Below are 57,671 nucleotides of genomic sequence, written 5' to 3'. Positions count from 1 at the left end.
CGACGCCACGGAAAACCAGGAGGTGCTCGACAAGGTGCTGGCGGCGGCCGCGCAGTTGAGCCACGACGCCGACAGGCAGCACAGCGACGGCGTCAAGGTCTCTTCGAGCGAGCGTTTCGATCATTTCCTCCAGCAGGTCACCCAACTGGTGGACGGCGTGGTGCGCGACACCCGCAACCTCTCGGACCTGGGCCAGGACCTGTCCCAGGTTGGCCAGACCCTGGAAACCGGTGCCCGTCACCAACTCGACGAAGTGGCCCAGATGAGTGGTGCGATCAGCCATCTGGTGACGGCCATGGAGAACATCGCCGGCCATGTCGACCAGACCCTGCAGCGCGCCGGCCAGGCCAACGAGCAGGTCAACCGCGGACGCAGCACGGTTGACCAGACCCGGGAAGAGATTGTCGAGCTGGCAGGGCGCATCAACCTGACCAACGAAACCGTGCAGGTCCTGGCCGATCAGGCACAGCAGATCGGCCAGGTGCTGGATGTGATCAACGGCATTGCCGAGCAGACCAACCTGCTGGCCCTCAACGCCGCCATCGAGGCGGCCCGCGCTGGTGAGCAAGGCCGAGGGTTCGCAGTAGTGGCTGACGAGGTCCGCACGCTGTCACAAAAGACCTCGACGTCCACCACCGAGATCCAGCAAATCATCGCCAAGCTGCAGCAAGGCAGCCGCCAGGCCGCCGTCGCGATGCAAGACAGCCGCGATGGGGTGGAGCGCTGCGTGTCCGCCAGCCAACTGGCTTCGCAGCTGTTACATGCCGTCGTCGAAGACATCGCCGTGATCAATCATTTCAACGACCTGATCGCCAGCACCACCCAGGAACAATCCAAGGCGTCGATGGGCATCAACCAGCGCCTGCAAAGCGTACAGGCCGTGGCTGAGCGCAACGCCGACAACATCGGCATCCTGACCCGCAGCAGCCAATGCTTGCCACCGTTGGCGGAGCGGTTGGCGGTGTTGGGGCAGGCGTTTCATGGGAAGCCACTTTAAGCGACTGGCTGTCCACTCGATAGAACCCCGCAGCAAGCGCAAAAGCCGTGTAAAAGCCGCGTAGGTGCGCGTAGGTGCGCGTAGGAGCTGCGTAGGAGCTGTCGAGTGCAACGAGGCTGCGATCTTTCCCCAAACAATTGAGTCTCAAGCGAAAGATCAAAAGATCGCAGGCTTCGCCAGCTCCTACACAAAACAGATCCTCCCGATACGAATGTATCTCTGTGTATCCAGGCTCACGACCGATACGAGCCGTTGCATTCAAGCCCGGCGCTGACACATCCGCGATACCTGGCCAACGTCAAATGGGGCCCACCGAGACAGCCCAAGCCGTCTCACCGGCTCACCCCACGTCGTTCGCAAGGAGCTTCACATGAACATAAACCCTACCTCTGCTTCCCGGCATCGCCGCCTGCTCGCGCCAACCCTTCTGGCGTTGGCAATGATGCAGCTTGGCGCCTTGGGATTGACCTCGTCCCAGGCAAGCGCGGCCGATGTGCCGGCGAGCACTGTCGGCGCGATTACCCCCTGCAGCCACACATCGTTTGGCCCGCTCAAGCATGTCAAGGCTGGGTTGCTGGACGTTGCCTATGCCGAGGTCGGTCCCGCCGATGGGCCCGTGGTGATCCTGTTACACGGTTGGCCCTACGACATCCATAGCTATGCAGATGTGGCGCCGGCGCTGGCGGAGAAGGGCTATCGCGTGTTGATTCCCTATGCCCGCGGTTATGGCGATACGCGCTTCCTGTCTGCCAAGACCCTGCGTAACGGCCAGCCCTCCGCACTGGCAAGCGATCTCATCGATTTCATGGACGCGCTGAACATCAAGCAGGCCGTGCTGGGCGGTTATGACTGGGGCGCACGCACCGCTGACATTGTCGCGGCCCTTTGGCCGGAGCGGGTGAAGGCGCTGGTGGCGGTGAGTGGCTATCTGATCGGCAGCCAGGAGGCCGGCAAGGCACCGCTACCGCCGGCCGCGGAGTTGCAGTGGTGGTATCAGTTCTACTTTGCGACAGAACGTGGCCGCCTCGGTTACGAGAAAAACACCCACGACTTCGCCAAGCTGATCTGGAAGCTGGCGTCGCCGAAGTGGAACTTCGATGACGCGACGTACGACCGAAGCGCCGCCGCCTTGCAGAACCCCGATCATGTCGCGGTTTCAATCTTCAACTATCGCTGGCGCCTGGGCCTGGTCAAGGGCGAAGCCAAGTACGACGGGTTGGAAAAGAAACTGGCAACGTTCCCCTCGATCGGCGTACCGACCATCACCCTGGAAGGCGACGCCAACGGCGCTCCCCATCCGCCCGCTGAAGCCTATGCCAAGCGCTTCACCGGCAAATATGAGCATCGCCTGATCGATGGCGGCATCGGTCACAACCTGCCGCAAGAGGCGCCGCAGGCGTTCGCCCAGGCTGTGATCGATGCTGATCATCTGCGTTAACAGCGCAAACCGAAGCAGGTGAAACCATCGCCCGTTACGTCAACTTGAACGGCAACTCACGCAACGGTTTGCCCGTCAGGCTCGCCACGGCATTGGCAAACGCCGGGGCCAACGCCGGCAGGCCGGGTTCGCCCATTCCCGTGGGCGGCTCGGCACTGGGCACGATGTGGACGGCGAATTCCGGCATGTCGGTAATGCGCGGTACGCTGAAGTCAGCAAAATTGCTCTGCTGCACGACACCGTCTTTCAGGGTGATGGCGCCACCGGGCAGGCACATCGACAAGCCCATCAGCGCCGCGCCTTGGACCTGGGCCTCGACACTGCGTGGGTTGACGGCCAGGTTGCAGTGCACGCCAGCGGTCACGTTGTGCAGCACCGGCCGGCCATCCTGCACCGAGGCCTCGACCACATAAGCCACCACCGAACTGAACGACTCGTGGACCGCCACGCCCCAGGCACGGCCCGCCGCTAGCTGGCGCTTGCCGTATTCGCTCTTGTCCACGGCCAATTGCAGCGCCGCGCGATGGCGTGGGCTCTGGTCGCCAAACAGCTTCATCCGGTAGGCCACCGGATCCTGTTTGGTGGTGCGGGCGATCTCGTCGATCAGTGTTTCCATCACAAAAGCCGTATGGGTGGAACCGACGCTGCGCCACCACAGTACGGGGACGTTGAGTTTGGGGTGATGCACCGTCAGCCGCATGGGCAGCGGATACGGGTTGCGCAGGCCCTCGGTAGCGGTCGGGTCGATGCCATTTTTTACCCGCCCGCCAAACACGGTGCCGGTGATGATCGATTGGCCAACCAAAGCGTGGTCCCAGGCGAGAACCTTGCCACTGTCATCAAAACCGATGCGCGCACGGTGCAGGTGCATGGGGCGGTAGTAGCCGCCCTTGATGTCGTCTTCCCGGCTCCAGAGCGTGCGGATAGGCGCATCGACTCCAGCGGTGCGGGCGGCCTTGGCCACTTCGCAAGCCAGTACCACGAAATCGTTGGTGGGTACGCCGCGCCGGCCAAAACCCCCGCCAGCGGTTTGCACGTTCACCTGGATCTGCTCGGGCTTGAGGTCCAGCACCTTGGCGGCGGCCGCCGCATCGCCACCGGGGAATTGTGTGCCGACCCACAACTGAGCGCCATTGCCGGCAAGCTGCACGGTGCAATTGAGCGGTTCCATGGGGGCATGGGCGAGGTAGGGGAACAGGAACTCGGCCTCCAGTCGATGCGGCGCCGTGGCGAGTGGCGTCATATCGGCATCGAAGTGCAACGGGCCGGGCTGGTTGGCCAGCTCGCGGTATTGAGCCAATTGTTTTTCGCTGTCCACCTTTTCCACGGCGGACGCATTCCATTCCACCTTCAGTGCATCGCGTGCCAGCTTCGCCTGCCAGTAACTGTCGGCAACCACCGCGACACCTTCGGCGCCGCCATCCAGCGGTACGCGCAACACGGCCTTCACGCCTTTGGTGGCCCGCGCCGCGCTGTCGTCCAGAGAAGCGATTCTGGCGCCGAACACCGGTGGTCGGGCGACGACCGCCGTGAGTTGCCCCGGCAGGTGCATGTCGATGCCGAAATCCTGCTGGCCGCTGCTCTTGGCCTTGGCATCGATGCGTGTGGTGGCCTGGCCGATGATGCGGAAATCCTTGGGATCCTTGAGGGTGATCTGCTCGGGTACAGGCATCGCCATCGCCGCTTGCGCCAGTTCGCCGTAGCTCGCTTTACGGCCCGCCGGGCCGAGCACCATGCCGGCCTGGGTAGTCAGGCTCGCCACATCCACGTTCCAGCGTTCGGCGGCCGCACCCAGCAGCATGGCGCGCGCACGGGCGCCAAGTTCGCGGTACTGGGTGTAGCTGTTCTTGATCGTGTTGGAACCACCTGTGAGGTGGATGCCGAAGGCCGGGTCCATGTAGGCGGCGTCGTTGCTGCCGTTGCGACTGCGTACCAGGCTCCAGTCGGCATCCAGCTCTTCGGCGAGAATCATGGGCAGGCCGGTCTGCACGCCCTGGCCGAATTCCAAGCGATTGATGGTTACCGTGACCTCGCCATTGGGCGCGATCTGCACGAATGCGGAGGGCTGCTGGGTCGGTTTGAGCGGCGCTGCGACGGCGCCATTGGCTTCCTGCGCCAGGGCCAGGTGTGGAAACGCACCCAATGCCAGTCCGCCGATGCCGACGATCTTGAGGAAGCTGCGCCGGGGCAGGGCAGCGGGGCCGTCAGCCTCGTCACGTTCAAGCATATGTTGCAAGGCGCGGGGGAGCTCGTTTGGGAAGATCTCGTTCAGCATGGTCAGCTCCGATCAGGCAATGGCTTTGGCGGCATCAGCCACCGCGGCGCGGATTCGGGCGTAGGTGCCACAGCGGCAGATATTGCCGGCCATGGCCGAGTCGATCTCGGCCGTCGTAGGCTGCTTGCCCTTGGGCTGGGCCTTGAGAAAAGCTGTTGCGCTCATGATCTGGCCACTCTGGCAGTAGCCGCATTGCGCCACGTCGTGTTTGACCCACGCCTCGTGCACGGCGCTGCCCACCGGATCACTGCCGTCGGTTGCCGCTTCGATGGTGGTGATTTTCTTGCCTTCGGCGGCGGCGATAGGGGTCACGCAGGAACGAATGGCCTGGCCATCCAGGTGCACGGTGCAGGCGCCACAGAGCGCCGCGCCGCAGCCGAACTTGGTGCCGGTCATGCCCAGCGTGTCGCGCAGGGTCCAGAGAATAGGGGTGCCAGGGTCGACGTCGACCGTGTACTCACGGCCGTTGATGTTCAGGGCGCTCATAGGGGGACCAGCTCCAGATGGTTTGGCTCTGGTTAACTATAGGAAGGAATGGTTGGGGGGGCTTGCACGATCCGGGCTGATTATTGCCTGATCATGCGAATCAGCGTGCCCCGCGAAGGTGCACGCTGTTTTATCAGTGCAACAGGGAAGGAGGAAAGGCGCCGCGGTGGGCGTGCTTCCGGCTCCTTCCTTCTGCAGGTTACATCAACGGAATGCTATAGCTCACGAACAGGCGATTCTGATCCTGGTCGCGGGCAATATCGCTTCGCGACATCCCGTTGCGCCAGCCGAAGCCGACATTCTTCAACGCGCCGCTCTGGATCACGTAGTCCAGGGAGATATCACGCTCCCATTCACTGGCGTCCTGGCCGCTGGTCGTCTGGATGTTATCGCCCTTGAGGTACATGACCGACGCCTTCAAGCCTGGAACGCCAAGTGCTGCGAAGTCATAGGCATATTGAGCAAACGCAGTGCGCTCGCCGGCCTGGATGAACGTCTGGATGGTGCGGTCGGTGTAGAGGTAAAGACTCGCGCCGCCTTCGCCTTTGCCCACCAGGCCGCCCTGGTTCAGTTGCGTAAAGTTGCTGTCTTCGGAGACACGCTGATAACCCGCGGTAATGGCATGGCCACCCAACGAATAAATGAACGCTGCGCTCCAGGTATCGTTGTCGATTTCACCACTGCCGTCCTTGGTATAGCCACCGAGTTTGTAACCACTGGCGCGACCGGCGGCGCTGCTGTTCTTGCCGTCGGACGTGGTCTTGAAGTAACGCAGGTCGGTTTTCAACGAACCGTATTCACCCAACGGTAAGACATGCAGCAAGCCGGCGAAGTGCTGTTGATAGTAGTCTTCGAGATTGGCGTAGTAATACTGCGCGGTCAGATCCTTGGTCAGTTTGTAATCGCCACCGGCAAAGGTAAATTTATTGCTTTCCTGGGTGCCGCCAGCAACGGCCAGGCCGGCACTGTCGCTGGAAGCACGCCCCGTGGCGTGCTCCAACTGGCCAGCGGTGAAGGTCAGGTTGTCGATTTCATTGCTGGTGACTTGCCCCCCCTCGAACGTTTGAGGCAACAAACGGCCATCGTTGGAGACCAGGATCGGCAATTTCGGCTGTAAGGTGCCGTACCGCAGCTCGGTCTTGGAGACGCGCATCTTGGCCGTGGCACCGAGACGCGCCCATTGGTCCGCCGCCTTGTCCCCGTCATTGGGAAACATCGAGCCACCGACATGACGGCCCGCGCCACTGTCGAGCTTCAGGCCCAGCAACCCGATAGCATCCAGGCCGAACCCCACGGTGCCGTCGGTAAACCCCGACTGATAATTGAGCATGAAGGCCTGGCCCCATTCTTCGGTCTTCGAAGGCGCGGCGGCCCCATCACGGTTATCGTTGTTGAAGTAGAAGTTGCGCAAGTTCAAGTTGGCTTTGCTGTCGCTGATAAAATCAGCCGACGCCAATGGACTCAGGACCAGACTCACACCGCCAGTTAAAAGACTCAGTGTTTGCAATAGGGCTTTCATCAGGACGAACTCCACCGCGGAATCACTGTTCCGGGCATATTGAAAAGGCAGCAGGAAGCCTTCAGCCGATCAGTCGATTGGCCGAGGCGTGAAAAAAAACGTTAAGAAACTTCAATCAATGGAATGGGACAGTGGTTCAAACCTCCGAGGAACACCTTCAGAACAGCACCATGAAAGTCCTTGGGTTATCAGTCGATCAATCCGTGAGCGTCATAAAAAGGATAGGGTCCGGGATACTCACCCAACACGCCGTTATGGGTCACCAGTCCGTGGGGATGCCAGTGATGCAGCAAATACCCGGGCGGCTCCAGATTGAAGTGCGCTGGAGCGGTTTGCTGTAGATCCAACACGATTTGATGGGAGACGCCGGGGCATACACAGCTCAGGCTGCCACCGAAACGCCGCTGCATCGGCCGATGCAAATGCCCGCACAGCAAACGCTCAACCTGTGGGTGGCGGGCGATGACCTGCTCCAATGCCGGCGCGTTGATGAACGGTTCACGGTCCATGTGGCCGATGCCGCTGATAAACGGCGGATGATGCAAAACCAGCAATGTTGGCGCATCGGGGCGGGCAGCCAGCTGTTCATCGAGCCAGCGCAACTGGCTGTCCAGCAAGCGGCCGCCATGGGCACCGGGAATGGTGCTGTCCAGGCCGATCAGGCGCAGCGGATGCGCCTCGACGACCCAGTCCAAGGGGGTTCCGGCCAGGCTTGGCAAGTAGTCGTGATCGGCAAATGCCGCCCGCAGATGCTCGCGGTTGTCGTGGTTACCGGGCACCAGGTAGCAAGGCATGTGCAGGCGCGCCAGTTCGGGCTGCAGCACGGCATATTCATCAGGGCGACCGAAGTCGACCAGGTCGCCACTGATCACCACGACGTCGGGACGCGGCACGCGGGTATTCAAATGATCGATCGCACGACGCAACGCGGCGAGGGTATCGACCACACCATAGGTCAGCTTTCCCCCGGCTTTAAGATGCAAATCGCTGATTTGCGCAACAAGAAACGGACGCTTCAAGACAAACCCTCTGAAAATACGAATGTCACGATGACAGGGTGAACAGCACTTGCGGCTCGACGGCCAAGGCGATCAGGGCACCTGGGGCGTGGATGACGCTGTCGGTGCTGTCTACCAGCAATGGCTGGGCGGCACCGACCTCCACCAACAGGCGGCTTTGGGCACCCTGGAAAAACTGGCCCACCAGGCGCCCGCGCAGATGCCCCTCGCTGTCCATCACCCGCAGATGCTCCGGGCGGCAATAGACGGTGGCAGGCCGGCCAGCCCCCCGCCATGGCAACTCTCCGCCATGGACTTTCAAGCCTTGGGGCGTGTGCTCGAGCACTGGAAAAGCGTTGAGGTTGCCGACGAAACTGGCGACGAACGTGTTGGCCGGGTGTTGGTAGATGTCCCTTGGGCTGGCCAACTGCGCGACGCGACCGTGCTCCATGACCAGAATCCGATTGCCCAAGGCCATGGCTTCGCCCTGGTCATGGGTGACGAACACCGCGGTAATGCCCAGATGGCGTAGCAACTGATCCAACTCGCTGCGCAGGCGCTCGCGCAACTGCGCATCCAGTGCCGCCAACGGTTCGTCAAGCAGCAATACCCGAGGCTTGGGCGCCAGGGCGCGGGCCAGGGCGACCCGCTGGCGTTGACCGCCGGACAGCTCGTGGATGCTGCGCTTGCCATGATCCTCAAGCCCCACCAGTTCCAGCAACTCCGAGCAACGCTTGTTTCGCTCAGCAGGTGCCATGCCGCGAATTTTCAAGCCATAAACGATGTTGCCGGCCACATCCAGATTGGGAAACAACGCATAGTTCTGGAACACCATGCCTACGTCGCGTCGTTCGATGGGCAGGCGGGTGACGTCGGTGTCGCCAAAAAACACCTGTCCCGCATCCGGACGCTCAAGACCGGCGATCAGGCGCAAGGTCGTGGTTTTACCGCAACCGGATGGGCCGAGGATCGCCAGGGTTTCCCCGGCATTGATGGTCAGGTCCAGATCATGTACGGCAACGGTGCCGTCCGCGAACGCCTTGCGGCAACCCGCCAGGCGAATGGTGGTTCCGGTCATCGTTTTTCTCCACGGGAAAGGCGGGCGCTGATGGCCTGCAACGCAATCAACAGCGGCACGATCATCAGCAGGAATATGAGGGTGTAGGCGCTGGCCACTTCCAGCCTGGCCGAGGCATAGCTGTCAGCCAGGCCTACCGGCAATGTCTTGGTCATCGGGGTGTGGAGCATCCAGGTCAGATTGAACTCACCCAACGACAGCGTGACGACCATCAAGACCCCGGCGAGGATCCCCGCCCGGCAGTTGGGTACCACTACGCTGAAGAATCGTCGTAGCGGCCCGGCGCCAAGGCTGGCCGCGGCTTCTTCCAGCACGGGCAAGTGCTGACGTTGCATCACCGCCATCACCGGGCGCACCAGAAACGGCAAGGTGAACAGCACATGGCCGACGAGAATGAACAGCCAGCTGCTGCGAAAGTCGCCGAATTGCCCATAGGTGAGCAGCAACGCCAGGGCGCTGGCCAAGCCTGGCATCGCCACCGGCAGCACCATCAGTTCCTCGAACGCACGGCTGAAGCGGTTGTTCATCCGTACCAGCGCGTAAGCCGCCGGGACACCCACCACGCAGACGCACAGCGCACAGGCCACGGCCAGTTGCAGGGATAGCCAGACCGTCGGCGAATAGGCCTGCCAGACCTGCTGCAACCAATCGAACGTCAGGCCACTGGCGATGCCCTGGAAATAATTGCGCGTCAGCCCGGCCAGCAGCGACATCAGCACGGGCACCAACATGAATGCGCAGACCAGCAGGGTAAACATCAACTGGCCGATAAACAGCGTTGAGCGCTTCACAAGACAGTCCTCGAATTTTTCGCCAGCCGTCGGGCCAGCAGCAGTACCGCCCAGGTCAGCGCCCCCAACACCACCGACAGCGCAGCGGCTACGGCGAAATTGGCGTAGTTGGTGAACACGTTGTAGATCGCCACCGGGGTCACGTTCAGACGGGTGCCAAGGGTGAAGGCCGTGCCGAACGCCCCCATGGAGGTCGCAAAGCAGATCGCCCCGCACGACACCAATGCCGGTGCCAGGCCGGGGACGATGACATCACAGACCACTCGCCAGTGACCGGCCCCCAGGGATTGAGCGGCTTCTTCCAGGCTGCGATCCAGGCTTTCGCAAGCGGCCATCACCGTGAGGATCACCCGCGGAATCGAAAAGTACAGGTAACCCAGACACAACCCCATCAGCGAGTAGGCGAAGATCCAGCGTTCACCCGCCAGCTCGAGCCCGAGGCTGGCGAACAACCCTTGGCGCCCGGCCAGCAGGATCACCAGGAAGCCGACCACCACGCCGGGGAATGCCAACGGGAAGGTCAACAAGGCGACCAGCAGCGAACGGCCGAAGAAGCGTTGGCGGCTGAGAAAAAAGCCACTGATGCCGCCCACCAGGAGTGCCGCGAGGGTCGTCGCCAAGGCCAGCAGGCAGGTCTGAGCCAGACTGCCCAGGTATTGCGCACTGCTCAGTACCTGCCAATAGCCGCTTTCGCCGCCATCGCGATGTTGCCCGCCCAGCACGATCAGGTGCGCCAGCGGCAATAACCAGAATGCGAACAGCACCGCCGCCGCAGGCGCCAGGGCCCAGGCCGCGGTCAGCCGCAAACGCGGCGCCGTGGCCTGGCCCGAAGGGACTCCCCGGGCTTTTATTACCGAGGCGGTCACTTACTTGACCTCTTTCAGATAACGTGCGGAAAAGGCTTCCTGTACCGCCGCCATCTGCTGGTAGTCGACCACGCCGGCCCGTGCGTAATCGCTGTCTGGCAGGAACTGCGCAGCGATGTCGGCAGGCATCTTCGTCGCCCGTACCGGTCGCAAGTAGGCCTTGGCCCAGAGCGCCTGGCCCTGGTCGGACAGAACGAAATCCAGCACCTTCTCGGCATTGGCCCGATGCGGCGCGTTGCCGACGATGCTCATGACGTAGGGCACGCTGATGCTGCCTTCCTTGGGGATCACGAAAGCCACGTTGGCCTTGTCCTTGTAACGTGCCCGATAGGCGTTGAAGTCGTAATCCACCAGGATCGGCAACTCCCCGGACAGCACCCGCGCATAAGCGGTCTGCTTGGGCACGATGGGCGAGTTTTTCGCCAGTTTCTGGAAGTAATCGATCGCTGGCGTGAAGTCGTCGAGGCTGCCGCCCATGGCCTGGTTGATCGCCACCGCGGAAACGTAACCGACAAATGCGCTGGATGGATCAAGGTAACCGACCATGCCTTTGTACTCGGGCTTGAGCAGATCGCCCCAGCTTTGCGGGACAGGTAAGCCACCCAAGGCATCGACGTTGACCATGATGCCCAGGGTGCCGGAGTGAATGGCAAACCAGTGTCCCTGTGGGTCTTTCAGGCCTGCCGGAATCTGTTCCCAACCCTTGGGTTGATAGGTGCCGACCACCCCGGCTTTTTGTGCCTGCAAACCGAAGGTCACGCCGTAATACACCACATCCGCCACGGGGGCGGCCTGCTCGGCGACCAGTTGCGCCAGTGCCTGCCCGGAGTTCTTGTTGTCCAGCGGGACCTGCACGCCAGTGGTATCGGCAATGGCCTTGAGTTGTGTGCCCCAGTCGGCCCATTCCGGTGGGCAGTTGTAGCAAATCGCCGTTTCGGCGGCCTGGGCCAGGCTGGCAACGCCGCAAAACAGCAACGTCGCCAGGGTTTTACTGAAGCGGATCATCAAGTGTCTCCTCGTAGGATTGAGTACTTTCCCCCGGCCGGATGTGGCAGGGCAGGCAATGGGAAACCGGTGTGGCGCCGGCGATCTGCGCCAGCAATTGATCGATGACGGTGCAGGCCAAGGCCTCGATGGGCTGAACCACACTGCACAACGTCGGGTGCATTTGAGTGCCAAGGGCGATGCCATCGAAACCCATGACCGAGAGCTGCTGGGGCACGTGCCAGCCGTTGCGACGCAGTTGCGCGATCAGGCTGATGGCCAGCAGATCGTTGGAGCAAACCAACGCGCTGAGCGCCTGCGGACCTTGCAGGAAGGGAGCGATGGCCGCGAAGTCAGCCTGGGTATGGGCGGGCATTTCAATCACCGGCAGGCTGTCGAGGCCGGCCTCGCCCATGGCGTCGCAATAACCGGCGTAACGCAGGCGAGCGCGATCCGATTGCAGGGCCGGGCCGGCAACCATGCCAATGCGACAATGCCCGGCTTCCAGCAGGTAACGAGTGGCGAGGGCCATGCCGGCGCGGTTGTCCACCGACACGGCGCTGTAGTGCGGATTGCCCGGTTGGTGATAGGCCAGCACAAACGGCGTGTCCTCGCTGTCCAGGCTTTGCAGCACGCGGTTGCTTTCGGCGTCGGTTACGGTGAGGACCAGGCCATCGACCCGCTGGCGCAACAACTCCTCGACCACCACGCTTTCGCGCTCGCTGCTGTAGTCGGTCGTCGCCAGGAGCAGGTTGTAGCCGCGTAAACGCGCAGCGTGCTCCATGGCCTGGAATTGTTCGGCGAACACGGGATTGAGCAGGTTGGGGACCACCACGCCGATCAGCTTGGTCACTTGCAGGCGCAGCTGACGACCCAGGCGATTGGGCCGAAAACCCAACTGGCGGGCGGCGGCGAACACCTGCTCGCGGGTCGCCGGACGCACCACTTCAGGGGAGGCAAAGGTGCGGGCCGCGGTTGCCCGCGAAACCCCTGCCAAACGTGCCACTTCTTTCAAATCAGTCATTGTCACTCGCTTGAGATCGATCTCATTGGCGAGGACAGTACCCAGGGAGCGTGGCATTTCGGCGACACAGTGATGACGATTTGATGTCAGCGACGGTTGTCTATCGCTGATGACTATTCATTGAGCGGAGTGCATGTTCAGCCTGTGCCTGCTGTAAACCCGTACTGCCTGGCCGACCACACCACCGCCAACGTCAGCAGCAGGAGAACAACCAGAACCGGCGCAAACGCCACGCCCCCCAGGTGGTCGAGCAGAATGCCTCCGACGATCCCGCCGCCGGCGATGGCGAGGTTCCAGGCCGTGACCAGCATTGACTGGGCCAGATCCGCCGCGTCTCCGGCTGTCTTGGCGATATACAAGTTTCCCAGTATTGGCAGGATGCAAGTCTGGCCGGTAAACGGGGACGGCGAGCCTGGTCTGCAACACCACCGAGGCGTTGGTAATGCTGGCTCGCAAGCTTGCTCGGATCGTATTCGCTCTGCTGAAAGAGCAAAGCGAATACCAATCCAAAGCGGCTTGAGGGCTTCCCCTCAACCATAGAATCTCCCACAGGGAAAAGTGCTGGCCATGGATTCAGATCAAGGGGCCTTGTTCTCCACCAGGCAGTTGCCGCCATCCACCACGATGACTTCGCCCGTGATGTAGCTCGCCTCTGAAGACGCCAGAAAAGCCACCAGTGCCGCCACCTCTTCGGGACGTCCCGCCCGACCCATCGGCGTGTAGCCTGCCGCCGTGGCTTCCTCGGCAGTGGTCGACCCTGTGGCGATCCAGCCGGGAGCGACGCTGTTTACAGTCACTCCTTGCTTAGCGACTTCCAGCGCCAGGCTCATGCTCATTCCGACCATCGCGGCCTTCGCGGCGCTGTAAGCCGCTTCACCGGGGTTACTGCAACGGGTGCCGGTCGTGGAGCTGATGTTGACGATGCGCCCGTATCGGCGCGCCCGCATTCCGGGCAGAACAGCCCGTGTCAGCAGAAAAGCCGTGGTGAGATTTCGTTCCAGTGTCAGGTTCCAGGTGTGCAGGTCCATGACCGCCAGCTCGGAAAAACACTCCGGACTGCCTTGCATGGCCATGCCCGCGTTGTTCACCAGAACATCGACCTGCCCCCAGACGGACTCTGCCCACACCATAAATTCACGCACCTGGTTTTCATCGGTAAGATCGATGGCCCGCCCTTCGACTTCGAACCCTTCGGCACGCAACTGCGCGACGCGCTCAAGGATGCGTGCACTGCTCGCGGTGATGATCAATCGGGCGCCAGCGGCACCCAACCTGCGCGCGATCGCCATGCCGATTCCGATCTCACTGCCAACCCCGCTGATGAGTGCCACAGGGTTCTGTCCAGTTGCGTTTGGCATGGTGCCTCCAGAGGGGGTAAGTGATTGCCAGGTGTTGGAGCGCTATATAAACATCCTGGTCAACGCCCGAACAGCGCCGTCATTCCCAACAAGCGCTTTTGCCGCCAAGCCGGTGCGCTGGTAGGGAAAAGCACCTCGTCTGGCCGGAAGCGGGCGAGACCGCAGGCCGCGGCGATGCGCTGGCGTTGCTGGCCGCGGACAAGGGCTTGCTGAAAGCTGTGTTCGCTATGGGCCAATCCCAGCATGTAACGAGTCCCCACTTGAAAGTGTCCGCCGTGGGTTTGCCACCATCGTTCGATTGCCTGCGGGTCGGGCCAGGGCAGGTTTTCATCGGGGTCCATGGCGACATTGGGATCTTCAGGGTTGTCGTTCGGGCCTGCATCGAAATCTGGCAGGTCCTGCAATTCCAGATCAAGTAACGCCAGGTCGGCGCCGGTGATCAGGCTGAAGGCTTCACCGGCGACGCGGGCATAGGGCAGGTCGCTCATCTGCTGGATCAACCAGGGCACGCTGACCGGATCGCCCAGCAGTCCAAGGGCCTGGATGCCGACGCGCCGATCCCGGGGATCCTGTACCCACTGGCGTATCCAGGCGATGCTGGGTTCGCGTTCTTGCCAAGCCAGCAGTACGCAGAGCGCGCGGTACTGGAACTCGCCCGGTTGCTCGGCGAATGAGCGCAGAGGCTCCAAGGCCTGCTGATCGCCCATTTGGACAGTGGCCCAATTGGCCCAGAAGCGCGTGGCGGCGTCTGCATGCTGGCGGTGGGCGCGAATCGTCGGGAACAGGTCGCGCCGGCGCAGTTCGCCCGCCGTGCGGGCGGCACGTGCCAGCACGCTTGGGTCGGCATCGGAAAGTCCGGCCAGCAGGGCGGAGCCGGGGTCGTGGCGATGCATGCCGCAGGTGGCCAGGCCGAGGCGGCGAAACAGTGGGTCGGGGGAGGCGAGCATGCGCTCGATCCAGGGCGATACGCGCTCCCAGTCGAGCCACCCCAGGGCCATCAGGTAACCGCGCTCCGTTTCCAAGGCACTGCGCAAATGCTCGCTGAGCCGCGACAGCACTTTGCCGTTAGCCGCTTCGAAAGCCAGCACCACGCTGGCGAACATCTCGCCGATGGCGTGGGGACTTAGCTGGGCCAGCAGGATTTGCAAACCCGTGGGGCCGGCGATCCGCAGGCCGTCGAGATGTGCGTCGATGCGCTCGTCGAGTGTGCGGAGATCGTCCAGGTCGTAGTGCGGGGCGCGTAATGCATCATCGCGCAGGACGGCCAGGAAACTCGCTTCCTCGACATGCAGGTCAAGGACGATGGGCAGTGTTTTCATCAGCCATCGATCCTGATGTACGGGCAGGCAGGGTCAGTCAATTTGCAGGCACCGTTTCCAGTTCGCACCCTCGAACTCCATGACGTCCTTGGGCCCGATGGACCACATGATGCCGTCGGCCGCGCTCAGGTGATAACACGTGCGCGGTGCGTCGTCGCCAAAGTCGATGGGGATCAGCTTGCCGTCCTCGAGGCGATAGACAAAATGGGTGGACGACACGTACAGCTGTCCATCGAAGTACTCCATGCCCCAGAGGTCTTCCCGGGTGCTGTCATGCTCGATCACTTCCCATTGGTCATCGCGGCCCCGCAACAAAGTGCCGAGCTGGCCGCAGGCATAGGCAAAACCGTCCGGCGCGCAGCGAACCTTGTAGAGCGCCAGGTTGGTCGGGCTGTTCTGCTGGGTGAAGACGGAACCGTCGTACTTCCAGATTTCGCCTTCCCAACCGACTGTGTAGATTTCCTGTTCGCTGAACCCATCGATTGATTCGAAGCTGGTGTCGGTGATGGGGGTGTCGCCGACCTGGGCGCTCTGGTCGATGCAACGCCACTGGTTCTCGTCATCGCGGACGTAGGCCTGGCGGCAGGTGCCTACGGCGTAGGCGCGGCCTTTGGCGATGCCGCGGATTTCGCGGAGAGGGCCGCGTTTCTTCGGATCGATGCCGGAGTCTGCAATGGTCTCCTCATCTTTAGTCCCTCCGCCACTGGCTTCGACCGATCCATCGGTGCCCAGCATCAGATAGCGTTCGACCGGCCTATGGCAGACCGTTCCTGAGCAGGCAAGCCACGGCACCGTGCCGGCATACCAGGTACCACGATCGAGCGTGTAAAGTATCGAGTCCATATAACCTTCGCTGATGGCGGCATCATGCGTGACTATCAAATAGCTCAGGTCTGAATAGCGAACGACTCCGGTACTGATGCTGAGACCGCTGAATCTTGGGTCTTGCGGGTCCATGCTTTTCTCCTGATATGAGCAAATTAACGGTGAGGACTGACGGGACACATCTCGGCCGCAGCCTTGGCACGCTGAGCTGGATCACTCGTCATGGATGCTCGGGCATTGATCGGCTTCTCATCGCCTGGGTCCTTTGCTTTGTCGTGGTACTTGTTCAACTGGGCTTCCAGGCACTCCTGGGAGCAGTCGGAATCCGGAAAGGTTTTCTTGGCGGCTTTGGCCCCTGTTTCCGTGGCCTTGGACCTTGGCCATTCGCCTTTTGCATCGGCCTCGTGCAAGGCCACCACCCCACGTCGGGTATGCATCTGACCGTGGGTGGCGGTGGTCTGGTTGGGACCCTCCACGCACACGACCGGGGCCTTGTCGGTCTGGTATTTGCTCCAGCCGGCTTTCGTCGGGTGCTGGTTTCTGGGCTGACCTGGAAAGGCTGGTCCGTCGGTAAAGGATGCCGAGTCGATCAGGTGGTCTCCGGTTTGTCCCGGGCAACACCTGTTGGGCTTGTACGGCGCGAGAAAACAGCGCAGGGCCTTTTGGCAAGGGTCGGCGTTGATGGTCTTGGCCAGCGACGAATACTCGCTTTGTACTCCGGTGTGTGCCGCTAGATAAGCCGGATCAGTCTGAAACCCGTCGCCTGCCGTTTTCTTTGCGACGTTACGGTCTTTGAGGGCGTTTTTCAGCTTGTCTATATCCGGGCAGACCACTTTCTTACTGGTATCGCAAGCGTCGTTCACCCGCTTTTTTTCACCCTCGCATTGGCCCAGGTCCTTGGCAAGAGCCATTCTGTCCGTATAGGGCCAGGGCACGGTATTGCCAGGCTGGGAAGCATGGTTATGGGTGGTCAGGTCCATATGCCGGACAACATTCTTGCCTTCATACTTCACGTCCATCGACCAGGAAGTGAAATACACCTTCCCCTTGTTCCGGGTCGTGACGATCCCCTTTTTCGGCGCATTCCCAGCCTCGTCCCCATAGCTGGTCTTGAAGTGGCTCTTGTCCTTGAGCATCACTTCCTTGCCACTGATCTTCACCGTGCGACTGCCCTTGGTGGTGTCCTTGGCCATGCCCGTGTTGGGGTAGGGGATGGGCACACCGAGCGGGGTGGGCGGGGCCTGGGGTGGGGTGAAACAGACATCCGGGAAGCAGGCGATCGACTTGCCGTCAGCCGCCTTGCAGGACACTTCCATATTATTGGCAAAGACCTCGTTGGCCATCAGGCGGCCCTCACAATCTGGTAGCTGAGCAGCGCGGCGGCGCGTTGGCCGGCGTCGTTGCCCAGGTGGCAGAAGATGTTCGGTCCTTCGCCGTAGCCCTTGCGACTGGCAGCCAGGGCCACGGCGAGCATCACCGGGCCGATGGCGGCGCCGACTTCGCCAATGCAGTCGGCAGGGTGCCAAAGATGGAAGAACTCCTTGCGTACCCGCAGGCTACGGCTCAGGGCCAGGGAGGCCTCCTTGAAGTAGTACTGCTCGCCGGAAATATCCGTCAGCCGATAATCCATCTGCTCCAACCCGCAGCCAGCTTCGCCCAGGGCGGCCCGTATGGCCTGGGTCAGGCCTTCGGCGCGCAGAGGCAGGTCTTCGGATTCCACCGTGGCCTGTTCCACGCCGAACCCCAGGCCGATGCAGAGCAATTGCGGCTGTTCATTGGCAACGGGAGCCGCCAGCACCACCGCTGCGGCACCTTCGCCGGGGATAAAACCGTTGGAGTTCTCGCTGGTAAGCAGGCGTTCGCGCTCTTCGAACACGGTCAGGGTTGCTCCATTAAGGAGGGAGTCGACGCCGGCAATGATCACGTGACGATGGCCATCCTGATGTATCAACGCACGCGCGTTAAGCAGGGCCACGGCGGCACTGACCCGGCCTCGCGCGATGACGTAGGAACCAGGATGAAAACGGATGCCCAGTTCGGCTTCGATGGCGTGTAGCAGTCCCTGATCGAGACCGGCGAGACGACCGGGACGCTCGGCTTCAGCCAGCCCCAGCAACAGCGGGGTCTTTTCCGGGTCAACCCCCGGGGTGCTCTGCAGTGACTCGGCAATGGCGCGGGCAGCCATCTTGATCAGCTTGGTGCGGCCGAGCCAGGGTTGCTCCAAAGGCACGCTCGCGGCAATCAGCCATTCGCCGGCGCGGTCGATAAAGCGGGTTTCCTGGAAGTTGTCGATGGCACAGCGAATCGCCGCACAGCTCGCCGGCGCGCTCAGGCCGACAGCACTGATCATTCCCGAGCCAATGATGCAAAGAGCAGTCATCAGTCCGTTTCCTCGGGGGCGCGCTTGGCTTTCACCAAGGCGCCAAGTGACGGGTAGTAGTCCTTGCCCAGCTCACGGGCATGCCACCACGCTGTGGACATCGTGCCGACCAGCACCTGGGCAATCTCGAAAATATTACGCCGTAGCGGGCGAGCGACACGCCACGTCAACTGCACCTGGCGAGCGTCGGTGTCGATCAGCAAGGTGTCGATCACCGCCGACACCGTTTCATGACCGCCTTTTTTCAGGAAGAAAGTCACCGGCACATCCATTTCGGGGATGCGGAAGCCTGCGCGCTCCTGGGGCGTGAGGTTGAGCAGCTGTACGTTCTCGCCGCCACGCAGGTGAGGAACCTGCTGGTCGTCAGGGGCCGCCTGGAAGTAGCGATTGTCGAAATCCCCTGGCAGAAACGGAAAGCAGTCGGCCAACCAGGCGTCGTCGTAAGTACCGGCGAAGCGGGCGCGTTGCGGCCAGCTACGGCCAAGGGGGCCGAGGGCCATGGGGCGAAAGTCGCCAGAGGGGCTGTCGATTGGCTTGCCCAGTTCCTCGGTATTCGGCATGGGCTTGCCCGCGATTTCAGCACTGCCGGTGCTGCCTGGAAACCAACCGCAACCACTCGGATTGTCCGGATACTCATGCAGCATGCCCGGCTTGTTGGCCATGGGATGGGACCCTCCGTAGGCCTGGGCATAAGAGATGTCCTGCTCAGTGAAGGGCTGGGGTAAGCCAGGAGAAGCACCCAATAGTCCTGGTTGCCATTGCCGGGGACCAAGGACGGAAAAGGCTTTGGTCATCTGACCAACCCGAATGCCCGCGGTCAACTGCGTCACGGGCCGGCCGCCTGGTGCGTAGGCTTTGCCACACACCAGTACATCGCAATATGGCTTGAACGGGGCAAAGTCCATTTCCTGCCGAGGGGCGCTGAGGCCCGGTTCGCCAAGAAAAGTGTCGGCCATCAGCAGCGGTTGCTGGGTGTCAGCGAGGGTCGCGGCGCGGCCGTCCAACGGAAGATCGAAAGTGCCCTTGGCCACCACAACCAGGGACTCGCGGCCGTCGCTTGCCATGCCCAGGGTGTAGGCAACCACCAATTTGCTGGCGTTGAGCAGTTCCATGGATCGCCTACCTTCTAATTAATCTGCACCGAACCGCCCTTGATACGGTTCACGCCGGATGACCGGTTCGAAAGATAGGTCCCACGGATCAGCACCTTGCCCTCACGGGTGAGGGTAATGCTCGCCTTGCCGCAACGCAGGACGATTTCCCGCTCTGCCGTGAACTCCAGGCGCTCGCCGTCCAGGTGGGCGACGGCTGGCGTCGTGGTTTGCGGCAGGCGCTGGATGCGACCGATCACCAGCGGTCGGGTCAGGTCGCCGGCCTCGAACATCAGCGCGACCTGGGCGCCGATGTCTTCGCGGGAGAGCGGGGTGGTGGTGCGCGCGGCGAGGCCCGTTTCGCCGGGGCAGCCCGGGAAGGCCACCACCGGGGCGTCCGCCCCGGGCACATCCAGCAGCACCCCGATCACGACGCCATCCACGCGCGCGGGCGTGGCGGCGGGGGAAACGGGGAAATGATATTCAACGGTCATGGCGCCCACTCCGTGGCTAGTTCTGCAGGATTTTCTGGCCTTTGACGACCACGTTCTTGTTCGCCTTGATGTTGATGGCGCCGGAGCCGTCGATGGTGATGTTCTTGCCGCTGATCACGATGGTGCCGTCCTTCTTCATGGTGATGCTGGCCGCGCCCGTGGTCAGGCTGATGGAGTCGCCAGCGTTGAGGGAGAAGTGCTTGCCCACGTCCAGGCTGTCGTTCTGCTTGATGCCCGTGTTGCGGTTCTGGGCGACATCGCGGGATTCGTTCTGGCCGATCTGGGTACTCTGGTTGCCGTTGATCTCGATGCCTTCATTGCCCTGGACCGTTTCGTTACGGTTGCCGCTGATGCCGATGGTCTCGTTGCCACCCACGTCCTCGGTCCGGTTGCTGGCGATGGAGATTTTTTCGTTCGCACCGACTTTTTCCGTGCGGTCGGCACCGATGCTGATGGTCTCGTTATTGCCCACGCTCTCGGTGCGATTGGCGCCAATGGTGATTTTCTCGTTGCTGCCGACATCCTCGGTGCGGTTCACACCAATGGAAATGGTTTCGTTATTGCCGACCTTTTCCTTGCGATCCACGCCGATGGTGATGGTTTCGTTGTTATCGACGGTTTCGGTGCGGTCGTGTTTGACGTGCACGGTTTCGTCGTTGTCGATGGTCTTGCGGCGGTCATGGCCAACCCAGTGGGTCTCGTCGTTCTCGACCTCGATGTCCTGGTTTTTCTCGGCGTGGATAAACAGCTGCTCGGCGCCTTTCTTGTCCTCCATGCGGATTTCATTGAAGTTGGCCGGCGAGCCGCCCTTGCTTGAACGGCTTTTCACCCCGCTCTGGGTGGCATTGGCGGGCAACCCGTAGGGCACGGTCTGTTCGGCGTTGTAGACGCGGCCGGTGATGATCGGCCGATCCGGATCGCCCTCGAGGAAACTGACGATCACTTCCTGACCGATCCGCGGGAGCTGCACGGATCCCCAGTTCTTGCCGGCCCAGGCCTGGGAGACGCGAATCCAGCAGGAGCTGTTTTCATTGGACTGGTCATGGCGATCCCAATGGAAATGCACTTTGACCCGGCCATATTGGTCGGTCCAGATTTCCTCGCCACTGGGCCCCACCACCACGGCGGTCTGCGGTCCGCGGACGATGGGCATCGGCGTGAGGGGCAGAGGGCGGAAGGACTGGTTGGCATCCATGCAGTCCAGCTCGCTGACGAACTGTTCGGCGACGTCCGACTGCCCGCTTTCATAGGCATCCTGACGAATCTGATAACGGGCGGCCACCACCAGATACTCGCGGTTCTGGTCCGCGCGGTCGTATCCCGTCAGCGTGAACACATGACCGCAACCGATGCCGCGTGCGCGTCCACGCAATTGCACACGCTCGAACTGACTGTGGATGGCTTCGATGCGAGTACGTGCATAGTGATCGCCATCGTTGCTCTGGACATACTCACCGGGGTAGTCGTAGAGCGGGTAGTCGGCGTTGGTGTGGTTGCGCGGTACGCTGGAACGCACCTCAAGGCTGGCGCGCGGGCGCAGGAAGTCGTAGTCGTTCAACGCCAGCGAGCCGGGTTGGACTTCCCGTGCCAGTTGCCAGTCGTAGAAATGATCGCGCTCGCGCATTTGCCGATCGGGCGGGTAGAAGGGCACCGAGGCATAGTCCGCCGCCGAGGAGTGGGCACCATAGGCATCGGCCAGCACCAGCACATGACGGTTTTTTTCATGGCGAAAGTAGTAATAGATGCCTTCCTGCTCCATCAGCCGACTGACAAAGTCGAAGCTGGTTTCACGGTACTGCACGCAATACTCCCACTCGCGGTAGCTGCCGCTCAGGCTGTCTTCGAAATCGGAGAAGCCGAGGTCACGGAACACCTGCTTGATGATGTCCGGCACCGTCTTGTTCTGGAAAATCCGGCAATCGGAGGTGCGCGTGAGCAACCAGAACCAGGGCCGCAGGCTGACGCGGTAACCGGCGAACTGGCCGTGCCCGGTCAACTGCCGGCAACTGCAAACGATGCCGTGGAAATAGCGTTTCGCGCCGTCGTACAGCTCCAGGGTCAGGCCCATCGGCTTGCCCAGCAACTGGTCGAAGGTGATCGCCCGGTCTTCGGAAGTCAGGTCCAATTCGTAGTGGAACAATCGCCCCAACTCTTCGCTGCCTTCCATGCTTTGCAGCAACAGGACATCGCCGCCCAGAGGGCTGTCGACCTGCACCAAACGGCTGTTTTGGGTGATTGCCATGAGCGGCTTCCTTGGCTCGGGTTCGGGCGTCAGTTGGCCGTCGTAAGAAAGGTGGCGCCGTAGGCAAGGGCGCCGCCAAAGGGAACGTGAAGGGAAATCAAGCTCAACGTTTGCTGCACATCCACCACAGAGGTGATCTCCTTATCGGTCTGGCGGTCTTTAGCATGCGGCCAGATTGGCAGATGCTGAGGTCAAGATAGGTGACTGAAAGGTCGTTTGCTTAGTTTCATTAGCTATATATGTTATTCATTAATCGAATAACTGAAAAAGTGAATGCTGACTCGCCCCCCTGGTCATGGGGGGATGAAACTGCGTACCCGCTACTGTTCTTCTAGGGTTTCGCCGGGTTCAATTGCTCGGCTTCCATGGCTGAACGTCTATCGATGCGCGCCACGGTGTAGGCACACGCCCAGCACCGCAGGACACAGGGCCAATACCGCGAAGCTCTTCACGACAGGCATGCCGCTGTTGAGCACATGGGCACCGAGCAGCGGCCCGCATACCGAGCCGAACTTGCCCATGGAGGCGGCCCATCCGGCGCCGTTGCCGCGAATGGCACTGGGGTAGAAAATCCCGGCGATGCTGGTGATGCCGTAGTGACTTCCCTTGACGAAGATGGCGCCGACCATGCTCAGCGCAATGAAGGCGTTACCTTGCAGGTCGCCAATGCCCAGCGCCAGCAGGAAGGGTAATGAAAGCAGGGGATAGATCATCACCGCATAGGGCCCTCGGGTGTCGACGACTCGCATCAGCACAAGCCCTGCCATGGCACCGCTGAAGGACGCGAAGGAGCTTACCCAGGACGCCGTAGCCCGGTCGAAGCCCGCATACTGATACACCAGCGGGCTCCATGACGCGAGGAAGTACATGGCCATGGAGCTTGCGCCAAAGCCGATCCAGATCATGGGCGTGATCCATTTCAGTTTGCCGATGAACAGCTGGCCGACCCGAAATGGCTGGCGGCCGATGTCGATTTCATCGGCCAGGAAATAGCGGTCCCCGGCGCGCACATCGATGCCCGGATCCAGGCGCTTGAGGATTCGCAGCACGGTTTGCGGTTGCTTCTGCTTGCTCACCAGAAAACGCACCGACTCCGGCAGGGTGAAAAACAACAGGACGCTGGAGAGCAGCGTGGCGATACCGCCCAGCACGAACACACTGGCCCAGCCGTACTGTGGTGCGAGCCATACGGTCAGTGGACCGGCTGCCGCGCCCCCCAGGCTGAAGCCGACCATGATGAGGGTGATCACGCTGGCACGGTAGCGCTTGGGCACGAATTCGATATTCAGTGCCCAGCACAGCGGCAGCATGGCGCCCAGGGCAAAACCGTTGAGAAAACGCAGCACCAGCAGCGAGGCGTAGCTGTCGGCAAAGGTGAACAGCAGCGTCAGCACACCAAAGGCGCTGGTGGACAGAATGATGGTCGGACGCCGACCGATCCGGTCGCCGAGATAACCGAAAAAGAACCCGCCCAGCATCATCCCGAACAACCCGATGGAGAAAATGTTGCCCAGTTGCAGTTTGTCCAGGCCGATTTCCTCGGCCATGTAGGCGGCGGTATGGGACAGCATCAACAAGTCGAAACCATCGAGGAAGGTGATCAACACCGACACGCAGATGATCAGATAGTTGAAGCCCGACAGTTTGCGCCCCTCGATCAGGGCGGCGACATCAACGGCGCAAGACGACGTCATGGGTGTTCTCCCGGTAAGACGTATGCGAGCGGGTTCCGGTGGGCGGGGCTCACCACAGTTTCCAGGTGTAAGCCACGATCAGGCGGTTCTCATCGAGTTGCTGGGTCAGGCCGTTTCCGGAGCGGAAGGTGAGGTTGCGCCAACGCACGTTCAGGCCTTCCAGGGCACCGCTTTGGAAAACGTAAGCCAGGTCGGTGTCGCGCTCCCACTCACTGCCGTCGCTGACCGTGCGCGTGTGGATATCGCTGCCTTTCACGTAGCGGGTCATGAACGTCAGGCCGGGTATGCCGAGCGCGGCGAAGTCATACTCGTAGCGCAACTGCCAGGACTTCTCGTTGGCTTTGGTGAACGAGTTGTAGGTGACCAGGTTCGCCACATAAGGCGTGCCGGTATCGATGACTGGAAACACACTTTCACCCGACAGCCGCTGGAACGCCGCGGAGAAGCGCTGGGCCCCGACGGTCAGGGTGAACATGCCGTTGAAGTTGCGGTTGTCGATCTTCCCGGCTTTTCCAACACCGATATCGTCGCTGTCGACGTAGCGCAGGTCGGAGCGCAGGCTCACGCCTTCCGCCAGGGGCAGCACATGGATCAGGCCGGCGAACTGCTGACGGTAGATGTCTTGCAGCTCACCGTAGTGGTAGCGCAGGGTCAGTTGCTTGCCGACGGTGTAATCGCCGCCGAGCAGGTCCAGGTGATCGCTGCTTTGGCCGGCATAGCTGATGTCGTCGTTGCTGGATGAGTCGCGGCCATTGGCCTTGGTCAGTCTTGCCGCGGTGACGGTCAAGTTGTCGAGCTCGCCGGACGTCAGGTAGGCACCGGTGAAGGTGGAGGGCAGCAATCGCGTATCGCTGTAATACGCCAGCGGATGAATCGGCATCAGCGTTCCGACCTTGAGCTGGGTCTTGGACAGGCGCATTTTTGCGGTCAGCCCCAGTTCGCTGTAGTCGTCCACCGGTTGATTGCTGTCGGGGCCATAAGGCAACAGCCCACCGCCACGGCGGCCCGCACCGGAATCGAGTTTGATCCCCAGTTCCCCCAGGGCATCGAGCCCGAAGCCAACAGTGCCTTCGGTGTAGCCCGATTGAAGCTCGGCAATGAAGCCTTGGGTCCATTCCTCGGCCTTGGCCTGAGGCGCGTCGCTCTGGCGGAAATCGCGATTCAAGTAAAAGTTGCGCGTCGTCAGCGTCGCGCTGCTGTCTTTGATGAAGTCCGCATGGGCGCCGGTGACTGGGCCACAGAGCGTCAGGGCGGCGGCGAGCAGAAGGTTCCTGTTCATTTTTATTGGTCTCAGGATCAGTAGGATTTTCAGGACGAGTTTTGCCTGACCGCGTCGATAGCGACGCGGTACGGGCTGCCTGGGTCAGGCGCGGTAAGCCGGCAGAAAGGTGCTCAGGTTTGTGACGGGGCGGGCAGTGGGTCTGCCCCACGGTGGCGGCGTGTCAGGTGGCCAATGACAAAGGCACAGGCCGCCAGCACGGCGGGGCAGACCGCCAGGACCAGGAAACTCTTGACCACCGGCAGGCCACTATTGAGCACATAGGCGCCCAGCAATGGGCCGAGGATCGAGCCGATCTTGGCGATGGAGGTGGCCCAGCCGGCGCCATTGGCGCGAATGGCACTGGGATAGAACACCCCGGCGATGCTGAGGATTCCATAGTGGGAGCCTTTGACGAACACGCCGCCGACCAGGCTCAACATCAGGAACGCCGTGCCTTGCATGCCGGTGATGCCCAGCACCAGCAGGAAAGGCAAGGCCAGCAACGGATAGATCATCACCATGTACGGTCCACGGGTGTCGACGAAGCGCATCATCGCCAGGCCCGCCATCGCACCGCTGAAGGATGCGATCGAGCTGACCCACGACGCTGTCGCGCGATCGAAGCCGGCGTATTGATAGACCAGCGGGCTCCAGGAGGCGAGGAAATACATGGCCATGGAGCTGGCGGAGTAGCCCAGCCAGATCATGGGCGTGATCCATTTCAAGCGGCCGATGAACAACTGGCTGACCCGAAATGCCTGGCGACCGATGTCCGGCTCGTCCAGCAGGACGAATTGGTCAGTAGGGCGCACGTCCAGGTTCGGGTCCATGCGCTTGAGAATCGCCGCGATTTTCTCCGGTGCCTGACGCTTGCTGGCCAGGAAACGCACCGATTCGGGCAGGGTGAACAACAACAGCACCCAGGCGCACAACGTGACCACGCCGCCGAACACGAACACGCCCTGCCAACCGATATGCGGCGCCAGCCACACCGTCAGCGGGCCGGCCATCGCGCTGCCGAGGCTGAACCCGACCATGATGATGGTGACCACCGTGGAGCGATAACGCTTGGGAACGAACTCGATGTTCAAGGCCCAGCACAACGGCAACATGGCGCCCAGGGCGAAGCCGTTGAAGAAACGCAGGACCATCAGCGACGCGTAGCTGTCGGCCATGACAAACAGCAACGTCAACAGGCCGAACGAGCAGGTGGAAAACAGAATGGTGGGGCGCCGTCCGATGCGGTCCCCCAGGTAACCGAAGAAGAACCCGCCCAGCATCATGCCCAACAGGCCGATGGAGAAGATTTCGCCCAGTTGGATCTTGTCCAGGCCGACCTCATCGGCGATGTAGGAGGCGGTGTGGGAGAGCACCAACAAGTCGAAGCCGTCGAGGAAGGTGATCAAGACCGAAACCAGAATCACCACGTAGTTGAAACGTGACAGTTTGCGTGCCTCTATAAGCGCCGCGACATCCAGGGTACGGGACTGTGACATGTGCGTTCTCCACTGCATTTTTTATTGTTGTCGGAGTGGCGCCCCCCGTTCACATGGCGGGCGCATCGAACTGCTTGAAACCTATTCCAGATTGAATGCCAGCCGTTCGCGCAACACCTGCGCGGGTATATCACTCAGGCGCCCGTCCGGGCCAGCCAGATCCAGTGCATGGGCGGCCGCGGCCCCCATGGCGATACACGGCCCCATCACGCGCACACTCGACAGCGCGGCCGCGTCAGCGTCGATGCAGCGGCCCGCGACCACCAGGTTATCGCTGCCCTCGGGGAGCATGCTGCGCAACGGCACGCTGTGGACATGATCGTCGCCAAAGGGCTCCCACTGGTAACCGGTGCTGTCGCCGTGCAATTCCACCGGCCAGGAGGTGCGCGCCACCGCATCCGGAAACATCGTAGCGGCACGCACTTCATCGGTGGTCAGGTGATGTTGGCCGACAATCCAGCGGGTCTGGCGAATGCCTGGCAGTGCATACGCCCGTACCTTGGCCTTGCCGTAGGCCTGGGGATACTCCGCTTTGAGGAAACGGATCACCTGGTCCACCTGTTGGCGCCCGGCGAGGGCGACGTGAGACGCGGCGACCGGATCCAGGGGCGTTTCGATGTGCGTCATGTTGAACGCTGCCGTGCCGCGTCCGGGGAACTGGAAGAACAGGCCGTCGTCGCGCTCGATGCCGTAGTGCCTGGCTTTTTCCTTGACCCGTTCGGTGAATTGCGCGCGCGTCGGCAGGTGGGCTTCATCGATATGCTCGAGAACGAACATCTGGGTGCCGTAGATGGGCGTGTCCGGTTCGCGACAGGCGAGCCCGGCGTTCCAGACCAGTGCAGCATCGCCGCTGGCATCGATAAAGCCGTTGGCCGCCACGCGCACGTCGCCATAACGGGTGGCCAACTCCACTTCCTGGACCCGCGAGCCTTCGCGCACCACCTCACGCAACACCGCACCGAGCACCACGGTGATGCCAGCGTCGAGCACCTTTTGACCAATCCAGCGACCGAGGGCCACTTCGTCGTAGTAAACCACGGTGGTCAAGGGACCGATGGCCTGGTGCAAATCGCCCGAGGCGCCCAGGTCGCGAAGGATGCCGTCGGCGATGCCATGGGTCAGCAACTGCCGGTTCGGACCATTGGAGAACAAGCCGCAAAAAGTCCCGATGATCGAGCCGACCGCTTGGCCACCGAGCATGGGCAGGGCATCGAACAGCACGACGCGCTTGCCGAGCGCGGCGGCCTCCAGGGCGGCGGAAATACCGGAAATACCCGCGCCGGCGATGCAAACATCAGCCTGCAGGCGTTGCGGGGTGGGGGCGCTGGTACGGCGTACCGTGCGAATGACATGAGCCATAAAACTTCCTTTGTGGGGTAAAAAAGGCAGCCGAACCCGAACCCGTTGGCCGGTGGCCACGGGGAGCGGTTGTTTTCAGCAGGTTTCTTCGGGTTACGACGGCGCCGGCGTTCGCTGCGGACCGTTGGGCTGTTGCGGTAGGGGCGGGTCATTGCGCGATGAGCGTGGGGTCACTTCGACGATCCCGGCGTCGGCATCGACGCGCACCCAGTCCCCGGTACGGATCCGCTTTAGCGGGTCCTCGGTAAAGCCAGTCATGGCGGGTGCGTGCACGACCACCGCGCCCAGGCCCATTTTCGCGGTCATTTCGTTGAACAGCATGGCGCCAGGGGCCACGCCGGCGAGGCGCGCGATGTGGAACTGCGAAGACCAGCCGGACGAGCCCTTGGCCCCCGGAAACACCAGGACTTTGCCGGCAAAACTGATGCCCTTGAGTTCGTGGCGGGTCTCAATGACGGTGCCGCTGCGCGGGTCGATGCCACCCCAGCCAGAGATGCGGTCATGGGTCACCAGGGCTTCGCCTTCGAAGCAGCCGCCAACGACCTTGCGGCCTCGGAGCGTAAAGGTTGCGCTCATCTCAATACTCCTTTCCAACGGCCGTCGATGGCCGCCTGGATGCATTCGGCGGTGGTGCCGAACCACGCCTGGATGCCCATGATCGCCGGCAGGTAATGGGCCTGTTTGGCCGAGTCCACGGCCGCCACTCGTGTGCCCTTGGGCAGCACCTTGCCGATTGCCGAGCAGGTATCGGTCATCACATGCCCGCCGGCCTGCTCGATGATGCGGGTGTAACCGGCCACGTCAGCCAGTTGCTTGATCGACGCGGCGGTAAATATCCAGAGCTCGGTGTTCGCGCTCAAGCGCTGGCCTTCCAGCAGTTGGCAGACTTCCCAGATTTGTTCGAGGCTGTAATGCGGACAGCCCAGCATGACGAAGTCGACTTGTGCATCGTGCGCCGTGACGTTGACTTGCTCGTAGGCCCAGCGTCGTTCGGCTTCACCGAAGCGCAAGATGGCTGAAGGCCGGGAGGCGCCGAACGCTTGCTCGCGAGTGCGTGCTTCCGGCGTAACCCCGATCAGGTGATACATCTCCACGCCACCACTGGAAGCTGCCGCCGCGCCGAAGTGCTTGAGGCGAGCCAGATTGGGCTGGTGGCTCACACCTTCGATGACCGGGATACAATCCTGCACCTGTTCACCGACCCAGTAGCCAAGCAGTCCCCAGTCGGCCGTGGTGCTCACGTCCATGTCCAACTGGATCAGGTGGGTGCCGCGACGGTTCTCGTCCAAGTGCAGGCCCCAATAGGGAATCTTGCCGGTCAGCATCGCCGCGCCGGTGCTTTCCCGGCCCTCGGCGTTGGTTCGGGCGCCAAGGACCGAGTTGATATAGATCACGGCGGAAGACTCCATCCAGGCGCAGTGCTCGCCTTTCACCGGTACGTTGCCGACTTGATAAGGCGTGCAGGTGTTCAACGGTTGTACGCCCAGGCCGCTGCTGTAGGCCTGGCCGGTTTCATAAATGCGCACCACGTCCTCGCCAATGCCCTGGCGCTTGGCGTGCCGAGGGTCGATGCCTTGTTGCAGGTGACTGCTGAAGACCTTGACCTTGGGGATCCGGACCACCTCGGCGCTGTCGAGGTTGAACTCGCTGAACACCGCGTCCATGCCGCCCTCACGTTCGGCGTACTGACGCAGGAAAGGGGTGGTGGCGCCGATGGTGCCGGCCACATTCCGCGTGTCCACCAGGCATTGCGCATCCAGGGCCTCGCCATAACGCACCAGCAGGTCCATGGCTTTCTGCACGGCCGGGCCTTGATCGCCGGCAAGCATGGCTTTCTCGTCGTCGTGCAACCTCATTGCGGTTGTTCTCCGGCATGGGTGATGTCGCGCGGCTTGATCAGTACCGCACCGCGCTCCATGGAGGACACGTTATGGCGGTAGATATCCAGCCAGCCGCCGCCGAACTGCGGCGCCAGAGGCTGCCAACGGTCGCGCCGCGCCTGCATGTCGGTTTCGCTGACATCGGCGTCGAGGCTGTTGTGGTCCAGGTCGATGGTGATGATGTCGCCGTCCTCGACCAGCGCCAACGGGCCACCGACGGCTGCTTCAGGCGCGACTTCGGCCACCACCAGCCCCTTGCACACCAACCCTGAAAGATGGCCGTCCGTCAGCATGGCCACGTGGTCGCCGAGCCCGGCACCATCGATGGCGAACACCACTTTCGAGGCACCGCCGCCCATGGCCGGGCCGCCGCGCACACCGGCTCCGCGCATGACCACCACGTGGCCAGGTTGTATGCGGCCATCCTGCAAGGCTTGGATGGCATCGGCGGAGCGCTCGAAACAGATCGCAGGGCCTTTGAAGCGGCGCATCTTGTTCGGGTCGATGCCGTATTTGACGATGCCCGCTTGGGGCGCGATGTTGCCACTGAGCATCACGATGGCGGGCTGGGTGGCGAAGGGATTGTCCAGCGGGCGGATCACCGCGTCATCGCTGACGGTCACCCCTTGCAGGTTCTGCTTCAGGGTTTTCCCGGTGACCGTCAGCACGTCGCCATGCAGCAGCGGTTCCAGGCGCTTGAGCAGCCCACGGCCGCCGCCCGCGGCCTCCATCTGCTCGATGCTGTGTTCTCCCACCGGCCGCACACCGACCAGCACCGGCACCTTGTTTCCCAGGTCCCTGAAGAGTTGATAGACGTCGACCTCGACGCCGCCTTCGGCGGCCACCGCCTGCATATGTTTGATGGTGTTGACGGAGCCGCCCGCGGCGAGAATGGTCGCGACGGCGTTGGCGAAGGCATTGGGGGTCAGGATATCCCGAGGCTTGAGGTCTTCCTCGACCATTTCCACAATGCGCTGGCCGGCCTGGCGCACGAAATCGAACATCTGCGGGCTGTTGGCGGCAATCGGCGCGCTGCCGGGCAGGGCCATGCCCAGGGCTTCGCACACCAGGTGCATCGAGTTGGCGGTGCCCATCCCCGAGCAGACCCCGGGCCCCTTGATGGCATTACGAGCCATGCCGGCCAGCTCCTCGACCGGCAGCGTGCCGGTCACCACGTGCATGGAACTGATAAAGACGTCTTCGATATCGACATGCTTGCCGTTGTACTCGCCGCTTGGCTGGTAGCCGCAGACCACCACCAGGGTCGGGATATTCAGGCGGGCGGCAGCCATCAGTTGGCCGGGTACGGTTTTATCGCAAGAGGCCAGGCAGATCATGCCGTCGAGCTGAGCCCCTTCGACCGCGACTTCGATGTCGTTGGTGATGAGGTCGCGGGCGGCGAGCATGTAGGCACCGCCGGCACCGGCACCGGTGATGAAGTCGCTGGGGGCGGCCGTGCGAATTTCGAAGGGCAGGGCACCGGCATCGCGTATCGACTGCTTGAGGACGTCCGCGATGCCATCCAGGTGACTGAAGCAGATCGCCAGGTTGGACGATGAGTTCACGATGGCGATCTTGGGTTTCTCCAACTCGCTTTCGTCTATGCCCAAGGCGCGCCACTGGGCGGCGCGTACAGCCCATAAATAAGAGCCATAGGGAAAATTGCTGCGCAGCTTCTTGGGCATGGTGTGCTCCGTTATTGTTATGGAGATTGTCAATTCGGTTAATCGAGTTAACGATCTTGTGCCGAGTCTAGGCTTCGACCTAGAATCCGAAAACCTTATTTCACTTATAGATAAAATCCATAATATGGATATCAAGGACGTCGATCTCAACCTGCTGAAAGTCTTCGACGCGCTGCGCAAAAAGCAAAGCGTGACCCTGGCCGGTGATCTCATGGGGCTCAGCCAACCTGCCATGAGTTTCGCCCTGGCCAAGCTCCGCACGCTGTTCGACGATCCTCTGTTCATCCGTACTTCCCGCGGCATGCAGCCTACCGCCAGGGCCCTGCAGATCGCCGAGCCGGTGCAACGGATCCTGGAGATGGTCAGCAGCCAAGTGCTGCCGTCCACGGGGTTCATCCCCGAACACTCCGACCGACAACTGGTGCTCTGCATGTCGGACATTGGCGAAATGGTGTTCCTGCCCCGGCTGATGCGCATGCTTGACAAAGCCGCACCGAATTTGAGAATTCGCACCCAGGCATTGTCGTCGGAGCAATTGGAGGAGGGGCTGGACGCCGGCGAGGTGGACGCGGCCATCGGCTATTTCCCACGCCTGCTCAACACCTCGATCCGCAATAGGGCGCTGTACAGTCACTCATTCGTGTGCATCGTGCGCAACGATCACCCCACCATCGGCGACAGCATAAGCGCCGAACAGTACCAGCAGGCCGTGCATGTCGCGGTCCAGGCCGAAGAGCGAGGCATGAGTGTGCTGGACCGTGAACTGGCCGCCCATGGCGTCACGCGCCGGGTGCGTTTCAGCTTGCCACGGTTCATGGGCGTGCCGTTTCTGGTGGCCGAGTCCGACATGATCGCCACCGTCCCCCTGGCGGTCGGCCGACGTTTCGCCGAAATCACCGATGTGCGCCTGGTGCCGCTACCTTGGGCCATTTGCGGCTACGACATTCATCTTTACTGGCATACGCGGTTCCACCATGACCCGGCGAATCGTTGGTTGCGCCAATCCTTCATCGAATTGCTCGCCGATTTCTCTCCTGCGGAAACGGCATCCATCTGAGCCGTGGTTATTGTGCGTCAGCGCCGGCCATTGAGCCGTTTCTGACAAGAATGTCAGGAAGCGGTCAGCCTCCAGACACCTTCGCGGTCTAGACTCATTGGGTTGCCCCCGTTGCCGCAGAGGAACCAGCTGATGCGTTTGCTCATTGTCGAGGACGAAGAAAAAACCTCCTCCTACGTCCATCGTGGCTTGACCGAGCTTGGCTATATTGTCGACGTCGCGACCAATGGCATCGATGGGCTGCATTACGCGCTGGAATGGGACTACGACGTGGTGATCCTGGATGTGATGCTGCCGGGCAAGGACGGCTATGACGTGCTGCAAGGCCTGCGCCTGCAAAAGAAAACCCCGGTCATCATGTTGTCGGCCAGGGGGACGGTGGATGATCGCATTCGCGGGCTGCGCGAGGGCGCCGATGATTACCTGGGCAAACCTTTTTCATTTGCCGAGCTCGTCGCGCGTGTCCAGGCCTTGATCCGTCGCCGCACGGGCGACACGACTGACCTGACGCATTTGCGCATCGACGACCTGGAGGTCGATCTGCAAGCGCGCAAAGTGACCCGGGGCGGCCTGCGGCTGGACCTGACGGCCAAGGAGTTCTGTCTGTTGAGCCTGTTGGCGCGGCACCAGGGCGAGATCCTTTCCAAGCTGATGATTGCCGAGCAGGTCTGGGACATGAATTTCGACAGTGACGCCAATGTGGTCGAGGTCGCGATCAAACGGGTCCGCGCCAAGGTGGATGCCCCGTATCCGCGCAAGCTGCTGCATACCGTTCGCGGCATGGGGTATGTACTGGAAAGCCGAGAGGTAGATGGCAGGCAAAGTGGTACGTCTTGATGAAACGATCGATCGCCAAGCGGCTCGCCCTGATGTTCGCCCTCGCTGTCCTGCTGATCATGTCGATCAGCGCGACGCTGTTGCGTTGTTCCTTGAAACAATCGCTCAATGAGCAGATGCAGAACGAGTTGATCCTGCGCCATTCCGTGCTCGACCCGGTGCTGGCGAAATACGATTCGCCAGCGTTCTGGGTCGGCTTGCGTCAGAAGCTCGACGGCCTGACGCCCGCGGATGAACGGGTTCGCTATTGGATTCTGGTTGATGACCCGGCCTTCAGCTACGGCGGGGCGATGCCGGACGGCCAGGATTGGTCGACGCGCTCCGATGGGCTGTTTACCCTCGATCTCCCTGAGCGCGAGCGTCCCATGATGGTGTTGCTCAAGACCATTGCGGCCATGGGCGACCGTCCGGAACTGCGCTTTATCGTGGGCCTGGATTCAACGCCCTTCAGGAAGACCCTGGACCACTTCACCAAAATACTGATCCTGACCTCTGCGTTGGGTATCGGGCTGGTTGCGCTGCTCGGTTACTGGATCGCGCGTTTCGGCCTGGGGCCGGTGAGGCGCTTGAGCCATCAAGCCAATAGCCTGCCGCCCGGGGATTCGAAACAACGACTGGACACCGAGGCGCTGCCGGGCGAGTTGCAGGAACTGGCGGTGTCGTTCAACGGCGCCCTGGCTCGCCAGGAGGCGGCCTGGTGCCAACTCGAAGGGTTCAATGCCAATGTGGCCCATGAACTGCGAACGCCCCTGACCAACCTGATCGGACAGACGCAGGTGGCATTGGCTCACGGGCGTGAGGTGAGCGAGCTTCAGGACTTGCTGCAGTCGAACCTCGAAGAGCTTGAGCGGATGGGCACTATCGTCAACGACATGCTGTTCCTGGCCGGCGCCGAGAGCGGCCAAAGGGCAACCGAGCTCAGTGATGTCTCGCTTTATGAGGAGGCGGCGAAGACGGTGGAGTATCTGGAACCGGTATTGCACGACAAACAGCTGAGCGTGGTGATCCAGGGCGACATGCGCGTGTGCATCGACCGACGCCTTTTTCACCGCTCCCTGGCCAATCTGCTACAGAACGCGGCGCGCTACGCAGTGCCGACCAGCACTGTCACGGTAAGCCTGGTCAACCACGGCATGCAGGTCGAGGTGAGCGTTTCCAATGCCGGCGAGCCCATCGATACCGTGCACCTGGAGCGTCTGTTCGAGCGTTTCTACCGCGCCGACGCCGCCCGGGCGCGAAGCGATGCCCACCATGGGCTGGGCCTTTCCATCGTGCGTGCCGTGGCATCCATGCACGGTGGGCGCGTGTTCGCCCACAGCGAGAATGGGCTCAACACCTTCGGATTTTCCTTGATGAACCAGGCGGCGTCCTAGTCGTCGCCCTGGGAGTAAAAACCGCCCGCGTTTGACATCTTCCCGTCAGCCAGCAGTCACCTTGACGTCAGTCGCCCCCGCCTAGAGTGCTACGACCGTCCCCCGAGGACACAGTGTCGTGGAGTCCACTATGAACACTCAAAACCTGTCGATTGCCGGCCTGCTGGTCGTCATCGCCCTGAGCGGTTCACCGCTGCTCGCCAAAGAACAAACGCAAGTCCCGGCCTACGAATATGGCATGCCGCTGGACATCGCCAAGGTCATCCGTATCGAGGCACCGACATCGCCGATGTGCGAGGTCGTGCAAGCGAAGATGACCTACTTGAATACCCAAGGGGCAAAGAAACACCTCAGCTTTTTGCAATTGGCCGAGGCGTGCTCGAAACAGTGACCGTCCGGCGATGCCGGTTCATTCTTCAAACAGGGACCATCACCATGTGGAATAGCACAACAACACCCGTCATTGGCCGCATGAGCACCATGAGCCGGCTTGGAAGACTGGCGAAAACCCTTGCCGCCGGCGTCGCGTTGCTCAGTGCGGTGGGTATCGAAGCGTCCGCTCGCATTGCACCGAAACCAGACTGGTCGACCGGCGACATACCGTCCCAGAAAGGTCGGATTGTCCTGATCACCGGTGGCACCAGTGGCATGGGCTACGAGGATGCGCTGGCCTTGGCGCGCGCCGGCGCCGAAGTCATCATCGCCGCGCGCAACCCGGAGCGTGGCGCGCAGGCCATTGCGCGTATTCGCCAGTCCGTGCCCGACGCCAAGGTGCAGTTCGAGGCCGTGGACCTGGCCGATCTTTCGTCGGTGCGCGGCCTGGCCCAGCGGCTCAATCAGCGACTGCCGCGCCTCGACGTGCTGATCAACAACGCCGCCGTCATGGCGCCTCCCGAGCGGGGGACTTCCGCCGATGGCTTTGAACTTCAACTGGCCACCAATTACCTGGGGCACTTCGCGCTGACCGGCCTGTTGGTGCCGCTCTTGCGTCAAAGCGAGGATGCCCGCGTGGTGAGCCTGTCAAGCATTGCCGCGGCGCGTGGCGCGATGAACCTCGATGACCTTCAGAGCGAGCAGAAGTACGACCCCTACGGGGCCTACGCCCAATCGAAACTGGCCGTGCTGCACTGGGCCTTTGCCTTGCAGCGGCGCAGTGACGCCGAAAACTGGGGCATTCGCAGCATCGCGGCACACCCCGGCGTTGCCGTGACCGAGTTGGTCGAACGAGGGCCAGGCCTCGACAGCGAGTTCGGTCGGCGCTGGGCAAAGGACCGCGACGCGTACCACTCAGCGGCACAAGGGGCGCTGCCCACGTTATATGCCGCCACGGCTGCCCAAGCCGTAGGCGGGGCTTATTACGGCCCGACCGGCGACGGAGAAAGACGCGGTCCGTTGGGGTTCGCCAAGACGCCGCCCGCCGCCAGCACGGAGGCGGATGCCGAGCGGCTCTGGGCGGTCTCCGAGCAACTGACCGGCGTGACCTATCGCTGATGCAACCCTGGGCGCGGGCGTCCGTCCCGCGCTTGACCTTTGCCTTGTTGCCGTCTCCCCGGAGTCCCTATGAGTATGCCTTCCTATGTGCACCGGCTGAGTCTCGCCCTGAACGCCCGCGATGGCGAGTTGCGTCCGGCGCTGTGCGGGTTCCTGCTGTTTCTTTGCCTCTTCACCGGTTACTTCATGCTGCGTCCGATCCGTGAGTCGATGGGCATCGCAGCGGGGGTGGAGAATTTGCAATGGCTGTTTACCGCGACCTTCCTGGTCATGCTGGCGGCCGTGCCGTTGTTCGCCTGGCTCAGCGCCCGAGTGCCGCGTCTGCGGCTGATCGACTGGGTGTACGGCTTCTTCGGTTTCAACCTGCTGATGTTCGTCGAGCTGTTCCAGTTCCAGCCGGACAGTATCTGGCTGGCCCGGGTCTTTTACGTCTGGATCTCGGTCTATAACCTGTTCGTCGTCTCCGTGGCCTGGAGCCTGATGGCGGATGTATTCGACAGCGAGCAGGCCAAGCGTCTGTTTGCCTTCATCGCCGCAGGCGCCAGCGTTGGCGGCCTGCTGGGGCCGGCCCTGAGCGCGCTGCTCATTGGTCCCTTTGGCGCCTCAGGGTTGATGTTGCTGGCGGCTTTGTTGCTTGGCGCCACGCTGGTGTTGAAACGAGCGTTGATGGGGTGGCGCGAAAAGGGTGGGGCGGGCCGTCCCGGCGCCGCGCCGACGCAAAGCCCTCGGCAGCCTTTGCAGGGCAACCCGTTCAGTGGTTTGACAGCAGTGCTCAGGTCACCTTACCTGTTGGGAATCGCCGGGTTTGTCGTGCTGTTGGCGACGGTCAGCACCTTTCTCTACTTCGAGCAGGCGCGCCTGGTGGCCGAGCTCTATCCGGATCGCGCGGCGCAAGTGCGCATCTTCGGCACTATCGACATCATCGTGCAGGCCGGTGCGTTGCTGTCCCAGCTGTTCATCACCGGTCGTATCGCGCCGAGGCTGGGGGTGCGTGCCTTGCTGGCCATCGTGCCGCTGCTCATGTGCATCGGCTTCGTCGGCCTGGCGTTGGCGCCGGGGTTCGCGCTGCTGGCAGCGCTGATGATCGTGCGACGGATCGGCGAGTACGCGTTCGTCCGACCGGGCCGGGAAATGCTGTTCGCTCCCCTGGATGCCGAGAGTAAATACAAGGCCAAGAACTTCATCGACACCGTGGTGTACCGCGCCGGTGACGCCATGAGCGGCTGGGCCAAGAGCCTGCTCGACCTGCTAGGGCAGGGCGCCGGTCCGGCCGCGATGATTGGCGCCTGTTGCGCGTTGCTGTGGGGGTATTTGGGCTGGCATTTGGGGCGGCGGGCGGACAATGCCGCGTCCCGGGAGCTGCGCTTGGCGGCCATCGCGGCCAGGGCATGAAGACCGTGCCAACCCAACTAATCTATTGTCCGTCGCATCGTTGCGACGAGTGAAAGGTGATACGGATGAGTTTGAAAAACAAAGTACTGGCGGTCGGTGCGGTGATTGCCTTCTTGGCATTCTCCAGCGTGTTTGCGGGCAAAGAAAATGCCTTGGTCGGGACATGGCGCATGGTCAGCGCAACCGTTGAGAGTCAGGGCAGCCGATCGGAAGCTTATGGCCCCAATCCTCATGGCTGGCTCGTCTTCACGCCAGAGCTGACGTTTGTCGAAGTACTCACTGATCCACGCGTGCCGGTGTTTCGATCCAATGCGCGTGGCGAAGGCACCGATGAGGAAAACCGGGCAGCGATGGCGGGGAGCATCGGTTTCTTCGGGCGATACACCGTCGACCAGAACGGTGAGTTCACGGGCAATACCGTCCAAGGCTCTACATTCCCGAACTGGGTGGGCGCTGTGCGTACCCGCGATGACCTGCAGTTGAAGGTCGACGGTGACCAGATGGTGGAGGATTTTCGCCGCCCGGATGGGGCGAAGGTTCACATCGTCTGGGAGCGTGTGAAGTGATGTGCCCGAGGGCACATCTGCTATCGAAGTATGGACAGCTGGCATCGAAGCTCTAGGTACGCGAAGAACCTTCAGGCGATTCGCCAAACCCAACGATCGCCTTGGTTTCCAGGTACTCCTCGAGGCCAAAGACGCCGTACTCACGGCCATTGCCCGAGCGTTTGTAGCCTCCGAATGGCGCCATGGGGTTCCAGGCCGGGTAATTCAGGAGCACTTGCCCCGCGCGAATTCGAGAAGCCACCTCGCGCGCCAGTTCAAGATCCTGCGATTGAACATGAGCACCAAGCCCATAGACCGTATCGTTGGCGATAGCGACTGCCTCGTCGATGGTTTCGTAGGCAATGATGCACAGCACCGGCCCGAAGATTTCTTCCTGGGCGATCCGCATGGCGTTATCCACCGCGGAGAACACCGTCGGGCGGGTGTAGAAGCCCTTTTCAAACCCCGGCACGCGTCCGAGCCCGCCGCAGAGCAGTTTTGCCCCCTCATGCAATCCGGCCTCGATCATGGCTTGCACGCGATTGAACTGGGCCTCATTGGCGATGGGGCCCAGTACCGTTTCCGGTGATTGCGGATCACCCACGATGATCCCGTTGGCAGTGGCGACCGCCAGTGCTTCGACCTCCGCCAGCCGGTTCTTGGGCACGATCATCCGGGTGGGGGCGCTGCAGGATTGTCCGACGTTGCGCAACGCCGCCATCACCCCCATTGGGACGGCTTTGGCAAAGTCGGCGTCGGGCAGCAGGATGTTCGGGGATTTGCCGCCCAGTTCCTGGCCGACCCGTTTCGCCGTCGCGGCGGCCGCCTGGGCCACCAGCGTGCCCGCGCGATTCGAGCCGGTAATCGAGATCATGTCGATGTCGGGATGGGCGGCCATCGCAGCGCCGACGACATGGCCGCTGCCGTTCACCAGGTTGAAGACACCCGCTGGAACGCCCGCGTCATGAACCACTTGCGCAAACAGCAGGGCGCTGAGCGGCGACAGTTCACTGGGTTTGAGCACCACCGTGCAGCCGGCCGCCAGCGCCGCGGCGACTTTGGCGGTGATTTGATAAAGCGGCCAGTTCCACGGGGTGATGAGGCCGCAGACGCCGATGGGTTCGCGTTGGATCGCGGTCCCGTTCTCGACGGTCTGGAAACGATAAGTGGACAGCAGGTCGCGGGCGACCCGGACGTGCTCGGCTGCCAGAGGTACTTGCATTGCCCGTGCAGAACCGATGGCTGCGCCCATTTCCAGGGAGATCGCCTGGGCAAACTCTTCTTTGCGTTCAAGGATAAGCTCATGAATCTTGCCCAGCACCTGCGCACGCGACGCCGTGGAAGTAGCCGACCAACCGGCAAACGCGGCACGCGCCGCCGCGACCGCCTGATCGACATCCTCGGCAGACCCGCTGGCGACCTGGGCGACGACCTCTTCGGTCGCCGGGTTGACCACCGGCAAACTGGCCGGGCTGACCGGCGCAGACCAACCGCCATCGATATAAAACAGCTGGGCTGTTTGCGGATCAACGCTGTAGCTATTCGAAGATTGAGTCATCATCCAAGGTGTTCCTTTCGAGCGGTATGTCGAGCCTGCTCAATAAGCTAACAAAGCAGCCCAGACGAAAGATGCCGTTGTTCAAGTGCGCAAAGGAGAATCTGCCGTATCTGCCGGGCTAACTTGGCATTACCCCGGGGCGAGGGCCATTGCCTCGATTTCGATCAGGTAGCCATGATGCAAGGCCGGAACGGGCACTACCGCTCGCGCGGGCCGATGCTCGCCCAGGTAACGGGCGTAGATTCGATCGAACGCGGGCCAGTGTTCGATACCTGCGACATAGACCGTGACCTTCAGCAGGTCGCGCGTGCTCCGGCCTGCTGCACCGAGAATCGCCACCAGGTTATCGAGGGCGATGGCGACCTGGACCTCGAACGGTTGGTCGGCACTGTGGACGCCATCGGCGCGTATGGGCAGTTGCCCGGACACATACAGAACGCCCTGGTGCGCCACCGCCTGGGCGTAATGTCCACCCGGCGCCGCGGCGCTGGTCGTGCTGATCAATTGGATCGAACCTGCTTGATTACCAGCCATGCAAGCGACTCCAGGTGTGTACGCCACCTTCGGCGTCAACCGCGTGATAGTCCGGGAACTGCGCGCCTGTGGCACAGGCATGGTTGGGCAGGATGCGCAGGCGGCTACCGATGGGAAAGCGCGCGGTGATGTCGACACCCTCGGCCGTTTCAAGCGCGATAATGCCGTGCTCCTGATTCGCTCCCGTGAGCAACGCGCCCTCGATCCAATCGCCGGCTTCGGTGCAAACCTGGCCATAACCAAAGTCCCGCTGTTGGCGTTGCGTGCCGCGGTCACGGCTCATGGCCATCCAACCGGCATCGGTGATGATCCAGCCTTTGTCTTTCTGATGACCGATGACGGTGGTCAGCACGCTCAGCGCCAACTCGTCGGCCTGGCAGACACCGATGTTGTGCATCACCAGATCGAAGAACACATAGACACCGGCGCGCACTTCAGTGACGCCTTCCAGGTTCATTGCCGACAATGCCGTAGGCGTCGAGCCGATGCTGACCTCCGGGCAGGCGAACCCGGCTTCGCGCAGTCGTTGGGCCGCGCTGACGCAAAGAGCGCGTTCCTGTTCGGCGAGGGCTTGCAGCGCTTCAGGGGTGTCGAGTTCATAGCTTGATCCGGCATGGGTCATCACCCCGCGAAGCGGCATGCCACCCTCGTTGAGTATCCGTGCGACTGCAACGAGTGAATCGTCTTCGACGTGCAGGCCGGATCGATGGCCGTCGCAGTCGATCTCGATCCAAACGTCGAAGCGTTCGTTGTGTTGTTGGCCGAAGGCGACGATGGCCTGGGCAGCGGCAAGGCTGTCGGTGAGGAGGCTCAACTGGCAGCCCTGGCGCCGCAGCAGCAAGGCCTGGGGCAGTTTGCTTGGCGCGATGGCGACGGCATAGAAGACGTCACGAATGCCTTCAGCGAAACAGTACTGGGCTTCCTTCAAGGTCGAAACCGTGACGCCGCTGGCACCTGCGGCGAGCTGCGCCTGGATCACGGGGAGGCATTTGCTGGTTTTGATATGCGGGCGCAAACGCACACCCAAGGCATCCATGCGTTGTTGCATGCGCTGGATATTGTGCTGCATGCGCGGCACATCCACGAGCGCGACGGGGGTATCGAGGGTGGCAAGAGAGGCTGACATAAGGAGGGCTCGAATGGCTGGGTACAGGGCCCACTCTACAAAGCCGTCGTGAAGGTGTGCTTCAATGAGGTGTCATCAATCATTAAGTAGAATTGAATGATCTCCATCGAGGACCTGCGTCTGGCCGTGACGCTGGCGCGCTCCGAATCGTTGAGCGCCGCCGCCAGAATCCTGAATGTCTCACCTCCCGCGCTGTCCATGCGTCTGCGCAAGTTGGAGACGCTGCTCGGCCTGACGCTGGCCAATCGCGATGCCCGGCGCCTGAGTCTCACCGCCGATGGCGAGCGTTTCTCCCGTGAAAGCGCGCGTTTGCTGGAGCAGTTGGAAGCGCTCCCGGAGTCCTTCAAGCAACGAGACGAGCAGTTGGTTGGCACGCTCAGGTTGGCGGCGCCGTTCGGCTATGGGCGGCAACGCATTGCACCGCTGTTGGCGCGTTTCGCCAGGTTGCACCCTCAGTTGTGCCTGCACCTGGATTTACGCGAAACGCCATGGCCGGATCGCCATGACAGCGACGCGGTAATCCACATCGGTCACCTCAATGACAGCCTGTGGGTCGCCAGGCACCTCACGTCAAATGACCGATGGTTGTGCGCAAGCCCTGCCTATCTGGAGCAGCACGGCACGCCGTCGGCACCTGAACAACTTGTCGGGCACCGCTGCATTTGTATCCGTGAAAATGATGAAGATGTCACGCTGTGGCACCTGCGCAACGGGCAGGGGCGCAGAACCCTGCGCATCGAGCCCGCGATGTCGAGCAACGATGGCAGCGTGGCTCGACGCTGGGCCGAGCAAGGCCTGGGGCTGGTGCTGCGTTCGCAATGGGATATCAGTGACGCCATTGCCGACAAGCGTCTGGTTCGGGTGTTGGCGGATTGGCAATTCGACAGTGCGCCGATCAACCTGCTGGTACCTTCACGAAAACTGCGTAGCCCGCGTGTGCAGGCTTTGGTGGCGTTTCTGGAGGAGGCATTGAAAGCATGACCAGCGAACTGCTCGCGAAGGTGGTTTCATAGTCAATGAGACGTTGAATGTGCCGGCCTCATCGCGAGCAAGCTCGCACACAGGGGGACTAAGCACATATTTTTGTCTGCCGAAAATCCAATGTGGGAGCGAGCTTGCTCGCGATAGCGGTGGTCCAGCTAAATAAATGCCGGGACGTGTCCCGCCAAACAGATAAGCCAAACCTCCAATCCGAAGCACTCCGCAAAGTCTGCTGAACACGTCCCGCAAAACGGTGGTTTGTACCAGGCGACCTATACTTTTAACCGTTTATGAACGGTTTCTTGGTGTTGTAATAACACCATGATTCAGCGTGGCACTGATGCTTCCAGAACGAAGTAGCGGCTTGCCCTGGTCGCTACCCTCAGTGCATGGCCGATGCACCCGCGACCGCCTGAAGAAGACGTACCTTCAAATTCCCCGGCCTTCATGGACATCCCTAAAATGCCAGCACCGTTAATTTCCGTAGAGACGAATTCTGAGCTTCCGACACACGCTGACGTTGTCGTGATCGGCGGCGGTATTATCGGAACCTTCACGGCCTATTACCTGGCCAAGCGCGGCATGAAGGTCGCACTGGTGGAAAAAGGCCGCGTGGGTGCAGAGCAATCGAGCCGAAACTGGGGCTGGTGCCGTCAGCAGAATCGAGACGCTCGCGAACTGCCGCTGTCGACCAAGAGCCTGGATCTTTGGGAGCAGTTCGCGGCAGAGACTGGTGAGGACACAGGTTTCAGAAGGTGTGGCTTGCTCTACCTGAGCAACAACGAGAAAGAGCTGGCCGGTTGGGCGAAATGGGGGGAGTTTGCCCGTACCGTCAATGTGAAAACCCACATGCTGACGGCGGAGCAGGCCGCTCAACATGGCCGGGTGACCGGCAAGCCCTGGAAAGGCGGGGTCTTTTCACCTACCGACGGTACGGCAGACCCATCCCGTGCCGCCCCGGCGGTCGCACGGGCCATTATTAAACTGGGCGGTACGGTGCATCAGGGCTGCGCCGCCCGTGGCCTCGAGACCGAGGGTGGCCGGTTGTCTGCCGTCGTCACCGAGAAGGGCACCATTCGCACCAAGCTCGCGGTGCTCGCCGGTGGCGCATGGGCGTCCTCTTTCTGCCGTCAGTACGGCATCCGGTTCCCCCAGGCGTCCATTCGCCAGACGATACTGTCGGTTTCCAAAGGTGCCCAAGAGATACCGGACGCGCTCCACACGGATGAAGTCTCCATGACCCGTCGCTCCGATGGCGGGATCACGCTGGCCATCAGTGGCCGAGGGCGTGTCGACCCGACCTTGCAATTGCTGCGTTTCGCCCCGCAGTTCCTGCCGATGTTCCAGCGCCGTTGGCGCAAGCTGGCCCCCGGCGGCCTGGAGGGCTTTCAATCGGGACACGAGGGCTTGGGTCGCTGGAAGTTGGACCAGCCGACGCCGATGGAGCGCATGCGAATTCTGGATCCGAAGGCAGACGCCTCGACGGTTGAGTTGACTTACAAGCGCGCGGTAGACCTGATCCCGATGCTGAAAACCTCGTCGGTCACCGCAGCCTGGGCAGGTTATGTGGACAGCACGCCGGACGGCGTCCCGGGCATCGGCGAGATGGCGAGCCTGCCTGGCCTGGTGCTGGCGGCGGGGTTCAGTGGCCATGGCTTCGGCATCGGCCCGGGTGCGGGGCATTTGATCGCCGACATTGTCTGTGACATGCCTCCACTGGTTGATCCGCGTCCCTATCACCCGGACCGTTTTCAATCTTCGGCCTGGGGCAAGGTCGCGGAGTTCTGAGGCACTGGAAACTCACCGGCAAAACAATGAACGGGCGCATCCTCAGGGGATGCGCCCGTTTTCGTTCGCGGGCGTAGATTCTGCCGTTTGTGGCGTTCCAAGTGGCTTTTTACGCACCATAAACGGCCGCAAATGCCTTGAAAACGGCGCAAATGCCCGGCCATGGCGCATCCCGCACAGTCTGCTGAGCAGGCCCCGAAAAACGGTGGTTTGTGCCAAGGGACCTATACTTTTAACCGTTTATGCACGGTCTCATGATGCTGTAATAAATCCGTGATGCAGCGTTGCACCCAGGCTCCCGGAACGGCGCAACCGCTTGCCCCTCATGACCTCAACCATCACTCAGGACTGCACTCATGAGCTTCCTTCGCCCCAAGTTCATTACCTTTGACTGCTACGGCACGTTGACCAATTTCCAGATGGGCACCATGACGCGCGAGCTGTTCGCCGATCGGGTCCCTGCCGGGCAGATGGACCAGTTCGTCAAGGATTTCTCGGCCTATCGCCTGGACCAGGTGATGGGTGACTGGCGGCCCTATGATGAAATCCTCAAGACTGCCCTGGCCCGGGTCTGCAAGCGTTGGGGCGTCGAGTACAAAGGCGAAGGTCAGCTCTACTACGATGCCGTCCCGACCTGGGGGCCCCATGCCGACGTACCGGCCGGTCTATCGAAAATCGCCGACAAGATTCCCCTGGTGATTTTCTCCAACGCGATGGACGAGCAGATCATGTCCAACGTCGACAAGCTCGGCGCACCGTTCCATAAGGTCTTCACGGCTCAACAAGCCCAAGCCTACAAGCCGCGCCTGGCGGCCTTCGAATTCATGCTCGATAACCTCGGCTGCGGGCCGGAAGATGTCCTGCACGTGTCCTCAAGCTTCCGTTATGACCTGATGTCGGCCCACGACATGAAGATCAAGCACAAAGCGTTCGTGGCCCGTGGTCATGAACTACCTGGAAACGCTGGCTACAACTACCACCAGATCCCGGACATCGGCGGATTGGCCGGCCTGGTCGGTCTCTGAGTCGTTGGGCACTCTTCAAGGCATAAGGGGTTAGACATGGGCAGTGAGTCTTATTGGCTCGATACCGCACCGGCATTTACCGGTGCCCAGCTCGGTGCGTTGCCCGGGCAGGTCGATGTGGCCATCGTCGGTGGTGGTTTCACTGGCCTGGCCGCGGCCCGGGCCCTGGCCTTGAAGGGGGCCAATGTGGTCGTGCTGGAAGGCGGGCGGGTCATTGGCGAGGCGTCGGGGCGCAATGGCGGCCAGTGCAATACCGGCGTGGCCCAGGACTACGCGGCCCTGAGTGCCAGCCTCGGCGCCGATAAAGCGCGCGCCTATTACCAGGCCTATGAAAGCGCCGTGCAGAGCGTCGTCTCGCTGGTGGAGCAGGAGCAGATTGCCTGCAACTTCACGCGCAACGGCAAGCTCAAGCTGGCGGCCAAGCCCATGCATTACGAAGGTTTGGCGCGCACCTGCGAGTTGATTCGGCGGGAGGTCGATGCCGAGGTCGAGTTGTTGTCTGCACAAGAGACCCGCGCAGAGGTCAACTCGGCCCTGTTCCATGGTGGCTTGTTGCAGCGCAACGGCGTGCAGATGCACGTCGGGCGCTTCGGGGTCGGGTTGGCCGAGGCCGCCGCCCGTCACGGCGCCTTGATTTTCCAGGGCGTGTCCGTCACGGACTGGAAAGCCAGTGCCGGCGGCTATCGGGTCAATACCACCAAGGGATCGCTGCAGGCCACGCAAGTGCTGCTGGCCACCGGCACCTCTCAGCAGGGTGGGTTGGGCTGGTATCGGCGGCGGATCGTGCCGGTGGGCAGTTTCGTGATCGCCACCGAGGTGTTGCCCCAGGCGCTGATCGACAGCTTGTTGCCGGCACACCGTTCCTATGTCACCAGCCGCATGATTGGTAACTACTTCCGCCTGACCCCGGACAATCGTCTGCTGTTTGGCGGACGGGCGCGGTTTGCCATGTCTGACAGCGTGTCCGATGCCAAGAGCGGCAAAGTCTTGCACGCGGCGATGGTGCAGATGTTCCCGCAACTGGCCCAGGTGAAGGTCGATTACTGCTGGGGCGGATTGGTGGACATGACCTCCGATCGGCTGCCTCGGGCTGGCCAGCACGGAGGGGTTTATCACTCCATGGGCTACAGCGGCCATGGTGTGCAGATGTCGGTGCACATGGGGCAAGTCATGGCCGAGGTCATGGCGGGCAAGGTCGAGGCCAACCCTTGGCGCGAGCTCGATTGGCCGGCGATCCCCGGTCATTTTGGCAAACCGTGGTTTTTGCCTCTGGTCGGTGCGTACTACCGCCTTCAAGACTATTTGCATTGAGTTGCGGGGAGACGCTTCACGTTTCAACACATTGCGTTAATCGCGAGCAATCGAGCCTTATCATTTCCGAAAGGTAGAACTGACATGACTGACAAAAAAAACAGTATCGACACCCAGCTGATAACAGGTACGGAAAGTCTGCGCATTTTCGAAGGGCTCAATCGCGGCATGTCACGCCGCAATGCATTGCAAATGCTGGGATTGGCCGGGGTGGCCGTGGCGGGCGCGGGCAGCCTGTTCGGCGCCGCCGGCAAGCTGTTCGCCGATGAGGAGGCCGCCGCCCCTGGCAAAGGCAAGCCTGGCGGGCGCATTCGCGTCGCAGGCTCGACCAGTTCCACCGCCGACACCCTCGATCCGGCCAAAGGTTCATCGTCCACCGATTATGTGCGCCATTACATGTTCTATAACGGGCTGACGCGTTTCGACAGCCACATGGTGCCGCAACTGGAACTGGCGGAGCGTATCGACACCACCGACGCCACGCTTTGGGTGATCAGCCTGCGTAAGGAAGTGACCTTCCACAATGGCAAGGCCCTGACCGCCGCCGACGTGGTGTTTTCGCTGCTGCGGCACAAGGACCCGATCACCGGTTCCAAGGTCCTGCCGCTGGCGTCGCAGTTCGCCGAAGTCAAAGCCGTCGGCACCCACGAAGTGCAGATACAATTGAGCGGCCCCAACGCTGAGCTGCCGTCGATCCTGGCCGTCTCCCACATGTTGATCGTGCCCGAGGGCACCAGCGATTTCAGCCAGGGCATCGGTACCGGTCCGTTCAAGGTCAAGGAGTTCAAGCCCGGGGTACGCTCCATTGGTGTGCGCAATACCAACTACTGGAAACCCGGCTTGCCGTACCTGGACGAGATCGAATTCATCGGCATCGCCGACGAATCGTCACGGATCAACGCCCTGTTGTCGGGGGACGTGCATATCGTCAACGAGGTCAACCCACGCTCGACGACTCGCATCAAGGCCAGCGCCAAGCACCAGGTCATCGATTCACCGTCGGGCAACTACACTGACCTGATCATCCGCCAGGACCAGATGCCGGGCAAAAGTCCGGAATTCACCCAGGCCATGAAGTTGCTGCTGGACCGGGAACAGATCAAGTCGGCGATCTTCCGGGGCTATGCCAGGGTCGGCAACGATCATCCGATCGCACCCGGTGCACGTTTCTACAACGCCGAGTTGCCACAACGGGCCTACGATCCGGAGCAGGCCAAGTTCCTGCTCAAGAAGGCCGGCATGGAAAACATCAGCATGCCGCTGATGTGCTCGCCAGCGGCGACCGGCTCGGTGGACGTCGCGGTGTTGCTGCAGCAGTCCGCCAAGGAGGCGGGACTCAAGCTCAACGTCAACCGCCTGCCGAGCGACGGCTACTGGTCCAACCATTGGGCCAAGCATCCACTGAGCTTCGGCAACATCAACCCGCGGCCCAATGCCGACATGCTGTTCTCGCAGTTCTTCCAGTCGAGCGCACCGTGGAATGAATCGGGTTGGAAAAACGAACAGTTCGACCAGCTGTTGGTGCAGGCCCGAGGTGAAACCGACGAGGTCAAGCGCGGCAAGATGTACGGCGACATGCAGGTGCTGGTGCATGAGCACTGTGGCATCGGCGTACCGGTATTCATCAGTAACATCGATGGCGCCGATCAGCGCGTAAAGGGTTACGGCGCCAACCCCCTGGGCGGTTTCATGGGCTACATGTTTGCCGAGCAAGTCTGGCTGGACGCCTGATGACCGCCGGGTTTGGGCCATATTGCATGAGGGTCGGATGATGAATAGCAACACACTCTGGTTGATCGGCCGCCGCCTGGGGGCGGCGGTCGTGACCTTGTTGATTGTCTCCATGGTGGTGTTCGCCATCACGGCAGTGCTGCCGGGGGACGCGGCGCAACAGGCGCTGGGGCAGTTCGCCACGCCGGAACAGGTGGCGGCCCTGCGGATGAAAATGGGGTTGGACCAGCCCGGTGTGTTGCGTTACCTGCATTGGCTGACGAGCCTGCTCAGCGGTGATTTGGGGATGTCGATCTCCAACGCCATGCCGGTCGTCGACTTGATGGCCGGGCGGGTCCCCAACACCTTGATGCTGGCGGCTGCCACGGCGTTGGTATCGGTGCCTGTGGCCTTGACCCTGGGTATCGGTTCGGCGATGGGGCGTGGCGGGCGCGTCGACAGCTTCCTGAGCTTCTTCACCTTGACCATGGTGGCGGTGCCGGAGTTTCTGGTCGCTACCTTGGCGGTGCTGATATTCGCGGTGAACCTGGGCTGGTTGTCGGCACTGTCCTACGCCAGTGACATCACCTCACCCTGGCAATTCATGCGCACCTACGCCTTGCCGGTGATGACGCTGTGCTGCGTGATTGTCGCGCAAATGTCGCGCATGACCCGGGCGGCGGTGATCGATCAACTCGACAGCCCTTACGTGGAAATGGCCCGCCTCAAGGGCGTCAGCAATATCCGGATCGTCCTTCGGCATGCCTTGCCCAATGCCATTGGCCCCATCGCCAATGCCATCGCCCTGAGCCTGTCCTATCTGCTGGGCGGGGTGGTGATCGTGGAAACGATCTTCAACTACCCCGGCATCGCCAGCCTGATGGTCGATGCCGTGACCAACCGCGACATGGCCCTGGTCCAGGCCTGCACCATGTTGTTTTGTACGGCGTACCTGGCGTTGGTGTTGATTGCCGACCTGTGCGCGATCCTTTCCAACCCGAGGCTGAGAAACCAATGAACAACCTCATTGTGAAGTCCCCGACGGCGGCCGTTGCGCTGGGGCTGGGCAAAGACGCCCACGCCAAGTCCTGGCTTGGCCTGGTCGGTGCCGCGATGTGTGTGATCTGGTTGCTGGTGGCCATCTTCGGTCCGTGGCTGGCGCCGCATCCGGTGGGAGAGGTGGTCTCTGACAACGTCTTCGACAGCCTGAGCGCGACATACCCGTTCGGCACCGATTACCTGGGCCGCGACATGCTCAGCCGGATCCTCGTCGGCGCACGCTTCACCGTCGGCCTGGCGTTGGTGGCCGCGGTGTTGTCCAGCACCCTGGGAACCAGTCTGGCGCTGTTGTCGGTGGTGTCGCCAAAGTGGCTGGATGAGCTGATCAGTCGCCTGATGGACGCGTTCATCTCGATCCCCAGCAAGATGTTGGCACTGATCATGGTCTCGGCCTTCGGCTCCTCGGTCACCTTGCTGATCTGCACCGCGGTGTTGAGCTACACCCCGGGCGCTTTCCGCATTGCCCGCAGCATGGCGGTGAATATCGAAGCCCTGGAATACGTGCAAGTGGCCCGTACCCGTGGCGAGCGCCGGCTGTACATCGCTTGTGTGGAAATCCTGCCGAACATACTCAACCCGGTGCTGGCGGACCTGGGCCTGCGCTTCGGTTTTATCGTGCTGCTGCTCAGTGGCATGAGTTTCCTGGGGCTGGGCGTGCAACCACCGGATGCCGACCTGGGCTCGCTGGTGCGCGAGAACATCGGTGGCCTCAATCAGGGGGCGCCGGCCATTGTGATTCCGGCCCTGGCCATCGGCACCCTGACCATCGGTGTGAATCTGTTCATCGACCGGTTGTCGTCGCGACGTAGCCGACGTTCGGGAGGTCATTGAAATGAGTGAATTGATTCGAGTACAGGACCTTCGAGTGGTCGCCTGTGGCGAACAAGGTGAAGTGGATATCGTCAAGGGTGTCAGCTTCTCCCTGCAGAAAGGCGAAGTGTTGGCGTTGATCGGTGAGTCCGGTTCCGGCAAGACCACCATTGCCCTGGCGCTGCTTGGTTATGCCCGGCGCGGTTGTCGCCTGGCGGGCGGCGTGGTGCAGATCGGCGAGCATGACATGCTGGCGTCGAGCGAGAGCCAGTTGCAGAAGTTGCGGGGCAACCGGGTGTCCTATATCGCCCAGAGCGCCGCAGCGGCATTCAACCCGGCGAAAAAACTGATCGACCAAGTGGTGGAGGGCGCTCTGATTCATGGTCTGGGTAGTCGGGCGGTGCTTGCAGCCAAGGCCATCGAGTTGTTCCGCGACCTGGCCCTGCCAGACCCTGAGCGCATCGGCCAGCGCTACCCCCATCAGGTGTCCGGCGGGCAACTGCAACGGGTGATGGCGGCCATGGCGCTGATCAGTGATCCGTTGCTGGTGGTGCTCGACGAGCCGACCACGGCCCTCGATGTGACAACCCAGATCGATGTGCTGCGGGCCTTCAAGCGAGTGGTCCGTGAACGTGGGGCCACGGCCGTCTACGTGTCTCACGACCTGGCGGTGGTGGCGCAGATGGCTGACCAGATCGTGGTGCTCAATGGCGGCGAAATCTTCGAACACAGCGCCACGGCACCGTTGCTCAAGGGGCCGGCCCACGAATACACCCGCAGCTTGCTGGCGGCGGCGCGACCGGACACGACGATCCGTCCGCCGAGCGACCTCGCCCAAGAGACACCGTTGCTGACTATCCAGGGGCTCACCGCCGGCTACGGCAACAAAAACGCCCAGGGCATGCCAGCGATTCGCGTGCTGGAAGACATTGACCTGACGGTTCGCAGAGGCCAGGCCATCGGCGTCATCGGTGAGTCGGGCTCCGGCAAATCGACCCTGGCACGGGTCGTGGCCGGATTGTTGGTACCGGCCCTTGGCGGCTTGACCTTCGATGGCCAACCCCTGGGGGGCAGCCTATCGTCGCGCACCCCCGAGCAGTTCCGACGTATTCAAATGGTCTTCCAGAATGCCGACACCGCGCTCAACCCGATGCACAGCGTCAGCACGATCCTGAGCCGTCCGCTGAAGATGTATTTCGGCCTCAAGGGCGCGGCTTTGCGCGAGCGTGTCGGCGAATTGCTGGACCTGGTGCGTCTGCCACGGGCACTGGCGCAGCGGCGTCCGAACGAACTGTCCGGCGGGCAGAAGCAACGGGTCAACCTGGCCAGGGCCTTGGCGGCCAAGCCGGACCTGATTCTCTGCGACGAGGTGACCTCGGCGCTGGATACCGTGGTCGGTGCGGCGATTCTCGAACTGCTGCGCGATCTGCGCCAGCAACTGGGGGTGTCCTATTTGTTCATCAGCCACGACATCTCCACCGTGCGCGCCTTGTGTGACGATATCGTGGTGATGTACAGCGGCCACAAGATCCAGGCCGGCACGCGCCAATCCTATGCCGAGGCACCGTTCCATCCGTATACCGACCTGCTGATCCATTCCGTACCGGAACTGCGCCAGGGCTGGCTGGAAACCTGTGGGGCAACGACCTGCCAGACGTTGCCGCCCGTTGGCCCTAAAGCCAACGTGCCCGGCCTGTGCACCTTTCTCAGTCGCTGCCCGGTACGGGTCGACGGCTTGTGCAATTGTGTCGCGCCGCAACGGCGGATGATTGTGGGCGGCAGTGAAATCCTCTGCCACCACGACAGTGCGGAACTGATGAAGACCCAGCAGTCCAACAGCGTTAACGTGGCGGCGTATGCCTGAACCGGCGTTTCGTCAGGCTGGTCGACATCAAGCGCTTCTTCTTTTTCAGTCGAGCAATGGAGCAAGGCCTCATGAAACCCCGTGTGTTGGACATTCTCAAACGGCTGATGGCCTTCGATACCGTCTCCTCGGAATCGAACATGGCCTTGATCGAGTACGTGCGCGATCTGCTGCTGACCAAGGGCATCGAGTCACTGATCGTCCAGGATGAAAGCGGCAAGAAAGCCAATCTGTTTGCCAGTACCGGGCCACGGGACGTACCGGGGATCCTGCTGTCCGGGCATACCGACGTGGTGCCGGCGGCGGGGCAGGCCTGGACCTTTCCGGCTTTCGAGGCGACGGTGCAGGACGGGCGGATTTATGGCCGTGGCAGTTGCGACATGAAGGGTTTTATCGCACTGGCTGTCGACGCCATGCTCGAGGCCACCGAGCAGCCATTGAGCCGGCCCTTGCAATTGGCCCTGTCCCATGACGAAGAGATCGGTTGCGTGGGGGTGCGTCGTTTGCTCGATGTGCTGCACCTGGCACCGGTCCGGCCGTTTCTGTGCGTCATCGGCGAGCCAACCAATATGCAGTTCGTACTCGGGCACAAGGGCAAGGGTTCCTACCGTACTTACTGTCGTGGCCTGGAAGCGCATTCCTCCCTGGCACCGCGCTCGGTCAATGCCATTCACGTGGCCTGCGACTTCATCGCCGCGCTGCGCCTGAGCCAGCAGCAGTTGCAAGAGCAGGGCGCCCGGGATACCGATTACGACGTGCCCTACAGCACCGTGCATGTTGGACAGATTGTCGGCGGCAAGGCGCTGAACATTGTGCCTAATCTGTGCACCCTGGACTTCGAAGTGCGTAACTTGCCGGCGGACGACCTGGACGGATTCCTGGAACAGATGCGCGAGCGCGCCGAACTGATCGTCGGCGAAGCCAGGAAGCTCTCCAGTGTGGCCGCTATCGAAATCGAGACCCTGAATGTCTACCCGGGCCTCGATACCCACCCGAGCGTCGAAGCGGTGCGTTTCCTGAAAAACTTTGCCGCGCCGGACACCGGCACGGCCAAGGTCTCATTCGGCACCGAGGGCGGCTTGTTCAAACAACGCCTGGATGTGCCGGTGGTGGTCTGCGGGCCAGGCTCGATAGAACAGGCGCACAAGCCTGACGAGTTCATCGAGATCAGCCAGATGGACGCTGGCGAGCGCTTCCTGAAAGGGTTAGTGGGTTCAATGCATCGCTAGTGTTCCGTCTGCCTGATTGAACAATCCGTCACCACGCCTGCAACCCCAAGGGTTTCATCGCCTGATCGAGGCGCACGGCGATTAATCCACACCCACGGTAGAGCATGCCGTCGAAGGCTGATTTTCAGCATTCACGGCTGTAGGGCCGGCGTTTTCAGCATCCTCGTCCAGGGCGAAACAATAGACTGAAGGCTGTCTCAAAACAGGACCCGATGCCATGCTCAAGAATCGCCTGAAAGACCCCAGCCTGCTGGTAGAACGCGCTTACATCGACGGCCAGTGGGTCGGCGCCGACAACGCCGCGACCGTGGACGTTATCAACCCGGCCACCGGCGAAGTGCTCGCCAAGGTCCCCGCGATACAAGGCAGTGAAACCCGGCGGGCCGTCGAAGCTGCCGATCGTGCCTGGCCGGCCTGGCGTGCACGTCCGGCGGCAGAACGGGCGGCGCTGCTGGATCGCTGGTATCAGGCCATGATCGACAACCTCGACGACCTGGCGTTGATCTTGACCTGCGAACAGGGCAAGCCGCTGGCAGAAGCCCAGGGCGAAATTCGCTACGGAGCCAGCTTCGTCAAATGGTTCGCCGAAGAAGCCCGACGGGTCTACGGCGAAACCATCCAGGCCCCCAGCGGTGATCGCCGCTTGCTGACCCTCAAGCAACCGGTCGGTGTTTGCGCCGCGATCACCCCGTGGAACTTCCCCAACGCGATGATCACCCGCAAGTGCGCGCCGGCCCTGGCCGCCGGGTGCACGATCGTGGTCAAGCCGTCGGACCTGACCCCGCTCTCGGCCCTGGCCCTGGCGGTGTTGGCCGAGCGGGTCGGCATTCCGGCCGGGGTGTTCAACGTCGTGACCGGCATGCCCGCCGGCATTGGTGAAGAACTGACCGGCAACCCGACAGTGCGCAAGCTGTCTTTCACCGGGTCCACGGCGGTCGGTCGCCTGCTGATGCGCCAGAGCGCCGAACACATCAAGCGCTTGAGCCTGGAACTGGGCGGTAACGCACCGTTCATCGTGTTCGACGACGCTGACCTGGAGCAGGCCGTGACCGGCATCATGCTCAGCAAATTCCGCAACGCCGGGCAGACCTGCGTCTGCGCCAACCGGATCCTGGTGCAGGATGGGATCTACGAGCGCTTCGCCCAGCGTCTGGTGGAGGAGGTGGGCAAGCTCAAGGTCGGCGATGGCCTGGATGCCGGCGTAAACATAGGTCCACTGATCAATACGGCGGCGGTCAGCAAGGTCGCTCGACATATCGACGAGGCCTTGAGTCAGGGCGCTCGTCTACTCTGTGGTGAAATCCCCAAGGGCGACAGCCAGTTCGTCCGGCCGACGGTACTCGGTGAGGCCCATGCCGGAATGCTGCTGGCCAATGAAGAGACCTTCGGCCCCGTTGCACCGCTGATGCGCTTCAACACTGAAGAAGAGGCGCTGGCCTCGGCCAACGCAACCCCTTATGGCTTGGCCGCCTATTTCTTCACCCAGGATTTGCGCCGCTCATGGCGGTTCGGCGAGGCGCTGGAGTTCGGCATGGTCGGGCTCAATACCGGGCTCATTTCCATGGACGTCGCCCCCTTTGGCGGTATCAAGCAATCGGGCCTGGGGCGTGAAGGCAGCAAGTATGGCCTGGACGAGTTCCTTGAAGTCAAAGCCTTCCACATGGGTGGCCTGTGATCCGGTCAGCATTTGAAGAGAGGAGGCACGGTTGATGAGCAAACCATTCAGAATCGCCGCGATTGCCGGCGACGGTATCGGTAAGGAAGTCCTGCCGGAAGGGCTGCGGGTATTGGAACAGGCCGCGAAGAAATGGCAATTGGACTTGAGCATCGAAGTGCTCGACTGGGCCCACTGCGATTATTACCTGGAGCACGGGCAGATGATGCCCGACGACTGGTTCGCGCAGCTCAAGGACTTCGACGCGATCTACTTTGGCGCCGTGGGCTGGCCGGACAAGGTGCCGGATCACATTTCCCTGTGGGGGTCGCTGCTGAAGTTCCGCCGGGACTTCGACCAATACGTGAACATCCGGCCGGTGCGGCTGTTTCCCGGCGTACCGTGCCCGCTGGCCGGACGCGAAGCCGGGGACATCGACTTCGTGGTGATCCGCGAAAACACCGAGGGCGAATATTCCTCGATCGGCGGCAAGATGTTCGAAGGCACCGAGCATGAGTTCGTGCTGCAGGAGTCAGTGTTCACCCGCCGCGGCGTGGACCGGATTCTCAAGTTCGCCTTCGACCTGGCCCAGACCCGGCCGCGCAAACGCCTGACCGCGGCGACCAAGTCCAACGGCATCTCCATCAGCATGCCGTACTGGGATGAACGCACCGCGCTCATGGCGCAGCAGTACCCGGACGTCACCTGGGACAAGCAACACATCGATATCCTCTGCGCGCGCTTCGTGCTTCAACCCGACCGTTTCGATGTGGTCGTGGCGTCGAATCTGTTCGGCGACATCCTGTCCGACCTGGGCCCTGCCTGCGCCGGCACCATCGGCATCGCCCCTTCGGCGAACCTCGACCCGGAACGGCGCTTCCCCTCGTTGTTCGAACCGGTCCATGGTTCGGCGCCGGATATCTATGGACGGAACATCGCCAACCCGATTGCGATGATCTGGTCCGGCGCCTTGATGCTGGACTTCCTCGGCAATGGCGATGAGCGCTACCGTGCGGCCCATGATGGGATTCTCAAGGCCATCGAGCAGGTGATCGCCGCGGGGCCGATCACGCCTGATCTAGGCGGGCAGGGCTCGACCCAGGATGTTGGTCAGGCGATTGCGATGGCGCTTTGAACTGAACATCGCGAGCAAGCTCGCTCCCACATTGGATTTTCAGAAGCCACAGACCTCATGTACACCGCGCTCCCCTTGTGGGAGCGAGCTTGCTCGCGATGGCGTTGCGTCAGTCGACATCATCATTGCTGAAGGTCTGCCATCGCGAGCAAGCTCAGCTCCCACAGGGAAAGCGCGGCCTCACCAACCCAAAAAAACCCCGCCAGACATCACTTGCAGACGTAGAACTTGCGCACATAGACGCTGCTCTTCCAGGCGCAGGGGGCGCCTCGCGGCACGAACACTGTATCGCCCGTGTTGACCGCCAGTTCGGAACCATCGGCGATCTGGAGAATGATTCTGCCTTCGATCAGGTGCATCAGTTCATGCATCGTGTGTGGCCGCGCCTTGCGGACATAGGGTGTCGAGTCCCAGATGCCGATACGCAGGTTGGTCGCGTCCTCGACGAACACGTTGTTCGAGCGACATTGCGGTGTCGGGCTCAGCAGGAACTCTTCACTCGGCGGCGTCGAAGGGGAGAGCAGGGAGTATGGGGGGAGGGCGGTCAATCCGACAGTGCCTGTTTCAACAGGCTGGGTATCGGCACAGAATGCCCAGAACGAGCCAGGTAGCGCGTCGATCTGAACCGATGTACCACGGGCGATCACGGCGCTGTCGCCCGGATTGAGTTCGAGCGCGTGATCCTGGCTCTGCAAGATGACGCGTCCCGCGTGAACCACGATCGTTTCACTGTACGGGTAATGGTCGACGCTGAATTGTCCGCTCGCCTGGACGACACCGGCAGCCATGTTATCCGTCCCGACATAAGCGATCTGTCGGTCGAAAGGATCGTTGGCGTCCAATGAGCCGCAGGTGAATGCTGTGGACGCGGGAGTACCGTCGGCATGTGCGAGCAGCACGGCAGTGGGTTCTAGCATGAGGGTGTTTCTCCAGGAGAGTGAATGGTGTAGCTGTGAGGTAGGGGCGTCAGCCGATGGCCTGGGTCACCAGCGCAAACTGGTGTACGCCGTCGCTGGCCTGGGGTGGGGTCCCACGAACCATTTGTGCGACGGTGTCGACCTGCTTCAGCCCGGCTTCTTCCAGCCAGGAACCGAGGCCGCTGTCGGGCAGTACATCCATGCGCACGAAAGCATCCGGCACTTGCGCCAACAACACCGCGATCAGGTGCTTGGCCTGCTCTGGATTTTCCGCAACGACCGGGCCGATGTAACGACCACGACCGAAGGAACGCAGGAGGGCGAACGCTCGCAATTGCCCCTCACGCTCGATACCCACGACGTCTTCGACACTCTCGAACAGATCGTTGAGCACGGCATGCCGGTCCAGGCCGCTGCCGGCGTTGGCGAGTGCGATCACGTCGTTTCGATCGGCGTCGGCCAGGTGGCGCAGGCGCTCACCGGATGGCAGGTCCGTGGGGGCCGGAGACGATACGTTTCCTTGGTGTTGTTGGATATGCCCAAAGTCGACGAATCCCTGGCTGACATAAAGAGGTGCGCCGGCCAGCGTCGCATTGAGCATGGGGGTCTGCGAACCGCACGCCTGGAGTGCCAGCTCCATCAGTTTTCGACCGATGCCCTGGCCCTGGTACTCATCGCTGACGATCACCAGGCCGATCGTGGCGTAGTCACCCTGTGGGCAGGTGAACGCCGTAC

Annotated in this window: 49 protein-coding genes and 2 pseudogenes (2 of these 51 cut by a window edge); 21 read left to right on the top strand and 30 right to left on the bottom strand. The window is 61.9% G+C overall.

Annotation, left to right across the window (positions count from 1 at the left end; genetic code table 11):
* Both BLP82_RS00995 and BLP82_RS00990 read left to right on the top strand, forming a co-directional pair.
* Positions 1–997, top strand: the 3' portion of a protein-coding gene (locus tag BLP82_RS00995) for a methyl-accepting chemotaxis protein (RefSeq protein ID WP_092164566.1). Its footprint begins 509 nt before the window's first position; only the last 997 of its 1,506 coding nucleotides appear in the window; the start codon falls outside the window, past its left edge; it ends in the stop codon at positions 995–997.
* A gap of 370 nt (positions 998–1,367) precedes the next feature.
* Positions 1,368–2,435: an alpha/beta fold hydrolase gene (locus tag BLP82_RS00990; RefSeq protein ID WP_092164564.1), complete on the top strand. Its 1,068-nt coding sequence runs from the start codon at positions 1,368–1,370 to the stop codon at positions 2,433–2,435.
* Between the two features lie 34 nt (positions 2,436–2,469).
* Here the strand turns inward: BLP82_RS00990 and BLP82_RS00985 are convergent, their stop codons facing one another.
* From BLP82_RS00985 to BLP82_RS00940, 10 genes and pseudogenes are all read right to left on the bottom strand, one after another.
* Entirely contained in the window at positions 2,470–4,710 is a 2,241-nt protein-coding gene (locus BLP82_RS00985) for a xanthine dehydrogenase family protein molybdopterin-binding subunit (protein ID WP_092164562.1), read from the bottom strand.
* Between the two features lie 12 nt (positions 4,711–4,722).
* On the bottom strand, positions 4,723–5,196 hold the full coding sequence (locus tag BLP82_RS00980) for a (2Fe-2S)-binding protein (RefSeq protein ID WP_092164560.1): 474 nt from the start codon (positions 5,194–5,196) through the stop codon (positions 4,723–4,725).
* Positions 5,197–5,395: 199 nt separating this feature from the next.
* Positions 5,396–6,715 (bottom strand): OprD family porin, encoded by a 1,320-nt coding sequence (locus BLP82_RS00975; protein ID WP_092164558.1) that lies wholly within the window; start codon positions 6,713–6,715, stop codon positions 5,396–5,398.
* A 188-nt stretch (positions 6,716–6,903) separates the two neighbouring features.
* Positions 6,904–7,734 (bottom strand): phosphodiesterase, encoded by an 831-nt coding sequence (locus tag BLP82_RS00970; protein ID WP_092164556.1) that lies wholly within the window; start codon positions 7,732–7,734, stop codon positions 6,904–6,906.
* Between the two features lie 25 nt (positions 7,735–7,759).
* Complete coding sequence (locus BLP82_RS00965; protein WP_092164555.1) at positions 7,760–8,791, bottom strand: ABC transporter ATP-binding protein; 1,032 nt, start codon at positions 8,789–8,791, stop codon at positions 7,760–7,762.
* Positions 8,788–9,582, bottom strand: coding sequence for an ABC transporter permease (locus BLP82_RS00960; protein ID WP_092164553.1), 795 nt, complete (start codon positions 9,580–9,582; stop codon positions 8,788–8,790). Before BLP82_RS00960 ends, BLP82_RS00965 begins: the two co-directional genes overlap by 4 nt.
* Positions 9,579–10,433 (bottom strand): ABC transporter permease, encoded by an 855-nt coding sequence (locus tag BLP82_RS00955; RefSeq protein ID WP_092165015.1) that lies wholly within the window; start codon positions 10,431–10,433, stop codon positions 9,579–9,581. Before BLP82_RS00955 ends, BLP82_RS00960 begins: the two co-directional genes overlap by 4 nt.
* Before the next feature lie 15 nt (positions 10,434–10,448).
* Positions 10,449–11,453 (bottom strand): ABC transporter substrate-binding protein, encoded by a 1,005-nt coding sequence (locus BLP82_RS00950; RefSeq protein WP_092164552.1) that lies wholly within the window; start codon positions 11,451–11,453, stop codon positions 10,449–10,451.
* Entirely contained in the window at positions 11,437–12,456 is a 1,020-nt protein-coding gene (locus BLP82_RS00945; RefSeq protein WP_092164551.1) for a LacI family DNA-binding transcriptional regulator, read from the bottom strand. The genes BLP82_RS00950 and BLP82_RS00945 overlap by 17 nt, the downstream gene beginning before the upstream one ends.
* 137 nt (positions 12,457–12,593) lie before the next feature.
* Positions 12,594–12,809: pseudogene (locus BLP82_RS00940) on the bottom strand (MFS transporter); the annotation flags it as partial.
* 68 nt (positions 12,810–12,877) lie between these two features.
* Here BLP82_RS00940 and BLP82_RS31450 point away from each other — a divergent pair.
* A pseudogene (locus tag BLP82_RS31450) lies at positions 12,878–12,976 on the top strand (IS110 family transposase); the annotation flags it as partial.
* 58 nt (positions 12,977–13,034) lie between these two features.
* Here BLP82_RS31450 and BLP82_RS00935 read toward each other — a convergent pair.
* The 15 genes from BLP82_RS00935 to BLP82_RS00865 all read right to left on the bottom strand — a co-directional run bounded on the left by BLP82_RS00935 (position 13,035) and on the right by BLP82_RS00865 (position 31,540).
* Positions 13,035–13,814 (bottom strand): SDR family NAD(P)-dependent oxidoreductase, encoded by a 780-nt coding sequence (locus tag BLP82_RS00935; protein WP_092164550.1) that lies wholly within the window; start codon positions 13,812–13,814, stop codon positions 13,035–13,037.
* Positions 13,815–13,873: 59 nt separating this feature from the next.
* Complete coding sequence (locus tag BLP82_RS00930) at positions 13,874–15,133, bottom strand: TIGR02270 family protein (RefSeq protein ID WP_092164549.1); 1,260 nt, start codon at positions 15,131–15,133, stop codon at positions 13,874–13,876.
* A 33-nt stretch (positions 15,134–15,166) separates the two neighbouring features.
* Positions 15,167–16,090 (bottom strand): beta propeller repeat protein, encoded by a 924-nt coding sequence (locus BLP82_RS00925; protein ID WP_256576511.1) that lies wholly within the window; start codon positions 16,088–16,090, stop codon positions 15,167–15,169.
* A 23-nt stretch (positions 16,091–16,113) separates the two neighbouring features.
* On the bottom strand, positions 16,114–17,301 hold the full coding sequence (locus BLP82_RS00920) for a PAAR-like domain-containing protein (protein WP_092164548.1): 1,188 nt from the start codon (positions 17,299–17,301) through the stop codon (positions 16,114–16,116).
* Positions 17,301–18,341: a 3-oxoacyl-ACP synthase gene (locus tag BLP82_RS00915; protein ID WP_092164547.1), complete on the bottom strand. Its 1,041-nt coding sequence runs from the start codon at positions 18,339–18,341 to the stop codon at positions 17,301–17,303. Before BLP82_RS00915 ends, BLP82_RS00920 begins: the two co-directional genes overlap by 1 nt.
* The gene (locus BLP82_RS00910; protein ID WP_092164546.1) at positions 18,338–19,450 is read right to left on the bottom strand and encodes a DUF2169 family type VI secretion system accessory protein; all 1,113 of its coding nucleotides are present in this window, start codon (positions 19,448–19,450) and stop codon (positions 18,338–18,340) included. The genes BLP82_RS00915 and BLP82_RS00910 overlap by 4 nt, the downstream gene beginning before the upstream one ends.
* A gap of 14 nt (positions 19,451–19,464) precedes the next feature.
* Positions 19,465–19,923: a DUF6484 domain-containing protein gene (locus tag BLP82_RS00905; protein ID WP_092164544.1), complete on the bottom strand. Its 459-nt coding sequence runs from the start codon at positions 19,921–19,923 to the stop codon at positions 19,465–19,467.
* Positions 19,924–19,939: 16 nt separating this feature from the next.
* Positions 19,940–22,165: a type VI secretion system Vgr family protein gene (locus BLP82_RS00900; RefSeq protein ID WP_092164542.1), complete on the bottom strand. Its 2,226-nt coding sequence runs from the start codon at positions 22,163–22,165 to the stop codon at positions 19,940–19,942.
* A gap of 377 nt (positions 22,166–22,542) precedes the next feature.
* Complete coding sequence (locus tag BLP82_RS00895; RefSeq protein ID WP_092164541.1) at positions 22,543–23,859, bottom strand: MFS transporter; 1,317 nt, start codon at positions 23,857–23,859, stop codon at positions 22,543–22,545.
* A 49-nt stretch (positions 23,860–23,908) separates the two neighbouring features.
* Positions 23,909–25,138, bottom strand: a complete 1,230-nt coding sequence (locus tag BLP82_RS00890; RefSeq protein ID WP_092164540.1) for an OprD family porin — start codon at positions 25,136–25,138, stop codon at positions 23,909–23,911.
* Positions 25,139–25,251: 113 nt separating this feature from the next.
* Entirely contained in the window at positions 25,252–26,616 is a 1,365-nt protein-coding gene (locus tag BLP82_RS00885) for an MFS transporter (RefSeq protein ID WP_092164539.1), read from the bottom strand.
* 81 nt (positions 26,617–26,697) lie between these two features.
* Complete coding sequence (locus BLP82_RS00880) at positions 26,698–28,035, bottom strand: FAD-dependent oxidoreductase (RefSeq protein ID WP_368665044.1); 1,338 nt, start codon at positions 28,033–28,035, stop codon at positions 26,698–26,700.
* Between the two features lie 33 nt (positions 28,036–28,068).
* Positions 28,069–28,551 (bottom strand): aconitase X swivel domain-containing protein, encoded by a 483-nt coding sequence (locus BLP82_RS00875; RefSeq protein WP_170842251.1) that lies wholly within the window; start codon positions 28,549–28,551, stop codon positions 28,069–28,071.
* Positions 28,548–29,831, bottom strand: coding sequence for an aconitase X (locus BLP82_RS00870; protein WP_092164536.1), 1,284 nt, complete (start codon positions 29,829–29,831; stop codon positions 28,548–28,550). The genes BLP82_RS00875 and BLP82_RS00870 overlap by 4 nt, the downstream gene beginning before the upstream one ends.
* Complete coding sequence (locus tag BLP82_RS00865) at positions 29,828–31,540, bottom strand: dihydroxy-acid dehydratase (protein ID WP_170842250.1); 1,713 nt, start codon at positions 31,538–31,540, stop codon at positions 29,828–29,830. Before BLP82_RS00865 ends, BLP82_RS00870 begins: the two co-directional genes overlap by 4 nt.
* 124 nt (positions 31,541–31,664) lie before the next feature.
* On the opposite strand from BLP82_RS00865, the gene BLP82_RS00860 reads away from it, so the two are divergent.
* The 7 genes from BLP82_RS00860 to BLP82_RS00830 all read left to right on the top strand — a co-directional run bounded on the left by BLP82_RS00860 (position 31,665) and on the right by BLP82_RS00830 (position 38,256).
* Positions 31,665–32,597 (top strand): LysR family transcriptional regulator, encoded by a 933-nt coding sequence (locus BLP82_RS00860; protein WP_092164535.1) that lies wholly within the window; start codon positions 31,665–31,667, stop codon positions 32,595–32,597.
* A gap of 132 nt (positions 32,598–32,729) precedes the next feature.
* The gene (locus tag BLP82_RS00855; protein WP_092164534.1) at positions 32,730–33,434 is read left to right on the top strand and encodes a heavy metal response regulator transcription factor; all 705 of its coding nucleotides are present in this window, start codon (positions 32,730–32,732) and stop codon (positions 33,432–33,434) included.
* Complete coding sequence (locus BLP82_RS00850) at positions 33,434–34,807, top strand: heavy metal sensor histidine kinase (RefSeq protein WP_092164532.1); 1,374 nt, start codon at positions 33,434–33,436, stop codon at positions 34,805–34,807. Before BLP82_RS00855 ends, BLP82_RS00850 begins: the two co-directional genes overlap by 1 nt.
* Before the next feature lie 130 nt (positions 34,808–34,937).
* Positions 34,938–35,198, top strand: coding sequence for a DUF2790 domain-containing protein (locus tag BLP82_RS00845; protein ID WP_092164530.1), 261 nt, complete (start codon positions 34,938–34,940; stop codon positions 35,196–35,198).
* Between the two features lie 44 nt (positions 35,199–35,242).
* Positions 35,243–36,298: an oxidoreductase gene (locus BLP82_RS00840; RefSeq protein ID WP_092164528.1), complete on the top strand. Its 1,056-nt coding sequence runs from the start codon at positions 35,243–35,245 to the stop codon at positions 36,296–36,298.
* Positions 36,299–36,367: 69 nt separating this feature from the next.
* Positions 36,368–37,690, top strand: a complete 1,323-nt coding sequence (locus BLP82_RS00835) for an NTP/NDP exchange transporter (protein WP_092164526.1) — start codon at positions 36,368–36,370, stop codon at positions 37,688–37,690.
* Between the two features lie 65 nt (positions 37,691–37,755).
* On the top strand, positions 37,756–38,256 hold the full coding sequence (locus tag BLP82_RS00830) for a lipocalin-like domain-containing protein (protein ID WP_092164524.1): 501 nt from the start codon (positions 37,756–37,758) through the stop codon (positions 38,254–38,256).
* 52 nt (positions 38,257–38,308) lie between these two features.
* Here the strand turns inward: BLP82_RS00830 and BLP82_RS00825 are convergent, their stop codons facing one another.
* The 3 genes from BLP82_RS00825 to BLP82_RS00815 all read right to left on the bottom strand — a co-directional run bounded on the left by BLP82_RS00825 (position 38,309) and on the right by BLP82_RS00815 (position 41,453).
* On the bottom strand, positions 38,309–39,796 hold the full coding sequence (locus BLP82_RS00825; RefSeq protein ID WP_092164522.1) for an aldehyde dehydrogenase family protein: 1,488 nt from the start codon (positions 39,794–39,796) through the stop codon (positions 38,309–38,311).
* 126 nt (positions 39,797–39,922) lie between these two features.
* Positions 39,923–40,327, bottom strand: a complete 405-nt coding sequence (locus tag BLP82_RS00820) for a RidA family protein (RefSeq protein WP_092164520.1) — start codon at positions 40,325–40,327, stop codon at positions 39,923–39,925.
* On the bottom strand, positions 40,317–41,453 hold the full coding sequence (locus BLP82_RS00815) for a DSD1 family PLP-dependent enzyme (RefSeq protein ID WP_092164518.1): 1,137 nt from the start codon (positions 41,451–41,453) through the stop codon (positions 40,317–40,319). The genes BLP82_RS00820 and BLP82_RS00815 overlap by 11 nt, the downstream gene beginning before the upstream one ends.
* 96 nt (positions 41,454–41,549) lie before the next feature.
* Here BLP82_RS00815 and BLP82_RS00810 point away from each other — a divergent pair, with 96 nt between their 5' ends.
* From BLP82_RS00810 to BLP82_RS00760, 11 genes are all read left to right on the top strand, one after another.
* Positions 41,550–42,434 (top strand): LysR family transcriptional regulator, encoded by an 885-nt coding sequence (locus BLP82_RS00810; protein WP_092164516.1) that lies wholly within the window; start codon positions 41,550–41,552, stop codon positions 42,432–42,434.
* 462 nt (positions 42,435–42,896) lie between these two features.
* Positions 42,897–44,222, top strand: a complete 1,326-nt coding sequence (locus BLP82_RS00805; RefSeq protein WP_092164514.1) for an NAD(P)/FAD-dependent oxidoreductase — start codon at positions 42,897–42,899, stop codon at positions 44,220–44,222.
* A 356-nt stretch (positions 44,223–44,578) separates the two neighbouring features.
* Positions 44,579–45,247, top strand: coding sequence for a haloacid dehalogenase type II (locus tag BLP82_RS00800; RefSeq protein WP_092164513.1), 669 nt, complete (start codon positions 44,579–44,581; stop codon positions 45,245–45,247).
* A gap of 36 nt (positions 45,248–45,283) precedes the next feature.
* Positions 45,284–46,558 carry an NAD(P)/FAD-dependent oxidoreductase gene (locus BLP82_RS00795; RefSeq protein WP_092164512.1) on the top strand — a complete coding sequence of 425 codons (1,275 nt, stop codon included), beginning with the start codon at positions 45,284–45,286 and terminating at the stop codon, positions 46,556–46,558.
* Positions 46,559–46,642: 84 nt separating this feature from the next.
* Positions 46,643–48,289 carry an ABC transporter substrate-binding protein gene (locus BLP82_RS00790; RefSeq protein ID WP_092164511.1) on the top strand — a complete coding sequence of 549 codons (1,647 nt, stop codon included), beginning with the start codon at positions 46,643–46,645 and terminating at the stop codon, positions 48,287–48,289.
* A gap of 40 nt (positions 48,290–48,329) precedes the next feature.
* Entirely contained in the window at positions 48,330–49,286 is a 957-nt protein-coding gene (locus tag BLP82_RS00785; protein ID WP_092165009.1) for an ABC transporter permease, read from the top strand.
* Positions 49,283–50,158, top strand: coding sequence for an ABC transporter permease (locus BLP82_RS00780; RefSeq protein ID WP_053121195.1), 876 nt, complete (start codon positions 49,283–49,285; stop codon positions 50,156–50,158). Before BLP82_RS00785 ends, BLP82_RS00780 begins: the two co-directional genes overlap by 4 nt.
* Position 50,159: 1 nt before the next feature.
* The gene (locus tag BLP82_RS00775; protein ID WP_092164510.1) at positions 50,160–52,001 is read left to right on the top strand and encodes an ABC transporter ATP-binding protein; all 1,842 of its coding nucleotides are present in this window, start codon (positions 50,160–50,162) and stop codon (positions 51,999–52,001) included.
* Between the two features lie 71 nt (positions 52,002–52,072).
* Positions 52,073–53,230, top strand: a complete 1,158-nt coding sequence (gene argE, locus BLP82_RS00770; protein WP_092164509.1) for an acetylornithine deacetylase — start codon at positions 52,073–52,075, stop codon at positions 53,228–53,230.
* Between the two features lie 217 nt (positions 53,231–53,447).
* Complete coding sequence (locus tag BLP82_RS00765) at positions 53,448–54,905, top strand: NAD-dependent succinate-semialdehyde dehydrogenase (protein WP_092164508.1); 1,458 nt, start codon at positions 53,448–53,450, stop codon at positions 54,903–54,905.
* 34 nt (positions 54,906–54,939) lie between these two features.
* Positions 54,940–56,019, top strand: coding sequence for a tartrate dehydrogenase (locus tag BLP82_RS00760; protein ID WP_092164506.1), 1,080 nt, complete (start codon positions 54,940–54,942; stop codon positions 56,017–56,019).
* Positions 56,020–56,228: 209 nt separating this feature from the next.
* On the opposite strand, the gene BLP82_RS00755 is transcribed toward BLP82_RS00760, so the two are convergent.
* Together BLP82_RS00755 and BLP82_RS00750 are read right to left on the bottom strand one after the other, a co-directional pair.
* On the bottom strand, positions 56,229–56,936 hold the full coding sequence (locus BLP82_RS00755; RefSeq protein ID WP_092164505.1) for a cupin domain-containing protein: 708 nt from the start codon (positions 56,934–56,936) through the stop codon (positions 56,229–56,231).
* 49 nt (positions 56,937–56,985) lie between these two features.
* Positions 56,986–57,671 carry the 3' portion of a GNAT family N-acetyltransferase gene (locus BLP82_RS00750; protein WP_092164504.1) on the bottom strand. Its footprint extends 172 nt past the window's final position, so 686 of the gene's 858 nt are visible here — the last part of the coding sequence; the start codon falls outside the window, past its right edge; the stop codon is at positions 56,986–56,988.

Source organism: Pseudomonas sp. NFACC37-1 (genome assembly GCF_900101575.1).
In the GTDB taxonomy this organism is placed as follows: Bacteria; Pseudomonadota; Gammaproteobacteria; order Pseudomonadales; family Pseudomonadaceae; genus Aquipseudomonas; species Aquipseudomonas fluorescens_AA.
Note: the sequence above shows the minus strand (reverse complement) of the source record. Positions and strands in the feature narration are given on the sequence as shown.

What these genes read in the sequence shown, in the direction of transcription:
- BLP82_RS00990 (WP_092164564.1), top strand. Translation starts at nt 1,368, where the DNA reads ATGAACATAAACCCTACCTCTGCTTCCCGGCATCGCCGCCTGCTCGCG.
- BLP82_RS00985 (WP_092164562.1), bottom strand. Translation starts at nt 4,710, where the DNA reads ATGCTGAACGAGATCTTCCCAAACGAGCTCCCCCGCGCCTTGCAACAT.
- BLP82_RS00980 (WP_092164560.1), bottom strand. Translation starts at nt 5,196, where the DNA reads ATGAGCGCCCTGAACATCAACGGCCGTGAGTACACGGTCGACGTCGAC.
- BLP82_RS00975 (WP_092164558.1), bottom strand. Translation starts at nt 6,715, where the DNA reads ATGAAAGCCCTATTGCAAACACTGAGTCTTTTAACTGGCGGTGTGAGT.
- BLP82_RS00965 (WP_092164555.1), bottom strand. Translation starts at nt 8,791, where the DNA reads ATGACCGGAACCACCATTCGCCTGGCGGGTTGCCGCAAGGCGTTCGCG.
- BLP82_RS00950 (WP_092164552.1), bottom strand. Translation starts at nt 11,453, where the DNA reads ATGATCCGCTTCAGTAAAACCCTGGCGACGTTGCTGTTTTGCGGCGTT.
- BLP82_RS00945 (WP_092164551.1), bottom strand. Translation starts at nt 12,456, where the DNA reads ATGACTGATTTGAAAGAAGTGGCACGTTTGGCAGGGGTTTCGCGGGCA.
- BLP82_RS00935 (WP_092164550.1), bottom strand. Translation starts at nt 13,814, where the DNA reads ATGCCAAACGCAACTGGACAGAACCCTGTGGCACTCATCAGCGGGGTT.
- BLP82_RS00930 (WP_092164549.1), bottom strand. Translation starts at nt 15,133, where the DNA reads ATGAAAACACTGCCCATCGTCCTTGACCTGCATGTCGAGGAAGCGAGT.
- BLP82_RS00925 (WP_256576511.1), bottom strand. Translation starts at nt 16,090, where the DNA reads ATGGACCCGCAAGACCCAAGATTCAGCGGTCTCAGCATCAGTACCGGA.
- BLP82_RS00920 (WP_092164548.1), bottom strand. Translation starts at nt 17,301, where the DNA reads ATGGCCAACGAGGTCTTTGCCAATAATATGGAAGTGTCCTGCAAGGCG.
- BLP82_RS00910 (WP_092164546.1), bottom strand. Translation starts at nt 19,450, where the DNA reads ATGGAACTGCTCAACGCCAGCAAATTGGTGGTTGCCTACACCCTGGGC.
- BLP82_RS00905 (WP_092164544.1), bottom strand. Translation starts at nt 19,923, where the DNA reads ATGACCGTTGAATATCATTTCCCCGTTTCCCCCGCCGCCACGCCCGCG.
- BLP82_RS00900 (WP_092164542.1), bottom strand. Translation starts at nt 22,165, where the DNA reads ATGGCAATCACCCAAAACAGCCGTTTGGTGCAGGTCGACAGCCCTCTG.
- BLP82_RS00895 (WP_092164541.1), bottom strand. Translation starts at nt 23,859, where the DNA reads ATGACGTCGTCTTGCGCCGTTGATGTCGCCGCCCTGATCGAGGGGCGC.
- BLP82_RS00890 (WP_092164540.1), bottom strand. Translation starts at nt 25,138, where the DNA reads ATGAACAGGAACCTTCTGCTCGCCGCCGCCCTGACGCTCTGTGGCCCA.
- BLP82_RS00885 (WP_092164539.1), bottom strand. Translation starts at nt 26,616, where the DNA reads ATGTCACAGTCCCGTACCCTGGATGTCGCGGCGCTTATAGAGGCACGC.
- BLP82_RS00875 (WP_170842251.1), bottom strand. Translation starts at nt 28,551, where the DNA reads ATGAGCGCAACCTTTACGCTCCGAGGCCGCAAGGTCGTTGGCGGCTGC.
- BLP82_RS00870 (WP_092164536.1), bottom strand. Translation starts at nt 29,831, where the DNA reads ATGAGGTTGCACGACGACGAGAAAGCCATGCTTGCCGGCGATCAAGGC.
- BLP82_RS00865 (WP_170842250.1), bottom strand. Translation starts at nt 31,540, where the DNA reads ATGCCCAAGAAGCTGCGCAGCAATTTTCCCTATGGCTCTTATTTATGG.
- BLP82_RS00860 (WP_092164535.1), top strand. Translation starts at nt 31,665, where the DNA reads ATGGATATCAAGGACGTCGATCTCAACCTGCTGAAAGTCTTCGACGCG.
- BLP82_RS00855 (WP_092164534.1), top strand. Translation starts at nt 32,730, where the DNA reads ATGCGTTTGCTCATTGTCGAGGACGAAGAAAAAACCTCCTCCTACGTC.
- BLP82_RS00850 (WP_092164532.1), top strand. Translation starts at nt 33,434, where the DNA reads ATGAAACGATCGATCGCCAAGCGGCTCGCCCTGATGTTCGCCCTCGCT.
- BLP82_RS00845 (WP_092164530.1), top strand. Translation starts at nt 34,938, where the DNA reads ATGAACACTCAAAACCTGTCGATTGCCGGCCTGCTGGTCGTCATCGCC.
- BLP82_RS00840 (WP_092164528.1), top strand. Translation starts at nt 35,243, where the DNA reads ATGTGGAATAGCACAACAACACCCGTCATTGGCCGCATGAGCACCATG.
- BLP82_RS00835 (WP_092164526.1), top strand. Translation starts at nt 36,368, where the DNA reads ATGAGTATGCCTTCCTATGTGCACCGGCTGAGTCTCGCCCTGAACGCC.
- BLP82_RS00830 (WP_092164524.1), top strand. Translation starts at nt 37,756, where the DNA reads ATGAGTTTGAAAAACAAAGTACTGGCGGTCGGTGCGGTGATTGCCTTC.
- BLP82_RS00825 (WP_092164522.1), bottom strand. Translation starts at nt 39,796, where the DNA reads ATGATGACTCAATCTTCGAATAGCTACAGCGTTGATCCGCAAACAGCC.
- BLP82_RS00820 (WP_092164520.1), bottom strand. Translation starts at nt 40,327, where the DNA reads ATGGCTGGTAATCAAGCAGGTTCGATCCAATTGATCAGCACGACCAGC.
- BLP82_RS00815 (WP_092164518.1), bottom strand. Translation starts at nt 41,453, where the DNA reads ATGTCAGCCTCTCTTGCCACCCTCGATACCCCCGTCGCGCTCGTGGAT.
- BLP82_RS00810 (WP_092164516.1), top strand. Translation starts at nt 41,550, where the DNA reads ATGATCTCCATCGAGGACCTGCGTCTGGCCGTGACGCTGGCGCGCTCC.
- BLP82_RS00805 (WP_092164514.1), top strand. Translation starts at nt 42,897, where the DNA reads ATGCCAGCACCGTTAATTTCCGTAGAGACGAATTCTGAGCTTCCGACA.
- BLP82_RS00800 (WP_092164513.1), top strand. Translation starts at nt 44,579, where the DNA reads ATGAGCTTCCTTCGCCCCAAGTTCATTACCTTTGACTGCTACGGCACG.
- BLP82_RS00795 (WP_092164512.1), top strand. Translation starts at nt 45,284, where the DNA reads ATGGGCAGTGAGTCTTATTGGCTCGATACCGCACCGGCATTTACCGGT.
- BLP82_RS00790 (WP_092164511.1), top strand. Translation starts at nt 46,643, where the DNA reads ATGACTGACAAAAAAAACAGTATCGACACCCAGCTGATAACAGGTACG.
- BLP82_RS00785 (WP_092165009.1), top strand. Translation starts at nt 48,330, where the DNA reads ATGAATAGCAACACACTCTGGTTGATCGGCCGCCGCCTGGGGGCGGCG.
- BLP82_RS00780 (WP_053121195.1), top strand. Translation starts at nt 49,283, where the DNA reads ATGAACAACCTCATTGTGAAGTCCCCGACGGCGGCCGTTGCGCTGGGG.
- BLP82_RS00775 (WP_092164510.1), top strand. Translation starts at nt 50,160, where the DNA reads ATGAGTGAATTGATTCGAGTACAGGACCTTCGAGTGGTCGCCTGTGGC.
- argE (WP_092164509.1), top strand. Translation starts at nt 52,073, where the DNA reads ATGAAACCCCGTGTGTTGGACATTCTCAAACGGCTGATGGCCTTCGAT.
- BLP82_RS00765 (WP_092164508.1), top strand. Translation starts at nt 53,448, where the DNA reads ATGCTCAAGAATCGCCTGAAAGACCCCAGCCTGCTGGTAGAACGCGCT.
- BLP82_RS00760 (WP_092164506.1), top strand. Translation starts at nt 54,940, where the DNA reads ATGAGCAAACCATTCAGAATCGCCGCGATTGCCGGCGACGGTATCGGT.
- BLP82_RS00755 (WP_092164505.1), bottom strand. Translation starts at nt 56,936, where the DNA reads ATGCTAGAACCCACTGCCGTGCTGCTCGCACATGCCGACGGTACTCCC.